44 protein-coding genes and 3 pseudogenes (2 of these 47 only partly in view) are annotated in these 57671 nt (G+C 64.2%); 31 read left to right on the top strand and 16 right to left on the bottom strand.

The window, feature by feature from the left end:
* Positions 1-101 carry the 5' portion of a heavy-metal-associated domain-containing protein gene (locus tag GIB19_RS14055; protein ID WP_027594977.1) on the bottom strand. 97 nt of this gene lie to the left of the window's left edge, so the window shows 101 of its 198 coding nt (coding positions 1-101); it begins with the start codon at positions 99-101; its stop codon lies off the left edge, out of view.
* 142 nt (positions 102-243) lie between these two features.
* Here GIB19_RS14055 and GIB19_RS14050 point away from each other — a divergent pair, with 142 nt between their 5' ends.
* From GIB19_RS14050 to GIB19_RS28435, 5 genes and pseudogenes are all read left to right on the top strand, one after another.
* Positions 244-630, top strand: a complete 387-nt coding sequence (locus GIB19_RS14050) for a hypothetical protein (protein WP_027594976.1) — start codon at positions 244-246, stop codon at positions 628-630.
* Positions 631-682: 52 nt separating this feature from the next.
* Positions 683-3082: a heavy metal translocating P-type ATPase gene (locus tag GIB19_RS14045; RefSeq protein WP_274886873.1), complete on the top strand. Its 2400-nt coding sequence runs from the start codon at positions 683-685 to the stop codon at positions 3080-3082.
* Positions 3079-3489 (top strand): Cu(I)-responsive transcriptional regulator, encoded by a 411-nt coding sequence (gene cueR / locus GIB19_RS14040; RefSeq protein ID WP_099428260.1) that lies wholly within the window; start codon positions 3079-3081, stop codon positions 3487-3489. The genes GIB19_RS14045 and cueR overlap by 4 nt, the downstream gene beginning before the upstream one ends.
* A 171-nt stretch (positions 3490-3660) precedes the next feature.
* Positions 3661-4746: pseudogene (locus GIB19_RS28440) on the top strand (HAMP domain-containing protein); the annotation flags it as partial.
* Between the two features lie 90 nt (positions 4747-4836).
* Complete coding sequence (locus GIB19_RS28435) at positions 4837-5604, top strand: methyl-accepting chemotaxis protein (protein ID WP_371098032.1); 768 nt, start codon at positions 4837-4839, stop codon at positions 5602-5604.
* A gap of 105 nt (positions 5605-5709) precedes the next feature.
* Here the strand turns inward: GIB19_RS28435 and GIB19_RS14030 are convergent, their stop codons facing one another.
* Positions 5710-6489: an AraC family transcriptional regulator gene (locus tag GIB19_RS14030; protein WP_274886872.1), complete on the bottom strand. Its 780-nt coding sequence runs from the start codon at positions 6487-6489 to the stop codon at positions 5710-5712.
* Between the two features lie 107 nt (positions 6490-6596).
* The gene (locus GIB19_RS14025) at positions 6597-7874 is read right to left on the bottom strand and encodes an acetyl-CoA C-acetyltransferase (RefSeq protein ID WP_265969663.1); all 1278 of its coding nucleotides are present in this window, start codon (positions 7872-7874) and stop codon (positions 6597-6599) included.
* Positions 7875-7992: 118 nt separating this feature from the next.
* Here GIB19_RS14025 and GIB19_RS14020 point away from each other — a divergent pair, with 118 nt between their 5' ends.
* The 8 genes from GIB19_RS14020 (at position 7993) to GIB19_RS13985 (ending at position 14118) form a co-directional block, all read left to right on the top strand.
* The gene (locus GIB19_RS14020; RefSeq protein ID WP_027594970.1) at positions 7993-9345 is read left to right on the top strand and encodes a 3-oxoacyl-ACP reductase; all 1353 of its coding nucleotides are present in this window, start codon (positions 7993-7995) and stop codon (positions 9343-9345) included.
* Positions 9346-9347: 2 nt separating this feature from the next.
* Positions 9348-10199 (top strand): MaoC family dehydratase, encoded by an 852-nt coding sequence (locus tag GIB19_RS14015; RefSeq protein ID WP_274886870.1) that lies wholly within the window; start codon positions 9348-9350, stop codon positions 10197-10199.
* A 62-nt stretch (positions 10200-10261) separates the two neighbouring features.
* Positions 10262-10567, top strand: coding sequence for a MazG-like family protein (locus GIB19_RS14010; protein WP_274886869.1), 306 nt, complete (start codon positions 10262-10264; stop codon positions 10565-10567).
* A complete protein-coding gene (locus GIB19_RS14005) occupies positions 10564-11313 on the top strand; it encodes a methyltransferase (protein ID WP_274886868.1) in 750 nt (249 codons plus the stop codon). Before GIB19_RS14010 ends, GIB19_RS14005 begins: the two co-directional genes overlap by 4 nt.
* Positions 11314-11335: 22 nt before the next feature.
* Entirely contained in the window at positions 11336-11971 is a 636-nt protein-coding gene (locus GIB19_RS14000) for a DUF4136 domain-containing protein (RefSeq protein WP_085273990.1), read from the top strand.
* Positions 11972-11990: 19 nt separating this feature from the next.
* Positions 11991-12560, top strand: coding sequence for a DUF4136 domain-containing protein (locus GIB19_RS13995; RefSeq protein WP_274886867.1), 570 nt, complete (start codon positions 11991-11993; stop codon positions 12558-12560).
* Between the two features lie 191 nt (positions 12561-12751).
* Positions 12752-13222: an A24 family peptidase gene (locus GIB19_RS13990; protein WP_274886866.1), complete on the top strand. Its 471-nt coding sequence runs from the start codon at positions 12752-12754 to the stop codon at positions 13220-13222.
* A gap of 119 nt (positions 13223-13341) precedes the next feature.
* Positions 13342-14118: a response regulator transcription factor gene (locus GIB19_RS13985; protein WP_099428252.1), complete on the top strand. Its 777-nt coding sequence runs from the start codon at positions 13342-13344 to the stop codon at positions 14116-14118.
* A 57-nt stretch (positions 14119-14175) separates the two neighbouring features.
* Here the strand turns inward: GIB19_RS13985 and GIB19_RS13980 are convergent, their stop codons facing one another.
* Positions 14176-15849, bottom strand: coding sequence for a ShlB/FhaC/HecB family hemolysin secretion/activation protein (locus GIB19_RS13980; protein ID WP_274886865.1), 1674 nt, complete (start codon positions 15847-15849; stop codon positions 14176-14178).
* Positions 15850-15942: 93 nt separating this feature from the next.
* Positions 15943-18297 carry a peptidoglycan glycosyltransferase PbpC gene (gene pbpC, locus GIB19_RS13975; protein ID WP_274886864.1) on the bottom strand — a complete coding sequence of 785 codons (2355 nt, stop codon included), beginning with the start codon at positions 18295-18297 and terminating at the stop codon, positions 15943-15945.
* 77 nt (positions 18298-18374) lie between these two features.
* Between pbpC and GIB19_RS13970 the strand changes: the two genes are divergently transcribed.
* Entirely contained in the window at positions 18375-18668 is a 294-nt protein-coding gene (locus GIB19_RS13970; protein ID WP_027594960.1) for a hypothetical protein, read from the top strand.
* Positions 18669-18809: 141 nt separating this feature from the next.
* On the opposite strand, the gene GIB19_RS13965 is transcribed toward GIB19_RS13970, so the two are convergent.
* Entirely contained in the window at positions 18810-23720 is a 4911-nt protein-coding gene (locus GIB19_RS13965; RefSeq protein ID WP_274886863.1) for an alpha-2-macroglobulin family protein, read from the bottom strand.
* 154 nt (positions 23721-23874) lie between these two features.
* Here GIB19_RS13965 and GIB19_RS13960 point away from each other — a divergent pair, with 154 nt between their 5' ends.
* Complete coding sequence (locus tag GIB19_RS13960) at positions 23875-25212, top strand: MATE family efflux transporter (RefSeq protein ID WP_274886862.1); 1338 nt, start codon at positions 23875-23877, stop codon at positions 25210-25212.
* A gap of 115 nt (positions 25213-25327) precedes the next feature.
* On the opposite strand, the gene GIB19_RS13955 is transcribed toward GIB19_RS13960, so the two are convergent.
* The 5 genes from GIB19_RS13955 to GIB19_RS13935 form a co-directional block, all read right to left on the bottom strand.
* Positions 25328-25783, bottom strand: coding sequence for an REP-associated tyrosine transposase (locus GIB19_RS13955; RefSeq protein ID WP_238213079.1), 456 nt, complete (start codon positions 25781-25783; stop codon positions 25328-25330).
* Positions 25784-25950: 167 nt separating this feature from the next.
* A complete protein-coding gene (gene speA, locus GIB19_RS13950; RefSeq protein WP_027594957.1) occupies positions 25951-27864 on the bottom strand; it encodes an arginine decarboxylase in 1914 nt (637 codons plus the stop codon).
* Positions 27865-28017: 153 nt separating this feature from the next.
* Positions 28018-28389 carry a translation initiation factor Sui1 gene (locus GIB19_RS13945; protein WP_027594956.1) on the bottom strand — a complete coding sequence of 124 codons (372 nt, stop codon included), beginning with the start codon at positions 28387-28389 and terminating at the stop codon, positions 28018-28020.
* 286 nt (positions 28390-28675) lie between these two features.
* Complete coding sequence (locus tag GIB19_RS13940) at positions 28676-29212, bottom strand: NUDIX hydrolase (protein ID WP_099428245.1); 537 nt, start codon at positions 29210-29212, stop codon at positions 28676-28678.
* 2 nt (positions 29213-29214) lie between these two features.
* Positions 29215-30282, bottom strand: a complete 1068-nt coding sequence (locus GIB19_RS13935) for a DUF2333 family protein (protein WP_027594954.1) — start codon at positions 30280-30282, stop codon at positions 29215-29217.
* 249 nt (positions 30283-30531) lie between these two features.
* On the opposite strand from GIB19_RS13935, the gene GIB19_RS13930 reads away from it, so the two are divergent.
* The 6 genes and pseudogenes from GIB19_RS13930 (at position 30532) to accC (ending at position 38651) form a co-directional block, all read left to right on the top strand.
* Positions 30532-31890 (top strand): GGDEF domain-containing protein, encoded by a 1359-nt coding sequence (locus GIB19_RS13930; protein ID WP_274886861.1) that lies wholly within the window; start codon positions 30532-30534, stop codon positions 31888-31890.
* 1552 nt (positions 31891-33442) lie between these two features.
* Positions 33443-33967: pseudogene (locus tag GIB19_RS28430) on the top strand (methyl-accepting chemotaxis protein); the annotation flags it as partial.
* 341 nt (positions 33968-34308) lie between these two features.
* Complete coding sequence (locus tag GIB19_RS13920; protein ID WP_274886859.1) at positions 34309-36087, top strand: protein-disulfide reductase DsbD; 1779 nt, start codon at positions 34309-34311, stop codon at positions 36085-36087.
* Positions 36088-36266: 179 nt separating this feature from the next.
* Entirely contained in the window at positions 36267-36719 is a 453-nt protein-coding gene (gene aroQ, locus GIB19_RS13915; protein WP_008093086.1) for a type II 3-dehydroquinate dehydratase, read from the top strand.
* 100 nt (positions 36720-36819) lie between these two features.
* Complete coding sequence (gene accB / locus GIB19_RS13910) at positions 36820-37278, top strand: acetyl-CoA carboxylase biotin carboxyl carrier protein (RefSeq protein ID WP_027594950.1); 459 nt, start codon at positions 36820-36822, stop codon at positions 37276-37278.
* Positions 37279-37295: 17 nt separating this feature from the next.
* Positions 37296-38651, top strand: coding sequence for an acetyl-CoA carboxylase biotin carboxylase subunit (accC, locus tag GIB19_RS13905; RefSeq protein WP_099428241.1), 1356 nt, complete (start codon positions 37296-37298; stop codon positions 38649-38651).
* A gap of 363 nt (positions 38652-39014) precedes the next feature.
* Here accC and GIB19_RS13900 read toward each other — a convergent pair whose 3' ends face one another.
* The gene (locus GIB19_RS13900) at positions 39015-40868 is read right to left on the bottom strand and encodes a sigma-54-dependent Fis family transcriptional regulator (protein ID WP_274886858.1); all 1854 of its coding nucleotides are present in this window, start codon (positions 40866-40868) and stop codon (positions 39015-39017) included.
* 283 nt (positions 40869-41151) lie between these two features.
* Here GIB19_RS13900 and GIB19_RS13895 point away from each other — a divergent pair.
* The 7 genes and pseudogenes from GIB19_RS13895 to GIB19_RS13865 form a co-directional block, all read left to right on the top strand.
* Positions 41152-42191 (top strand): annotated as a pseudogene (locus tag GIB19_RS13895) (ATP-NAD kinase family protein); the annotation flags it as partial.
* 38 nt (positions 42192-42229) lie between these two features.
* Positions 42230-43207, top strand: coding sequence for a thiamine pyrophosphate-dependent dehydrogenase E1 component subunit alpha (locus tag GIB19_RS13890; protein WP_274886856.1), 978 nt, complete (start codon positions 42230-42232; stop codon positions 43205-43207).
* A 33-nt stretch (positions 43208-43240) separates the two neighbouring features.
* Positions 43241-44263, top strand: coding sequence for an alpha-ketoacid dehydrogenase subunit beta (locus GIB19_RS13885; protein WP_186682121.1), 1023 nt, complete (start codon positions 43241-43243; stop codon positions 44261-44263).
* Complete coding sequence (locus GIB19_RS13880; protein WP_274886855.1) at positions 44260-45366, top strand: acetoin dehydrogenase dihydrolipoyllysine-residue acetyltransferase subunit; 1107 nt, start codon at positions 44260-44262, stop codon at positions 45364-45366. The genes GIB19_RS13885 and GIB19_RS13880 overlap by 4 nt, the downstream gene beginning before the upstream one ends.
* Before the next feature lie 700 nt (positions 45367-46066).
* Complete coding sequence (locus GIB19_RS13875) at positions 46067-46327, top strand: hypothetical protein (protein ID WP_265970169.1); 261 nt, start codon at positions 46067-46069, stop codon at positions 46325-46327.
* A gap of 161 nt (positions 46328-46488) precedes the next feature.
* Positions 46489-48222, top strand: coding sequence for a C13 family peptidase (locus GIB19_RS13870; protein WP_265970168.1), 1734 nt, complete (start codon positions 46489-46491; stop codon positions 48220-48222).
* A gap of 27 nt (positions 48223-48249) precedes the next feature.
* The gene (locus GIB19_RS13865) at positions 48250-48894 is read left to right on the top strand and encodes an oxidoreductase (protein WP_027594940.1); all 645 of its coding nucleotides are present in this window, start codon (positions 48250-48252) and stop codon (positions 48892-48894) included.
* Positions 48895-48936: 42 nt separating this feature from the next.
* On the opposite strand, the gene GIB19_RS13860 is transcribed toward GIB19_RS13865, so the two are convergent.
* The 4 genes from GIB19_RS13860 to GIB19_RS13845 form a co-directional block, all read right to left on the bottom strand.
* Entirely contained in the window at positions 48937-49224 is a 288-nt protein-coding gene (locus GIB19_RS13860; protein ID WP_027594939.1) for a YceK/YidQ family lipoprotein, read from the bottom strand.
* Complete coding sequence (ubiX, locus tag GIB19_RS13855; RefSeq protein WP_027594938.1) at positions 49221-49850, bottom strand: flavin prenyltransferase UbiX; 630 nt, start codon at positions 49848-49850, stop codon at positions 49221-49223. The genes GIB19_RS13860 and ubiX overlap by 4 nt, the downstream gene beginning before the upstream one ends.
* Entirely contained in the window at positions 49847-51196 is a 1350-nt protein-coding gene (mpl, locus tag GIB19_RS13850; RefSeq protein ID WP_085274005.1) for a UDP-N-acetylmuramate:L-alanyl-gamma-D-glutamyl-meso-diaminopimelate ligase, read from the bottom strand. The genes ubiX and mpl overlap by 4 nt, the downstream gene beginning before the upstream one ends.
* A 66-nt stretch (positions 51197-51262) precedes the next feature.
* Positions 51263-53269, bottom strand: coding sequence for a sigma-54-dependent Fis family transcriptional regulator (locus GIB19_RS13845; RefSeq protein WP_274886854.1), 2007 nt, complete (start codon positions 53267-53269; stop codon positions 51263-51265).
* Positions 53270-53524: 255 nt separating this feature from the next.
* Here GIB19_RS13845 and exaC point away from each other — a divergent pair, with 255 nt between their 5' ends.
* The 3 genes from exaC to GIB19_RS13830 all read left to right on the top strand — a co-directional run.
* Positions 53525-55045 (top strand): acetaldehyde dehydrogenase ExaC, encoded by a 1521-nt coding sequence (gene exaC / locus GIB19_RS13840; RefSeq protein WP_099428235.1) that lies wholly within the window; start codon positions 53525-53527, stop codon positions 55043-55045.
* A gap of 165 nt (positions 55046-55210) precedes the next feature.
* Positions 55211-56659, top strand: a complete 1449-nt coding sequence (gene eat / locus GIB19_RS13835; protein WP_274886853.1) for an ethanolamine permease — start codon at positions 55211-55213, stop codon at positions 56657-56659.
* A gap of 49 nt (positions 56660-56708) precedes the next feature.
* Positions 56709-57671, top strand: partial view of an ethanolamine ammonia-lyase subunit EutB gene (locus GIB19_RS13830; protein ID WP_027594933.1) — the 5' portion only. 432 nt of this gene lie beyond the right edge of the window; the window shows 963 of its 1395 coding nt (coding positions 1-963); the start codon lies at positions 56709-56711; its stop codon lies off the right edge, out of view.

Genomic DNA, 57671 nt, shown 5'->3' with positions numbered 1-57671 from the left:
TCGACCTCGACCTTGGCATCGGCGTCCTGCCCCTGCACCGCACGGGTCACCGCTTTGACGCAATGGCCACAGGTCATGCCTTGTACATTGAACACTTGCATAGGGTTGCCTCCTTCAGGTTTTCACGCAGTTTCAAGCTTGCCATCGGGGCAAGGTCAAGCCCCTGCGCGCGTCCGGGCTGGAAATCCGCGCTCACGTCGGCCAAGCTGCGCCTTTGACGATCGGGCAAGCAGGAGATTCATCATGTTCAGGGCAGCATTGGGCGTCGTCGGGCTTTTGAGCGCGCTGGCTGCGGTGCCACCGGCCAACGCCGAAGGCAACTCGGACTACAGCGTACTGATCATTTCGCGGGAACGCCTGGAAGTGGCCACCAACTGCGAAATCGGCGTGTACCTCAACGATCAGCTCTCCGGGCGCGTATTCCAGGAGCAATCGACCGCCTTCAACCTGCCGCCAGGCCCTGTGGATATACGCCTGCGCCTACTGCCAGGGCAGACCCCCGGTTGCGCCCCCGGTATCGAAGACCAGCGCAGCACACGTTTGAACCTGCAGGCGGGCCAGATCAACAAATACCGGATTGCCATGGGCCACAATGGGCTGGAATTGAAGCGCGCCGGCCTAGGCTATTGACCTTGCCTACGTGGCAAGGTTGATGCTGGAGGCCAATCCAAGGAGGACAGCCATGCCCGCATCCACCACCTTCGACCTGCCGATTTCCGGCATGACCTGCGCCAGCTGTGCTGGCCGGGTCGAGCGCGCCCTGCGCAAGGTCGATGGCGCTGAACAGGTCAGCGTCAACCTCGCCACCGAACAGGCCCGGGTCCAGGCCCCGGCCAGCAGCCTGCCGGCCTTGCTCGACGCCGTGCGTGAAGCCGGCTATGGCGTGCCCACCCGTACTGTCGAGTTGCAGATTGGCGGCATGACCTGCGCCAGTTGCGTCGGCCGCGTCGAACGCGCACTCGGCAAACTGCCTGGGGTCGAGCAGGTCAGCGTTAACCTGGCCAGCGAACGCGCGCACCTCGAGGTGCTCGCGGCCCTCGACGACAGCCTGCTGATCGACGCCGTGCAAAAGGCCGGCTACAGCGCCAGCCTGCCGCACGCAGGCCACGATGATCAGCGCGATGCCCAGCGCCGCCTGCGCAACGAACGCCTGGCGGTCGGTGCCGCCTTGCTGCTGGCCCTGCCACTCGTCTTGCCCATGTTGGTTCAGCCCTTCGGCCTGCACTGGATGCTGCCCGCCTGGGCGCAGTTCCTGTTGGCTACGCCCGTACAGTTCATTCTCGGTGCACGCTTTTACGTGGCCGCCTATAAGGCCGTGCGTGCCGGCGCCGGCAACATGGACCTGCTGGTGGCCCTTGGCACCAGTGCCGGTTACGGCCTAAGCCTGTACCAATGGGCACAAGCCCCTGCCGGCATGGTTCCGCACCTGTATTTCGAAGCCTCGGCCGTGGTCATTGCCTTGGTCTTGCTGGGCAAGTACCTGGAGAGCCGCGCCAAACGCCAGACCGCCAGCGCCATTCGGGCCCTTGAAGCACTGCGCCCCGAACGCGCGGTGCGCGTGGTCGATGGCCGCGAAGAAGACGTGGCCATCGCCCAACTGCGTGTGGGTGACCTGGTCGTGGTCAAACCCGGTGAACGCTTCCCAGTCGATGGCGAAGTCGAGGAAGGCAGCAGCCATGCCGACGAGGCCTTGATCAGCGGCGAGAGCCTGCCAGTGCCCAAGCAGCCTGGCGACCCCGTCACCGGTGGCGCCATCAATGGTGAAGGGCGGCTGCTGGTGCGCACCCAGGCATTGGGTACCGAAACCGTGCTGGCCCGGATCATCCGCCTGGTCGAAGATGCCCAGGCGGCCAAGGCGCCCATCCAGAAGCTGGTGGACCGGGTCAGCCAGGTATTCGTCCCCGCCGTACTGGTGATCGCGCTGATCACGCTGATCGGCTGGTGGCTGGCCGGTGCCCCACTGGAAACCGCGCTGATCAATGCGGTCGCCGTGCTGGTGATTGCCTGCCCCTGTGCACTCGGCCTGGCAACGCCAGCGGCGATCATGGCCGGCACCGGTGTCGCCGCCCGCCACGGCATCCTGATCAAGGACGCCGAAGCCCTGGAGCGTGCCCATGCGGTAAACCGGGTCGTGTTCGACAAGACCGGCACCCTGACGTCCGGCAGCCCACGCGTGGTCCACAGCCAGGCACTGGTCGGCACCACCGCCGACCTGCACCGCTTGGCCGGCGCCCTGCAGCGCGGCAGTGAGCACCCATTGGCCAAGGCCGTGCTGGAGGCGTGCGCTGAGCAGCAACTGGATGTGCCAACGGTCGTCGACAGCCAGTCGCTGACCGGGCGTGGTATCGCCGGGCGGGTTGATGGCCGTGACTTGGCCCTGGGTAATCGCCGCCTGCTCGAAGAGAGCACGCTGCAACCCGGCGGCTTGGCCGCCAAAGCCCACGCGTGGGAGGCTGAAGGGCGTACGCTGTCCTGGCTGATCGAGCGCGGCGCGCAACCTCGCGTGCTGGGCCTGTTCGCCTTCGGCGACAGCCTCAAACCGGGCGCGAAGCAGGCTATCGATAGCCTGCACGCACAACACATCAGCAGCCACCTGCTGACCGGCGACAACCGCGGCAGCGCCAAGGTGGTTGCCGACGCCCTCGGGATCGACGACGTGCATGCCGAAGTGCTGCCTGCCGACAAGGCTGCCACCGTGACGGCACTGAAACAGGACGGCGTGGTGGCGATGGTAGGCGACGGCATCAACGATGCCCCGGCCCTTGCCGCTGCCGACATCGGCATCGCCATGGGCGGTGGCACCGACGTGGCCATGCAGGCCGCCGGCATCACCCTGATGCGCGGCGACCCACGCCTGGTACCCGCAGCCCTGGAGATCAGCCGCAAGACCTACGCGAAAATCCGCCAGAACCTGTTCTGGGCGTTCATCTATAACCTGGTCGGTATCCCCCTGGCCGCGCTGGGTTACCTCAACCCGGTACTCGCCGGCGCCGCCATGGCCCTGTCCAGCGTCAGCGTTGTCAGCAATGCGCTGTGGCTCAAGACCTGGAAACCCACCAGCAGCTCCCAGGAGGCCCCATGAACATCGGCCAGGCCGCCCGCCGCAGCGGGCTCAGCACCAAGATGATCCGCTACTACGAGTCCATCGGCCTGCTCAAGCCAGCCACCCGCAGTGACAGCGGCTACCGCCTTTATCAGCCGGAGGACCTGCACAGCCTGGCCTTCATCAAGCGCTCCCGCGACCTGGGCTTCTCCCTAGAAGAGGTCGGCAAGTTGCTGACCCTCTGGCAAGACCGGCAACGGGCCAGTGCCGACGTCAAGGCGCTGGCCATGCAACATATCGATGAGCTGAACCGGCGCATCGAAGAGCTGGTGAGCCTGCGCGATACCCTCGGCGACCTGGTCTCCCACTGCCAGGGAGACGAGCGGCCGGATTGTCCGATCCTGAAGGATTTGGCAAACGGAAACGTTGGCGGATGTTGCCGCTGAGGCTCGACACGACGCTTTGGTATGCCATATTCGCCTAAACACGACCGAATCATCGCCTAGTGCGACATTCCCTAATAAATACGGGCATTTGCCTTCATCTAATCCCGGACGCTGCCGATGCAGTAACTACCTGCCTCGTGTGTCGACAACAAAAAAATTCCGGGAGCGTCGATGAGCATCAAACAGAAACTGACCTGGGCATTCGCGGTCATCGCCGGCTTGCCCATCGTCCTCGTGGCCACCTTGGTGGTCCTCAACCTGCGCGGCGAAGCCCGCGACGGATTCCTCGACAGCAGCAGCCGGGAAATTCGCCAGGTCAGCAACGCGATGAACATCTTCTTCCAGGGCATCAACCAGAACGTCGAATACCTGGCCTCGCAACCCATGATTGCGGCCACGGGCAACAACCTGAACAAGTTCATGAGCGCCAACCCATCGTATGAGCTGGGCGAGCAGGACAAGCAGGTGCTTGAGTTCTTCACCCGCCTGGCCGATTCCCACCCAGGCTACGCCTACCTTTCCTACGGTGTCAGCGACGGCGGCTATGTCGGCTGGCCCGCGGGGCAGAAGTTCGTCAACTACGACCCCCGCCCTCGCCCGTGGTACCAGTTGGCCATGGCCAACCCTGGCAAAACCCTGCGTACCGGCGCCTATTACTGGGCCGCCGACGACGCCGTGCTGGTCAGCACCGTGCGCGCCGTGGCCAACCAGCTGGGTAACCCGGGTGGCGTGGTCAACATCGATGTGTCGCTCAAGGGCCTGACCCAGATCGTCCAGCAGATCAAGCTGGGTGAAAGCGGCTACCTGATGCTGGTGGAAAACAACGGCAACGTGATGGTCGACCCACGTGACGCCAGCCACAACTTCAAGCAGCTGGGCAGTTTCGGTAATGGCTATGCCGACCTGGCCAAGGCAGGTAAAGGGCTGGTCGAAGTCGAGCTCAATGGCGTGCGCTACATGGCCAACATCTACCCCGACGAGCAATTGGGCTGGACCTTCATCGGCCTGATCGAGCAAAGCGAAGTGATGCAGACCACCACCCGCCTGACGTGGTTGATCGGCACCATCGCACTGGTGCTGGCCGCGCTGTTCGCCGTGGTCGGTGCGGCGTTCGCCAAGCTGATCGTGCGCCCGATCAACAGCGTCACCAGCGGCCTGGAAGACATCGCCCAAGGCGAAGGCGACCTGACCCGCAACCTGGAAGTGCGCGGGCGCGACGAAACCGCCCAACTGGCCAGCTGGTTCAACCAGTTCCTCGGCGCGATCCGCAGCCTGATCCAGCACATCGGCTCTGCCGCCAGCAAGATCCTCAGCACCTCCACCAGCTCGACCCGGGTGTCCAGCGACATGGCCGAGGCGGCCGGGCGCCAGCGCGAAGCCGTGGACATGGTCTCTACCGCCTTCCACGAAATGGTCGCCACCGCCAACGAAGTCGCCCGCTCTTGCAGCCAGGCGGCGCAGTCGGCCGACAGCGGCCAGCAGCAAGCCCGTGAAGGCCAGCAGCAGATCGATGCAGCCGTGAACAGCGTCGACCGCCTGAGCCAGGAGATCGAGCAATCGGCCCAGTCGATTCAGCAGCTGGAACGCGACAGCAACGCCATCCAGTCCATCCTCGGCACCATTCGCTCGATTGCCGAGCAGACCAACCTGCTGGCCCTCAATGCCGCGATCGAGGCCGCCCGCGCCGGTGAACAGGGCCGTGGCTTCGCCGTGGTCGCCGATGAGGTGCGGGCGCTGGCCAAGCGTACCGCCGACTCCACCGCCGAGATCGATGGCCTGCTGGGCAACCTGGCCAGCCGCACCGCGGAGGTTGCCGAACAGATGCACGCCAGCCTGGAAGTGTCGCAGCAGTCGGTCAGCCGCATCGGCCTGGCCCGCGACAGCTTTGGCCAGATCCGTGAGTCGGTGGACGTGATTCGCGACATGAACACGCAGATCGCCACGGCAGCGGAAGAGCAGCATCAGGTGGCCGAGGACATCAACCGGCACATCAGCCAGATCCATGGCGATGCGCAACTGGTGGCCGAACTGGCCCAGGCTGCGCGCCAAGACTCGGAGAGCCTGGCAGGGTTGTCCAACGAGCTGGATTCGCTGGTACGACGCTTCCGCACCTGACAGCGCAAGCGACCTGTAGGAGCAGCCTTGTGCTGCGAAAAGGCCGGTAAAAACAGCATAGATTTTCGCTGCTATCACTGGCCTCTTCGCAGCACAAGGCTGCTCCTACAGTTTCAGTTCCCCTGGCGTCGCCCCAAACAACTGCTTGAACGCCGCGATGTAAGCCGAGGTCGAGTCATACCCACACCCCAACGCGGCCTCCGTTACATTCTCCCCCGCCTCCAGCAACGCCAGCGATGACAGCAGCCGCATGCGCTGACGCCAGTTGCGAAAGCTCAACCCCGTCTCACGCTGAAACAGCCGCATCAGCGTCTTCTCCGAACACTCCAGTTGCAGCGCCCATTGCTGCAGGGTCTGGGCTGTATCCGGTGCCGCGATCAGGCCATTACACAACGCCAGCAACCCCGGATGACGCGGGAGGGGCAACGAGAACCCGACTTCCGGCAACGTGCGCAACTGGTCGAGCAGCACCGCCACCAATCGCGATTCTGCGCTGTCGGCTTCCGGGTAATCCGCCGGGAACAGGCAGAACTGCTTGATCAACTCCCGCGCCAGCGGCGTCACCTCCAGCACCCGGCAGTGCTCCGACGCCCACGGGCAGGCATCGCGGCGCACGTACAGGCTGCGCATTTCGGCCTGCATCGACGTCACCACTTCGTGTTCGGCGTCCGCCGGGATCCACACACCCCACTGAGGGGGCGCGAAATAGCTGCCATCGCGGGTGTAGACGCCGAGAACGCCACTGATGGCGTAGGAAAACTGCACCCAGTCGTGCTGATGGCGAGTGGTCCAGGAGCCGGCCCCGAGGCTTTCGGCACGGGCATAAAGGGGCCTGGGCAGGTGGTCGAGCGCCGGGATAGCCCGGGGATGTCCGATGATCGGCATGGCAGTTTCTTGTAGTTCTGATCGGACAAGCCTACCAGTTGCGCGACATGACTGTGACACCTGCCCCGTCCTTCTTCGCGGGGGCCGCTACGCGGCCCCCCACCTGATCACCGTTCGACGATGACCGTCACCCCTTGCCCACCTGCCGCGCAAATCGATATCAAACCGCGGCCCTTCCCCGCCGTGGCCAGCAGCTTCGCCAGGTGGGCCAATATTCGCCCACCGGTCGCGGCAAAGGGATGCCCCGCCGCCAGCGAACTGCCTTTGACGTTGAGCTTGCTACGGTCGATTGCCCCAAGCGGTGCGTCCAGCCCCAGGCGATCACGGCAGTAGTCCGCGTCCTCCCAGGCCTTGAGGGTGCACAACACCTGGGCGGCGAAGGCTTCGTGAATCTCGTAGTAGTCAAAATCCTGCAGGCTCAACCCATTGCGCGCCAACAGGCGCGGCACTGCGTACACCGGCGCCATCAACAACCCTTCACGGCCCGTGACGAAATCAACCGCTGCGGTCTCGCCGTCAACCAGGTAGGCCAGCACCGGAAGCCCCTGTGCCTGCGCCCATTCCTCCGTGCCCAACAGCACCAGCGATGCGCCATCGGTCAAAGGGGTGGAATTGCCTGCGGTAAGCGTGCCCTGGCCACTGCGGTCGAATGCCGGTTTGAGCTTGGCCAGTTGCTCCAAGGTCAGGTCCGGTCGCAGGTTGTTGTCACGGCTAAGCGCCAGGAAGGGCGTGAGCAGATCATCCTGCCAGCCTTCGGCATAGGAGGCCGCAAGCCGCTGATGGCTAAGCAAGGTCAGTGCATCCTGCTCGGCGCGGTCGATCCGCCAGGCCTGCGCCATGCGCTCGCAATGCTCGCCCATCGACAGGCCTGTGCGCGGTTCGCCATTGCGCGGCAACTCAGGCTTCAGGTGGCCGGGGCGCAACTTCAGGAACGGCTTCAGCCGTTCACCCAGGCTTTTGCCGCGGTTGGCCTCCAGCAGTATGTGGCGCAACCCTTCGTTAACGGCAATCGGCGCATCGGAGGTGGTGTCGACACCGCCCGCGATGCCGCTGTCGATCTGCCCAAGGGCAATCTTGTTGGCCACCAGCAAGGCCGCCTCCAGCCCCGTGCCGCAGGCCTGCTGGATGTCGTAGGCCGGCGTGCGCGGCGACAAACGCGAACCGAGCACGCATTCGCGGGTCAGGTTCATGTCACGGGAGTGCTTCAGCACCGCGCCCGCCACCACTTCGCCCAACTGCAGCCCATGCAAGCGGTAACGCTCGATCAGGCCCTCCAGAGCGACGGTCAGCATCGCCTGGTTGCTGGCGGTGGCGTAGGCACCATTGGAACGGGCGAACGGGATTCGGTTGCCGCCAATGATCGCGACCCGGCGAGGTGAACGCATGCGCATGTTCCTCCTGAAACAATTTAAACCGTACAGCCTAGGTGTTTTTACCGCATTCGAACGACCTTGCCACAAAGTTGGTCCACACTTTCAAGCTTGCCTTCAGGGAGACCCACTCATGAGCGATCGCTACCTCGGCTTTGCCAACTCCAACCTCGGCCGCCGCCTTGTGGATGCCCTTGGCCTGCCACACCCGGCCCCGCTGGAGCGCTGGCAGGCAGGCCGCCTGCGCCCGGTAGAGGGTGCCCTGGTACTGGGTGGCGGGCCACTGACGCGCCAGGTAGAGGCCATCGCCCCACGCCTCACCGACGAACTCTACAGCTTCAATGCCGAAGGGTTACAGGCGCCGGCCTGGGTTGCAGGGCTTGGGCCGAAGCTCAAAGCCGTGGTGTTCGATGCCACTCACCTGTCCGACAGCGATGAATTGAAGCAGTTGCGCGAATTTTTCCAGCCGTTGCTGCGCAGCCTGGCGCCCTGCGCCCACGTGGTGATCCTCGGGCGCGCGCCAGAAGGCCTCGACGACCCACTGGCTAGTGTCACGCAACGGGCGCTCGAAGGGTTCAGCCGCTCGCTGGCCAAAGAGCTGCGCAACGGCGCGACCGCACAGTTGCTGTATATCGGCCAAGGTGCTGAAGACCAGTTGGAAGGTGCCCTGCGCTTCTTCCTTTCGCCCAAGAGCGCGTTCATTTCTGGCCAGGTGCTGCGCCTTGAAGCCTGCGCCAGCCAGGTCGAGGACTGGACGCGCCCGCTTGGCGGCCGACGTGCCCTGGTGACCGGCGCTGCACGCGGTATCGGCGCGGCGATTGCCGAAACCCTGGCGCGAGACGGCGCCGAGGTGCTGCTGCTGGATGTGCCGCAAGCCCGGCAAGACCTCGAAGCCCTCGCCGCGCGGCTGGGCGGCAAGGCACTGGCGCTGGACATCTGCGCCAATGACGCCGCAGCGCAGTTGCTCGAAGCGCTGCCCGGGGGTATCGACATCGTGGTGCACAACGCCGGCATCACCCGCGACAAGACCCTGGCCAACATGACCCCCGAATATTGGGATGCGGTGATGGCCGTGAACCTCAAGGCACCGCAGGTACTCACCCAGGCACTGTATGACGCAGGCGCGCTCGGCGAGAACGCACGCATCACGCTGCTGGCGTCGGTCAGCGGCATTGCCGGTAACCGCGGGCAGGCCAACTATGCGGCGAGCAAGGCCGGCTTGATCGGCTTCGCTCAGGCCTGGGCGGCAAAACTCGCAGCGCAGGGTGCCAGCATCAATGCCGTGGCCCCCGGCTTCATCGAAACGCACATGACCGCCGCCATGCCCATGGGGCTGCGCGAGGCCGGGCGCCGCTTGAGCTCACTGGGCCAAGGCGGGCGGCCACAAGACGTCGCCGAGGCCATTGCCTGGCTCAGCCAACCCGGCTCCGGCGCGGTCAATGGCCAGGTGCTGCGGGTCTGTGGCCAAGCGCTGATGGGGGCCTGACCATGAGCCGACACTGGCACGACCTGCACGCCCCGGACTCACGCGCGAGCCTTTACCTGCGTGCGGCCAGCAAGCGCAAGATCAGCGGCGACAAGCTGCCCGACGAAGGCCTGCGCTGCGTGATGGGGGTTCAGCCCGACAACCTGGCAGCCTACCGCCGACTCTGCCACTTCACCGACGATGGCCGCCTGCCCGCTACTTATCCCCATGTGATGGCCTTCCCCCTGCAATTGCAGCTGCTGACGGCGCACAGCTTCCCCTTCCCCTTGCTCGGGCTGGTGCATCTGCAGAACCGCATCGAGGTGTTGCGGCCACTGGGCGGCATCGATGCATTACGTTTCGCCGTCTACGCCGACAACCTGCAACCCCACGCCAAGGGCGCCACCTTCGACCTCATCACGGAAGCCGAAGATGCCCTGGGCCTGCTCTGGCGCGAATGCAGCCGCACGCTGGTGCGCGGGCTACGCTTGGAGGGCCAGGCCAGCGAGCAAACAGACAGCGCGCCTGACGCACTGGCAGAGGCGAGCCGCTGGTATGCCGACAGCGATATCGGCCGGCGTTACGCCAAAGTCTGTGGCGACTACAACCCGATTCACCTGAGCGCTGCCAGTGCGCGACTGTTCGGGTTCCCCAAGGCCATTGCCCATGGCATGTGGAGCAAAGCCATGGCACTGGCGGCCCTGCGCGGGCACCTGCCGAACAGCGGCTACAGCTTCGAGGTGGAGTTCCGCAAACCGGTGCGATTGCCTTCCGAGGTGGTGCTCAGTGCCAGCGAAGCCGGGCCAGAAGGTGAACTACGGCTGGATGGGCAGGGTGAATTGCTGCACATGGTTGGCCGTTGGGGTGGCCTGTAGGCGCACGCCTCTTGCTTTGCATCGGGCCTGCGCCGAAGCTATGCGGCATTAGGAGACCCCCGATGAACCTGCAAGAACTCACCGTACGCCTGCACCGGATCCGCGACAACAACGATTGGCGCGGCTTCCACAGCCCGAAGAACCTGGCCATGGCCGCCAGCGTTGAAATGGCCGAACTGGTCGAAATCTTCCAGTGGCTGAGCGAGGACCAATCCCGCCAGCTGCCTGCCGACACACTCGCCCACGCCGGCCAAGAGGTGGGCGATGTGGTGCTCTACCTGTTGCTGCTGTGCAGCGAGCTGGGCCTGGACATGGACCAGGTGGTAAGGGCCAAGCTGGCCGACAGTGAAAGGCGCTTCGCCCGATGAACGACCGTCACTTCGATGAACTGGCCACCCGCTTCGCCGAGAAAATCTACGGCGGTGCCAAGGGCGCCATTCGCCTGGCCGTGCTGCAGGCCGACCTGGCCGAAACCTTGCCCGATCGCCCACTGCGCATACTCGACATCGGTGCAGGCCTGGGCCACATGGCCCTGTGGCTGGCACAACGCGGCCATCATCTGACCCTCGCCGAACCCGCCGCGCCCATGCTCGACGGTGCCCGCGCGCGCTTTGCCGAGGCAGGCCAGACGGCCACCTTCATCCAGGCGCCGTGGCAGGACCTGCTTGGCCAGCTGACCGAACCCTACGACCTGGTGCTGTGCCACGCCGTGCTCGAATGGCTGGCCGAACCGGAAAGCATCCTGCCCGTGCTGCACCAGCTCACTGCGCCCACCGGGTGGCTTTCGCTGGCGTTCTACAACCGCGACGCACTGGTCTATCGCAACCTGCTCAAGGGCCATTTCCGCAAACTGCGCAGCAACCGCCTGGAAGGTGAAAAGCAGAGCCTGACTCCGCAGAAACCCCTTGATCCGCGTGAGCTCAAGGCGCAACTTGATCCTATGTGGCAGGTCGAAAGCGAGAGTGGCGTCAGGGTGTTCCACGACTACATGCCCAAGGAGTTCCAAGCCAAGGCCGAAATGCTCGACCTGCTGGAAATGGAACTGGCCCACCGCCGACACCCAAGCTTTGCCGGGCTCGGTCGCTACCTGCACTGGATCTGCCGCCCCCGCTGACCCCGCCCGCCGGGAGGAATACATGCCGTACCGTCTGTTGTGCCTGGCCCTGCTGCCCCTTGCCCTGGCTGCCTGCCAGGGCAGCAACCCGTATGTCGCCAGTAGCCGCCCCTTACCGCCCGCCCCTGCGCAGGCGGCCACCACCTTCGATGCCAGTGCCTACCCGGCACCCGCCCGCGACTACGGGCACTATCGCAGCTGGAGCTGGCGTGACGGCCAGTTGCCCAGCGGCACAGCCAATGCCGACCCGGCACAACTGGCCGATGCCATCAGCGGCGCGCTCGACCAGCATGGCCTGCGCCCTGCCCGGGGCAGCGCCGGCGATTTGCTGGTAAGCGCCGACATGCGCCTGGAAAAACGCCTGCGCCAAGTACGTGACTACGACACCTACGACCCCTACTACGGCCCCTACCCCTACGGCAGCGTGGGTTACGGCGGCTACCGCAACGGCTACGGTGCCTATGCCAGCACGCCGATCGTGCGCACCTACGAGGTGGAGGTGATGGTGGTACGCATCGACCTGTACGACGCTCGCAGCGGCCAGCCGGTGTGGAGCGCCAGTGCTGAAAGCAACAGCGACAAGGACTCGCCGCGTGATCGCGAAAGCGCCTTGCGTGATTCGGTGCACAAGGCGCTCAGCGGCTATCCTCCCAGTTAACGTTTATCGGAGAACCATCATGTTGCGCCGTCTCGTTCTACTGTCATTTGCGCTGGTGCTCACGGCCTGTTCGAGCAACAACGTCCAGCAGGATTTCGACGCCAGCCGCGATTTTGCCGCCTACCGCAGCTGGGCGTGGCAGGAACCCGGCTTGCAATACCGCCCGGACGACCCTCGCATCAAAAGCGACCTGACCGAGCAGCGCATTCGCCAGGCCGTGGCCGACCAGCTCGACCAACGCGGCCTGCGCCCGGCACCGGGCAATGCGCGGCCTGACCTGAAAGTGCGCGCCTACCTCATCGTCGAGCAGCGTCAGCAGCAGATCACTACCAACTATGGCGGTGGCTGGGGTGGTTACTGGGGTGGCTACTGGGGCGGGCCGATGTACAACGAAACCCGCAGCGTCGACTACAAGGTCGCCACCATCCAGGTCGACATGTTCGATGGGCGGGACGACAAGCTGGTCTGGCGTGGCAGTGCTGAACAGATCATGAACAATTACCCGCCAAGCCCGGAAGAACGTAACAACGCGATCCAGAATACGGTGACCAATGTGCTGAGCAACTACCCACCCGGCAGCAAGAAGTAATGCGCCGAGGCCCATCGTCGGCTTGCCGGCGATGGGCCAACACAAGCCCCGTCAGCTGCGACATCTTCTGACCCCGTCACGCCTTTTTCCCTTCCCGCCGCGCCCGCTTGCAACTTCGCGTCTACCCTGAATTCAAGGAAACCTGACTGACCGGGTAGAAGTGTTCAACAATTAGGGAAGGCGACCTGCCAATGCAAAGCATTGTTCTTCTGATGTGGCTTGCCTTGTGCTCCGAACAGGATGTGCGTCAACGGCAGATCTCCAACGCGCTGACCCTGGGCGTCGCGGCCTGCGCCCTGGCCTGGCTGTTCGCCACCGGCCACAGCTGGATCGGTGCCGAAGCCAGCGACGCCGGTTGGGCGTTGGCCATCGTCATGCTGCTGACGTTACCCGGCTACATGCTCGGGCGTTTCGGCGCCGACGACGTCAAATTGATGGGCGCCCTGGCGCTCGCCACCAGTCCTCAATATGTGCTCGGCACCTTCATTGGTGCGGGTATCACAGTCGTGCTCTGGCTGCTGTCGCGTCGCCGCCTGTGGACCTTGCTCAACCCTAAGGTCAAGAAGCGCTTGCAGGCCCTGACGGAGCAAATGGGCGACAAACAGGCCTTCGTACCGTACGTCCTGGCGGGCTTTATGCTGACAGCGGTATGGATCCAATAATCATCCCTGTTGTCCTATAACTTGTACGGACCTTGTACAGAATCGCCAAGTGCGACTACTTTTAAGCTGCCGGAGTGTCTAGCCCGGGAGCAGGGCCGATTACGAACAGGGAGTTGATCGTGAACAAGCCGTCCAGTGAAGTGAAGGTGCTGGTGGTCGATGACCAGCCATTGATCGTCGAACAACTGTGTGAATACCTCGAAAGCCAGGGCCACGTGTGCGTCCCAGCCCATTCCACCGCCCAAGCCATCGAACGCTACTCGGCCGACCCGAAGATTGGCCTGGTGCTGTGCGACCTGCACATGCCCGAGCGTGATGGCATCGACCTGGTCCGCGCCTTGAAGGAGCTGGCCGGCAACAAGCGCATGTTCGAAGCCATCATGCTTACCGGTCGTGCCGACAAGCAGGACGTGATCCGCGCCTTGCGCGCGGGCTTTGTCGACTATTACCAAAAACCGGTAGATTTTGACGAACTGCTCGAAGGCTTACGCCGTCAGGAAGCGACGCTGTTGGAGCGTCAGCGCAACATGAAAGACCTCGGTGGCCTCAACCAGCGCCTGCAGGACCTGGCAGAGTCGGTCGACGAGCTCTACCACGACCTGGAAAAGGCCCGCGGCCAAGGCGTGCACCGCCGTGCCAGCGATGTTGAAGAAAGTGAAAACGAGCTGCCCGCCGTCTTCGAGAAGCTGTCGCCGCGTCAACTGGAAGTGGCCCGCCTGGTGAGCAAAGGCAAGACCAATTACCAAATTGCCTGTGAACTGGGCATTACCGAGAACACCGTGAAACTCTACGTTTCCCAGGTGCTGCGCCTGACCCACATGCACAACCGCACGCAGCTGGCGCTCGCACTGACGCCGAGTTCTTCACCGGTGCATCAGCGCTTTACCGCTCATTGAAATACTGGCCTGTCAGCGGCATCCGATTTGCCGTTGATAGGCCATTAGCCCCAGGGCTCATTCCATCTGGTAGGTAAGGTTTAGCGTCACGCGTGGCCCGCGGCTCAGGCTATCCAGGGCAACATCGGCCAAGGGCTTCGCGACCTCCACCGCCAAATTGAAGTAGCGCCCATCCCCCAACCGCAGCCCCAGCGCAGCGGACGCCATGTGGGCATCCTCGACATTGCCGCGGTTGTACCAGGCCTGGGCAGCATCGAGTACCGCATAGGGTTGCAGCACCTTCAGCCAGTTACCGTTGTGCCGAACACGGTAGCCAAGCTCGTACGCTACCCCCCACCCCTTGTCCCCCGCTGCCTGGTCGCGTGGATAACCGCGGCCGAAAGCTTGCCCGCCAAAAACCGCCCGCTCGCTGTCGGGCAGCGTGTCGTCACTCCAGTACAAGGCACCAGACGCCACCCCCTGCCAATCATTGAACAACGCGTCGCTCTGCAACCCCGAGAGGCGAAAACGCAGAAAGTCCAGGTCATAGTCGGCGTCGCTGCGTGCCCCCAGGTAATCCAGGCCTTGATAGACGCCGGCACTGACGATACGCAAGCGGCGATCGTCGGCCTTGCGCCAATTGCCTTCAAATGACACCGCGCGTACGTAGCTGTCGTAGTCGTGTGACGGCGACAGCCCCGCAGGCCGATCTTCGAGGTGCTCACTGATCGCGTAGAAGCGCCCCGCCACCGTCATCCACTCATCCGCCTTGACGATCAGCGGCTGGCCAAGGCCAACCGAATAACGCTCGCTATCACGCCGCTGAGTCAAATCGCTGCCGTCCTCCAGCCGAATTCGGGTGCCCGGCGTGCTGCGATAGCGCGAAGCAGACACCAGCAACTGGCTGCCTTCAGCATCCAGGTACTGGCTGTAGTCCAACCGCTGGTAATGCGCCTGGTCATCGCCGGGCGGCAGCAACACGCTTGCCTGGAACTGTTCGGCATAGCGGGTCTGGGCGTTGCTGGTGACGGTGAACAGCGCCTGGGCGTCCTCACGGCTGCCATCGCTTACGGTAACGCCAGCGGCGAACGGCGTACGCCGCGCATGGACCGTCAGCTGAGCGGCGCCCTCAGGCGACTGCGCCGCAGCCAATTCAGCGTCCACCGCCACGCCGGGGAGGCGCTCGGCCAGGCCCATATAACGATCGAGCGTTTGCCGCGTCAGCGGGCGTTCCGCCTGCAAGCGCTGCAGCAACTGCTGCAGGTAGGTGCGGGCCGAGCCGATGTCGCCTTCCAGCCGGTACCCGTGGATATAGCCCTCGACCAACACCACCTCAACACGGCCGTCAGCGACATCCTGCGGCGGGAGGTAAGCGTACGACAGCAGGTAGCCTTCTTGCCGGTAACGTTGAGTAAGGCGCGCGGTGAACTGCTGCAACTCGCCCAGCGTGGTTTCACGCCCGATCAACGGCTGGTAGTGGTCACGCAGGTCACTCAAGGGGAACACCGTCCCCCCTTCGAAGCGCACCTTGTGCAACACCAGCCGGGTCTCCAGCGGCGCCCAGCCTGCCGCGCTGGCGTTCGGCAGCGCCAGCTGCAGGCGTGGGGCAAGTGGGCGGTAGGTGTCCAGCGGCAGGTTGGCGGCGGGCAGGCGACGCTCGTTTTCGTGGCTGTCGAGAAAGCCCGGCAACGGCTCCGCGCGGGCCACCAAGGCCCAGGGCAGCAACAAAAGAGGCATGACCAGAGGACGCATAGGACGCTCCATGATCCCTCGTGTACCGGGGCGCCAGCCGGTCACACCCGTCTTGTGCAAAGCGTAGGTGCTGGCCCGGCAATCGTCGAACGGCTACTCGCTGACCTGAAACGCCACCCGCGCGGTCTCGCCACTTTCATCCAGCGCGCTGAGCTCGATCTGCCCGGGCCGTTCGAAACGTACCAGCAGGCTGTCCTGGCCTTGGGTCTCGCCCAACGGCTGGCCGTTGAGGAACCACCAGCGCCGCCCGCCGCCGCCCAAGGCGGAAACGTGCAATTGCAACGGTTCGCTGCTGGTTGCCGGACGGCGCAGGTTGTCCCCCGGGCGCACGCCGACAATCGACAGCGGGGGTGCGCTGGCGGGCGCCTGCGGCGGGCAGGCCGGGTCTACTGCCGGCAGGCGCGCTGCACGCCGTTCGACCCTGGGCAGCCAAGGCTCCAGCGGGGCGGGCCAGAGCGCGATGTCGCGTACCTTGGCCCCAGGGCAACTGCCGTCGACCCGCAGCCCTTGCGCATTAACCCAGACGCGCTCACGCAGGCCCAGCCCGAGCGGCTGATCGGCCGCCTGCAAGGTCGGCGGCGTGGTGCCGTCGAGGGTCCAGGCAAAGCGCTGGCGGCGGCAGTTGGGGTCTTGCCGATTCATCGGCTGGCCCAGCGGCCAGCAGATGGCTGCCACGCCGATGGTAGGGGGCACCTGCTCGACCGGCACGCTGATACCGCGCTGGGCATCGCGGTTGCTTAGCAGGTCATGCACCTGAAGCATCAACGGCGCCGCCGAGGCCAGGCCGAACTGCCCGGGTACCGGTGTACCGTCGGGGCGGCCGATCCATACACCAATCAAGTAGCGCGGGCCGACCCCAACCGACCAGGCGTCACGAAAGCCATAGCTGGTACCGGTCTTCCAGGCCAGTTGCGGGCGCTGCACCAGTTCGGCGTGCGGGTCGCGGTCGGGGCGTGCCTGGCCGCTCAGAATACGCCGGATAATCCAAGACGCCCCTGGCGACAGCAGGCGTCGCTCTACCAGCGGGTCCTGCGGCTGCAGGCGGATGCGCGCACTGTTGCCGGCCCGGGCCAGCGCCGCATAACCGCCGACCAGGTCTTCCAGGCGGCTGCCCGCCCCCCCGAGGATCAACGACAAGTTGGGCTCGGCCAAGGGCGGCAGCATCAGCGGCATGCCGGCCATGCGCAATTGTGCGGCGAAGCGTTTCGGGCCATACGCTTCCAGCAACTGAACGGCCGGCAGGTTGAGCGACAGCGCCAGTGCCGAGCTGGCCGACACCGGCCCGCTGAACCCCATCGAGAAGTTGCCGGGCCGATAGTCGCCGTAGCGCCTGGGCACATCCTGCAGCAGCGATTCGGAGTGGATCAGGCCGTCATCCAATGCCATGCCGTAGAGGAAGGGTTTGAGCGTGGAACCGGGCGAGCGCAATGAGCGCACCATGTCGACGTGGCCGAAGCGGCGTGCGTCGCTAAGGTCGATCGAACCCAGGTAGGCGCGCACTGCCATGGTCTGCGCCTCGACCACCAGGATCGCCGCCGACGTGCGCTCCGGCAGGCGTGCGCGCCAGCCCAGCAGCAGGTCTTCGAGGCGCCTTTGCAAGGCTGCGTCTAGGGTGGTGCGGATTAGCGGTGGGCTATTCGCCGTGTTAAGCCGCCGCGCCAGCAACGGCGCCAGTGCCGGTTCCTGACGTGGCGCCAGCAGCAAGGGCTCCTCGGCAGCTTCCTTGAGCTGCTGGGCTGGCCATACCTGGTATTCCTCCAGGCGCTGCAGCACTTTGTCGCGCGCACGCTGGGCACGCTCGGGGTGGCGGTCCGGGCGCAAGCGGCTGGGTGCCTGGGGCAGCACCGCAAGCAGCGCCGCCTCGGCAGGAGTCAGGTGTTTGGGCGATTTGCCCAAGTACGCCCAGCTGGCCGCTGCCACGCCCTGCAGGGTGCCGCCAAAGGGTGCACGGTCGAGGTAGATCTGCAGGATTTCGCGCTTCGACAGGTGCCACTCCAGCTGCGCTGTACGCCATAACTGGCGCAGCTTGCCGGCCAGCGTCCGGTCATGCGGATCGAGCAGGCGCGCCACCTGCATCGACAACGTACTGCCCCCCGACACCACACGCCCTCCGCGCAGGTTCAGCCAGGCCGCACGGGCCAGGGCCAGCGGGTTGACCCCAGGGTGGCGATAGAACCAGCGGTCCTCGTAGGTCAGCAACGCCTGCAGGTACAACGGCGAGACCTCTTCCGGGCTGACCGGGTAGCGCCACACGCCATCGGCGTCGGCAAAGCGCCACAACGGCGTGCCGTCTTCGGCCAGCACCACCCGCGCCAGGTCGTCGCCGGGCATGGGCAACGGCCAGATACGGTCGGCCAGCCACACCAGGCCCACGGCCAGGACCAGGGTGATGGCGCTACCACGCACAATCCTGCCCGCACGCGTGCGCGGCCGCGCTAAGCTTGGCATCGGGAACCGACTTGGCCAACTGATGGCCAAAGGCTTGGGAACGGCAACCTCGCCGGTGTGTTGATCAGGAAGCAACTATGCATGTAGAAGATTTTTTCGGGTGGCTGGGCCACGCACTCGGGTCGTTGATCCGCTTTATCGTCGACGCATTGAGCGGGCTGTTCAACCTGCTGGCCAATGCCGGCGGCAATTTCATCGATGGCCTGGCACGCACCCTGGGCATGGACACCTCGCTGGTCAGCATCCTTGCCCTGGTCGTCGGCCTGATGCTGCTGTACTCGGCAATCCGCGCCTTCATGCGCGCTTCGATCATCCTCGGGATCATCTGGTTGGTGCTGGGGTTGTGGGTGATGAGCTGGGTGATTCACTAAAGGCCATCGCCGCACCTCGCAGTGTGTGTGTGTGTGTAGGAGCAGCCTTGTGCTGCGAAGAGGCCGGTACAGGCAACAGGATTTTCGTTGCTCATACCGGCCTCTTCGCAGCACAAGGCTGTTCCTACAAGAGGCAGGCTTTTAACGGGCTTTGACGGTCATCTCGCCTTGCCCATCGCCCACTGCCTGCAGGTTCGGGCGGTACATCGACTCGACCTGCGGCGGCGGCACACGGTAGGTGCCCGGGGTTACTGCCCGCGCCAGGTACAGCAGGTGCGTGGTGCCATAGCTGTCCAGCTTGAGCGCTGCGACGTAACGGTCATCGCGGTACTCCTGGTGCAGCACGCTGGCGTTCTGCATCGACTCACGCCACTCTTTCACGGCACTGCTGGCATTCTCCAGGCTGGCCGCACTCTGTGCCAGGTTCTGGTTTTCCAGCTCAAGCCCCGCTGGCAGCAAATCTACCACCAGCGCATCCGGCACACGGTCTTCGGCCTTGAGGGCCAGGTGCACCAGCACCAGGTCGCCGCTGCGCAGGTTGTGCAGGTCCAACGCCTGGCCATTCATGCCCAGGTACTCACGACGAATCTGCAGACCATTGCCACCGGCTGCCGGCGCCTGGCGCGGGTAGCCAGACAGCGTCAGCTGCTGGTAAAGCGTCTCGCTGCCTTCGTTTTGCACCGTCAGCGGCGACGCCAGCAGCGGGCCTTCGAGCTTGAGGCCGGTTTCGGCATTGTTGAACTCGCGGATCTCACCCGCGCTGTCCAGACGCGCCTGCCACTTGCCTTCCGGCTTGCCGAGCAAACCACGGCCAGCGAGGAACAGCGCGTTACGTTCCTGGGTCGACAGCCAGCGGTTGGCCGCCAACTCGTCCGACAGTGCGAACAGGCGTTGGTCGACCTGCTTGCTGGCCAGGTTGCTCTCCTGCAACAGCGCCAGAATCAGCGCCTGGTCACGCAGGCTGCTGCCGTAGTCAGCCATCCAGCCTTTGCTGCGGCCAATACCCAGGCCGGCTTGCAGGGCCTGCTCGGAACGTGGCTTGTCGCCCATCTTCTCCAGCGCTACCGCCAGTTGCACCAGCGGCAAGCCGGAGCGGGCGTCGGCACGGCGTTCGAACAACCCGCGCAAGGCACCCAACGGCGCCTGCTGGCTGCGCGACAGAACCAGGGCAGCATAAGCCTGCACGGCGAAGCGGGTATGGTCAGCGTTCTCGCTGTAATCGACCTCGATCAGGTTGCGTTCCTGCAGGTAGCGCAGCAAGCGCTCGTTGGCCTTCTTCAGCGCCTCGGCGGGCACGCCGTAGCCCTGGTCACGGGCGCGCAGCAAGAAGTCGGTGACGTAGGCGGTCAACCAGTACTCTTCTTCACTGTCCGAACTCCACAGGCCGAAGCTGCCGTTGTACCGCTGCATGCCCAGCAGGTGCTCGATGCCCATTTCGATCTTGCGCTTGCGCACGTCGGCCGGTTCGCCCTTGATCCCCAAGCGTTTGAGGCTTTCAGCATCGGCGTAGAGCGACGGATAAAGGCCGCTGGTGGTCTGCTCCAGGCACCCATAGGGGTAGGCTTGGAGGGCACGAATCTGTTCGGCCAGGTTCAGCGGCGGCCGGCTCGACAAGACCAGGCTGGCTTCAAGGCCCGCCGGTTCGAAGGCAGCCAGGTCCGCCTCTGGCAACGCCCATGGCTGGTCCTTCAAGGCAACCCGGTAGTGCTTGAGCATCGCCGGATAAGCCGGGCGCACACCCAAGGTCCATTCACGCTCGAAGGCAGTGGCCGGCTCGTTTGGCAGTTGCAGGCCATTGACCCGCACGTGCACCTTGCCCTGCCCCAGGCCACCTTGGGCCTGCACCGGAATCATCAGCGTGCGGCGTTGGCCTTCGTCCAGCGCGACGCTTTGCACCGCGCTCGCAACCAGGCTCAACTGGCCTTCGGTGCTGATCTCGACATTCAATTGCTGGGCGCGGCCCGACAGGTTGGCCAGGTCCAGCGCCAGGCTGGTGCGGTCGCCACCGGCCAGGAAGCGCGGTGCCGAAAGCTCGGCGATCAGCGGCGCAGCCACCACCGTCTTGCCCTCGGCCACGCCGAAGTGGTCTTCGGTCCAGGCCTGCGCCATCAGCCGCAGTTCGCCATTGAAGTCGGGGATGTCGACCGTGGCCTGGCCCTCGCCCTTCTCGTCCAGGGTCACCGGCAGGCTCTGCTGCGCGACAATGGTCACCGTGGTGTTGGGGCGTTTGCCACCCTTGGCCATGGCCGCGTCACCGCCAAAGGCCAGGCTGGCGAGGCGGCCCTGGCCGGCCTCGATCAACTGGCCGTAGATGTCCAACTGGTCGGCGCCATACGCTTTGCGGCCGAACAGGCTGGTGAAGGGGTCGGGGGTCTTGAAGTCGGTGATGTTAAGAATGCCCACATCAACTGCCGACAGCAGTACATGCACTTGCTGCCCCGCAGCCGCTGGGCTGCCATCGGCATTGGCCACCTTGAACTTGACTGTCAACGGCTGCTTGGGCCGCATCTTCTCCGGCGCCTGCAAGCTGACCGCCAGCTTACGCTCGGCCCGGTCGAGTGGCAGGTGCAGCACGCCCACCGCGCGTTTCGGTGTGGCATTGGCCTTGCGCTCGCCGGGGCGAATCACCAGGGCGCTGATATACAGGTCGTGGCGTGCCCACTTCTTGTCCAGTTGCACGTCGAAGGTCTTGCCTTCGGCCGGCACCTCGATCTCTTGCCACCACAACGGGCCATCGCTGGACTCGATCATCAGGTAGCCGCTGCCGGCGGCAGGCGGGGTCACCGTGACTTTGGCGGTGGCGCCATCGGCGTAGGACGGTTTGTCCAGGGCCAGCTTGACCTGGTCCGGGCGTACTGCGCCGCCTTCGGCGTTGTCCTGGGCGCGATAGCCCGCCCAGAAGCGCTCGCTGGACACCAGGCCAGTCTCTGGGTCTTCGACCTCGACCCGGTATGGGCCCCACTCGACCTGGAACGACAACTTGGCGGTCGAGCCGGCCTTGACGCTGACGGTCTCTTCGCTCTGGGTGAGGAATTTCTCGTTGTAGTTGTAGCTCCAGCCGTCGCTCTGCGAGTAGTTCCAGTAGTAGTCACGGCGCTCGCGAATCAAGCGCACCTTGAGGTCGTTGGCCGCAAGCTTCTTGCCATCACGGTCGGCCACCAGAAACTCGAATTCCACCGGGCCGTCACTGTCGGTTTCCTCGCCTTCGAACAGGCCGCGCAGGCCCGGCAAGCGTTCGGCAGGCCAGATCGGCTGTTCCAGACGACGGGTGATCGGCCGGCCACCGGACTCCTGCAGGCTGGCCTGCACGGTCAGTTGCAGTGGCGAGCGGGCTTCGGCCCAGCGGCTTTCGATATCGACCACTGCCTTGCCGGCCTGGTCGAGGGTGACTTCGTCCAGCTCCAGGTCCTGGTTCAACTCGGTTTCGGTGACCGAACCGAACTGGTAACCCGGCAGCGCCGGCACCGCTTCGCGCAACGGGCGCACGTAAGCTTGGCCACTCAGCCGGTTACCCGCAGCCGGCGCGCCGTAAAGGTAGCGGCCATTGACCTGGATGTGGGCGTCCTGATCAGGCGCAAGCGGTGCGCTGCTGCCTTTGAGCTCCAACGCCAAACGTTCGGGGAGGAAGTCTTCGACCAGAAACTCGTAGACCTGCTTGCGCCCGCCACCCAGGTCGAGCAGCAATTGCCAGCGACCGGTCGGCGCCTCGCTGGCCAGTTGCAGTTGGTACTGGTAAAGGCCACTGCCATCCGCCTCCCAAACAAACTTGCGGCTGACCTGCTCATCAGGGCGACGCACTTCCACACTGACCGGCTGGGCCTTGACCGGCTTGCCATCCTGGTCGCGCAGCAGGCCGTTGAGCAGCACGGTCTCACCCGGGCGATACAGGTCGCGCGGGCCGAAGATGAACAACTGCAAAGGGTTGGCTTGAGGGCCGGTGATATCGAATTCGGCCAGGTCCAGGGCCGCAGTGTTCAGGCGCAGCAACGTGGTGTGCACGCCTTGCGTGGCAATCAGGGTATCGGCCTTGGGCGTGATCGGCAGTTCGGCGTGGCCGTCGCCATCGGTCTTGGCCTGGGCCAGCAACTTGCCCTTCTCGTCATGCACCTCGAGGTTGACGTCTTTCATCGCCTTGCCGCCTTCCAGGGCTTGGGCGAACACGTCGAGGCGGTCGCGGTAGCGGTGCGCAGAGACGCCGATGTCGCTGAGGCTGAACAGGGTTGCAGGCTGCGAGTAATCGTAGGTGCCCGAGGCACGCATCACTGCCAGGTACACGCCCGGCTCCTGCAGCGGCTTGATCCCGGCGATCGGCAGCAGCACGGTCTCGCGGGTGTTGCGCGCGGGGTTGAGATCGAAGCGGCCGCTGTAGACCAGCTCGGCCATGTCCAGGGTTTCTTTGGACTGGTAGTAGTACAGGCTGCTGTTACGCCCCCAGTTGACCAGGAAGGTCGAGAGCATCTCGGGCTTCACGCGGAAGAACTCGACATCGACCTTGTCGACGTTCAGGGCGATCACCGGCAAGCCTTCGGCCAGGCGCGTGGGCAGCAACGAACCGCGGCTGGCAAAGCCGATGGTCGGCTGCATGTCGCGGGTTTCCAGGCGGGTGACCGACTCGCTGTCGAGCGCGTTGCCATTGACCGCCAGCAGGCCTTTGTCGACCGTGAGCACCAGCTTGCGCTGTGGCTCCAGGTGGCGCAGGCGCAGCTCCATCTGGTTGTCGGAGAGTTCCCAGGCCCCGTCGACTTTGCCTTTGACGGTGTCGACCAGGTGCAGTTTGCCGGCAAAGTCCTGTGTGGCATCCAGCGGCACGGAGAAGCTGATCGACAGCGCGCTGGCGCCGTCCAGTTGCACTTCCGAGACGTCCAGCACCGTGAGCGCCCGGCCCTCGTAGCGCTTGGCGAGCACGGCAGGGTCTTCGCGCTTGGCCGCTGGGGCCTCGGCGGGCGCGGTGGCTGCCGGTTTCTCGGCCGGCGCGGGTTTGCCCGGCGCGGAGGAGTCACAAGCACTGAGCAAAGCCAGCGCGCAGGCCAGCAACAATCCTTTGTTGAACATGGAGTAGGAACTCTTAGGCAGCGTGTACGTGAGGGCAGCAACTATAGCGCAACGACGGGCGCGTCACCCGCCGCGTAGCGCCAGGTGAGACCGCGTTCGCGCGAATTGGTTGCCTGGCCGGTACACTGTGGCACTGCTAATGCCAGGAATTGAAATGTCTCAACTGACCACCGACTGGCGCGACCGCCCTACCCACCGCAAGGTCTGGGGCCTGGCCGCACCGATGATCCTCTCCAACATCTCCGTACCCCTGGTGGCGCTGGTCGACAGCACCGTCATCGGCCACCTGCCCCACGCCCACCAGCTGGGCGCCGTTGCCGTGGGCGCCACGCTGTTCACCTTCATGGTTGGCCTGATGGGCTTTCTGCGCATGGGCTCGACCGGCTTCGCAGCCCAGGCTGCTGGGCGGGGTGACGGCGCGGCGTTGCGCCAGGTGTTGGTGCAAGGGCTGCTGCTGGCCCTGGGCTTTGCCGTGGTCATCGGCCTGTTGGCGCTGCCCTTCAGCCAGTTGGCGCTGCACGCGATGCAGCCCAGCGCGGCGTTGCAGCAATCCACCGAGGACTTCTTCCACACCCGCCTGCTCGGGCTGCCTGCGGCACTGGCCAGCTACGCGCTGGTCGGCTGGTTCCTCGGCACCCAGAATGCCAGGGCGCCGCTGGCCATCCTGCTGACCACCAACCTGCTGAACATCATCCTCAACCTGTGGTTTGTGCTCGGCCTGGACTGGGGAGTGCTGGGTTCGGCGCGCGCCTCGGTGATTGCCGAGTGGAGCGCCGCACTGCTGGGCCTGGCCCTGACCCGCCCGGCCTTGCGCGCGTACCCCGGGCACATCGCCTGGGCGGCGCTCAAGCGCTGGCAAGCCTGGAGGCCGCTGCTGGCCGTCAACCGCGACATCTTCCTACGCAGCCTGGCATTGCAACTGGTGTTCCTGCTGATCACCGTGCAAGGCGCCCGGCTGGGTGAAGCGACAGTGGCGGCCAACGCCCTGCTGCTCAATGGCCTGCTGCTGACCGCCTACGCGCTCGACGGGCTCGCCCATGCAGTCGAGGCCTTGTGCGGCCACGCCATCGGCGCCCGCGACCGCGACACCCTGCGCCGCTCGCTGGTAGTGGCGTGCGGTTGGTCGCTGATCACCAGCGTTGGCTTTGCCGGGCTGTTCCTGCTGGGTGGGCACCTGTTCATCGACCTGCAGACCGATATCGACAGTGTGCGGGCGGCGGCTTATCCGTACCTGCCGTACTTGGCGGTACTGCCGTTGATTGCGGTGTGGAGCTACCTGCTCGACGGGTTGTTCATCGGCGCGACGCGTGCGCGGGAGATGCGCAATGCGATGCTCGCGTCGGTGGTGATTGCGCTGCCGGTGGCGTGGGCCATGAGTGGGTTTGGCAACCACGGCTTGTGGTTGGCGTTTCTCGGGTTCATGGCATTGCGGGCGGTGACGTTGGGGTGGGTTGGGTGGCGGTTGCAGCAAAAGGGGCTGTGGGTTCAGTGATTTTGGGGCTGCTTTGCAGCCCATCGCGACGCAAGGCCGCTCCTACACGGATGCGCGTTCATCTGTAGGAGCGGCCTTGCGTCGCGAAATGAGGGCGCAGCCCTCACCTGCTAACTTACAGCCAAACACAATCCCAATGTGGGTACTGCCCTGCACGCGTTACCAGCCCCGCACGAATGGGATTAGCGATGATGTAACGCGCAGCCGCTTTGACATCTTCCTCTTTACGCAATGCACGATCGAAAAAACCCGGTTGCCAGATATGCAGTCGTTCTGCGCCAGCTCGATACAAAGCACAAGCGCTTTTGGACTTGAACGCACACATCAGCCTTCCCAGGCTGTTGGCCCTTAGCTCGATCAGCCAATGCAGGTGATCTGGCATGAGAATCCATGCCAGCGTTCGACTGCTGCCCGCCTCATCACTCAAGCGCAACTGTTGGACGACGGCTCTGGCGAACCAGAGGTTCAGGAACAATGGATAGCGTTTTCGGGTGACCGTCGTTAAAAGGTAAAGACGGCCGGGTTCGGATACCCGGCCAACGCGCAAACGGTGGTTGCCTTGACAGTCCATGTCGTTCTCCTTTGAACATTGCATTCAAAGGTAGCAACGGTAGGTCAGTACACTGTGAACGGATCATTTCCGAGTGTGACGTCGGTGAGGGCTTCGCCCTCATTTCGCGACGCAAGGCCGCTCCTACAATGACATCGCGATCCCTGTAGGAGCTGGCTTACAGGCGATTACGAAGACAAGTACGAAGAGCGGGTCAGCCCCAGGCGCAAGGCATCGAGGAACTGCGTCCGCTCGCGGGCGGTGATCTTCGCGCTGGCGACCTTGTCGCGGTAGTGAGTCATCAACTCCTCCGGCGACAGGTGCACGTAACGCAGCATGTCTTCGATGGTGTCGTGGGTCTCGATACCGGCGTGGTACACGCTGCCATCGGCATTCTGGTAAATGTTCACCGAGTCGGTATCACCGAACAGGTTGTGCATGTCACCCAGAATCTCTTGGTAGGCGCCAACCAGGAACACGCCCAGCAGGTAGTCCTCGCCCTCATTGAGCGCATGCACCGGCATGCTGGTCTCGATGCTCTGCTCGTCGACGTACTGGTTGATCTTGCCGTCGGAGTCACAGGTCAGGTCTTGCAGCACCGCGCGGCGCATCGGCTCTTCATTCAGACGATGCAGCGGGATGATCGGCAGTACCTGGCCGATGGCCCAGGTATCCGGCAGGCTCTGGAACACCGAGAAATTGCAGATGTACTTGTCGGCCAGCTTGTCATTGAGCTCGTCCAGCACCTGGCGATGCGAACGCTGGCGCGCCTTCAGCGAGTTGTGCAGACGACGGCACACGGCGAAATAGCACTGCTCGGCCAGGGCTTTCTCGGCCAGGCTGATCTTGCCATCGGCGTACTGCGCCGCCACGTCACCCATGTAGTGGGTAGCGCGCCAGTAGGTCTCGGTGACCATCTCGATGTCGGTCGGGCCCAGCAGGTCGGCCAGCCACTGCACGGTCTCGGGCAGGGCTTCCTTGTTTTCGATGGTCGGCACGTCGTCGTTGTGTTTTTCGACGTCGGTCACCTGGATCACCAGCATGGCATGGTGCGCGGTCAGCGAACGGCCGCTCTCGGAGAAGATGTGCGGGTGCGGCAGGCCCTGCGCGTCGCAGAACTCCTTGAGCATGCCCACCACCACGCCGGCATAGTCATCCATGTCGTAGTTGATCGAGCTGGCATTGCGCGAGTGAGTACCGTCGTAGTCCACACCCAGGCCACCGCCGACGTCGATGTGGTCGACCGGCAGGCCCAGTGCACGCAGCTCGCCGTAGTAGCGGATGGCTTCCTTGAAGCCGTGCTGGTAGTCCGCCAGGTTGGCGATCTGCGAACCCATGTGGAAGTGCAATAGGCGGATGCCCTGGTCCAGGCCGGCATCGCGGAAGCGCTGCACCACCGAAATCAGCTGCGCAGCCGACAAACCGAACTTGGACTTCTCGCCACCGGTGTCGGCCCACTTGCTCGACGCCAGCGACGACAGGCGCACGCGCAAGCCGACCTGCGGCTTGACCTTGAGCTCGGCGGCCTCCTCGATCACCAGGGCGACCTCGGATTCCTTCTCGATGACGATGAACACGTTGTGGCCCAGCTTCTGGCCCATCAGCGCCAGGCGGATGAACTCGCGGTCCTTGTAACCGTTGCAGACGATGGTGCCGCCCTTTGGCGCCAGCGCCAGCACTGCCAGCAGCTCGGGCTTGGAGCCGGCCTCAAGGCCAATCGAGACGTTCTGCGTGGCGATGATGTTTTCCACCACCGCTTCCTGCTGGTTGACCTTGATCGGGTACAGCGCGGTGTACTGGCTCTGGTACTCGAGGCGCGCGATGTTGGCGTCGAAGGCACCGGTCAGCTGGCGTACACGGTCTTGCAGGATGTCGGGGAAGCGCACCAGCAACGGCAACGACAGGCCGCTCTGGCGCAGTTCGTCGACCTGCTCGAACAGGTCGATCGGCGCGCTATTGGGGCCATTAGGGCGTACTTCGACGCGCCCGGCTTCATTGATGGCGAAATAACCAGCGCCCCAATGGCGGATGCCGTAAACACTGCGGCTGTCGGCCACGGTCCATTGGCTACCATCGTCTTTGCGTGTGCGTCGTACGGACATTCAAGTCCCCTATAGATAAGTCGAAAACACTGCCCCAACGAAAAGGGCCGGCGCAGTGTAGAAGCTGAAAATGACGATTCGTCCGGTTCAGGGGTAGACCCTTCCAACAGGAACGAGTTTAGAAAGCACTGGGCAAAAAAACGCGCGACGGCCTCAGCCGCCCGACTTTTTCGCCTTGAAACCCTGTTTGGTCAGCTCGCCGATCAACAGCTCGACATGGTCGCCCTGAATCTCGATAACCCCGTCCTTCAAGGCGCCACCGGTACCGCAGCGGCGCTTGAGCGTGGTGGCCAGCTCCTTGAGCTGATCGAGGGGCAGCGGCACACCGGTGACGGTGGTCACGGTCTTGCCACCGCGGCCTTTGCTTTCCCGGCGTACGCGGGCAATGCCGTCGCCTTCGGGGATGATTTGCTGCTTGCAGGTGCAGGCATCCACCGGCTGGCTACAGTCAGGGCAGTGCCGACCGGCATCGGTGGAGAACACGAGACCGCCAAGGGCGGAAAAGGAAGAAGCTTTCTTGGCCACTTTTGTTCCTCTGTGCTGAGGACAAAAACTGGTCGGCGGGAGCCGACCGCGAAGCCCCACTCTGGCAGGGGCGGCGCTACTGCCGCAAGATCCTGCGACAGCCCGAAAAGGGCGCGCAGTGTAACGATAAATCAGGGGATTGCTAAGTACTGGAATGCGCCATTTTGCGAATGTTTTGCGACCCTTCGCGGGCAAGCCCGCTCCTACAGGTACTGCACCGTTCTTAAAGGCTCCGGTAAACCTGTGGGAGCAGGCATGCCCGCGAATAGGCTGCAACGCCTTGCAACTAGGGCAAGCTGGCTTTGTACCGCTGCAACGCCGCCAACGAGTCCGGGCAATACGGCTTGGTGTGGCTTTCTTCTTCCGCCTGCGCCAGGCTGATGAACCGCGCCTCGCTCACCTCTTCCGGCTGCAAGCGCAACGGTGCATCGGACACCGCCGAATACACCGCACACCACAAGCGGTTATCGGGTTGGTCGAAGTAGAACCGTTCATGAAAGCGCAACGCGACGCCGTCGATACCCAGTTCTTCGGCCAACTCCCGCGCAGCCGACTCGGCGTAGCCCTCGCCCGCCGTCACCATGCCGCCCGCCGCCACATCCCAAAAGCCTGGGTACAGCGCCTTGCTCAAGGTACGCCGGTGCACGCACAACTCCCCGGCGCTATTGAACAGCAAGATGAACGTGCAACGGCCAATCAGCCCGCGCTCGCGCAACTCTGCCCGGGGCAAGGCGCCGAGCACCTGGTCGGCTTCGTCGACCCAGGCAACCAGCTCACGGTCGGAAGCCGCCCGATGGGCGGCTTCCTGGGTGCTGATGGCCACGATCAACCCTGCGACAGCAGCTGACGCAGGTCGATGACCGCAGCGTTGGCCCGGGAGATGTAGTTGGCCATGACCAGCGAGTGGTTGGCCCACATGCCGAAGCCGCTGCCATTGAGCACCATCGGGCTCCACAGTGCTTCCTGCGAGGCTTCCAGCTCACGGATGATCTGGCGCACGCTGACCGTGGCATTCTTTTTCGCCAGCACATCGGCGAAGTCGACCTCGATGGCGCGCAGCAGGTGCGACAGCGCCCAGGCCTGGCCACGGGCTTCGTAGAACACGTTGTCGATCTGCAGCCATGGGGTTTCGACCAGCTCTTCGTCAACCTGCGGTGCCTGGCCAGGTTGTACCGACTCGGTCTTCAGGGTGGTGTTGAGCTTGACCCGGCCAACGCTGGCCGACAGGCGCTGCGACAGCGAACCCAGGCGGGTAGCCACATCGCCCAGCCAGTTGTTCAGGTTGTCGGCACGGGTGTAGAAGATCGCGCCCTTGTCGCCAGCGGCCAGGCGGGTCTGGTAGCGGTTCAGCGACTTGATGCCTTCTTCGAACTCAGACTCGCTCGACGGCAAGATCCAGCTCTTGTTGTCGAAGTTGAAGCGCGGCTCGGCCTTGGCCAGGTCGGCGTCTTCAGTGGACTGCGACTGCGAGCGGGCGAAGTCTTTGCGCAACGCGCGGGACAAATCGCGGACCTGGACCAGCACGCCGTATTCCCAGCTCGGCATGTTGTCCATCCACAGCCCCGGCGGGAAGCGGTCGTTGGAAATGTAACCGCCCGGCTTGTTCAGCAAGGTACCGGCGACGGTCTTGAGGGTTTCGATGGTGGTGTAGCCGATGACCATCTGCTGGCCATTACGCTCGGCCGCAGCCTGGGCGTTCTGCTGCACCGGGAACAGCTCCGGCTCCTGGCTCCAGTACCAGCCCAGGCCGATACAGACCAGCAGGTACAGGCCGATCAGGGTACCCAGGGCACGGCTCCAGAGGCCGCCCAGGTAGCTACGGGCGGCGGCGCCACGGCCATCAACACGCTCGCGGGGTTCGGCTTTGGCCTCGCGGTTTTTCCAGTCCAGCATGGCATTGTCCTTAATCAGTCAAGACGGTTCAGAGGCTTGGACCCCAGGCCTTCGCCAGGGTGCCACGGCAAGCCCGCATCGCTGCACTATAAAGCAGACACTGCCGTACGCATAAGCGACCAGTGGGTCAGTAACTGAATATTCGTTCTAAACGCTTTGTTGATAGAGGGCACTCACCCAACGGAAAAGAGCTGCTAGCATAGAGCCATCATCGCACCTGCACACCACCCACCCAAAAGTAGCCAGGACATGAGCCAAGCAGTCGATCCGAGCCACCAGTGCCCCGCCCAGCCTCTGTCGCGTACCGGCCTGCGCAAGGATGACCCGCTCAACCCGGTGCCCCTGCCGCCGCTGCGCAAGCCTGTGTACATCCTTTTGCAGGACCACGAGCGTGCACAACGCCTGGCCCAGCAGCTGGAGTTTTTCGGCCTCGGCGTGCAGGCCTTGTTCAGTGCGGATGCGTTTCGGGCTTCGCTCAGTGAATGCCCGCCTGCGGCGGTGGTGATGGATGTCGACTTCACCGGCAGCGGCCAGGGCCTGCGCTTGGCCGCCCAAGCTCAGCAAGGTGTGCCGCAAACGATTCCGCTGCTGTTCTTCAGCCACCACGAAACCGATACCCCGACCCGCCTTGCCGCCGTGCGCGCGGGCGGCAAAGAGTTTCTGACCGGCACCCTGGAAGCCTCCAGCCTGCTGGAGAAGGTCGAGCTGCTCACCAGCACGACCCCGCTCGACCCGCTGCGGGTGTTGATTATCGACGATTCGCGCACCCAGGCCCTGCACACCGAACGGGTGCTGAGCAGCGCGGGCATGATCACCCGCAGCCTGACCGACCCGATCCGCACCATGGCGGAACTGGCCGACTTCCAGCAGGACCTGATCATTCTCGACCTGTACATGCCCGCCTGTACCGGCCCGGAGCTGGCCAAGGTAATCCGCCACAACGACCGCTATGTCAGCGTGCCAATCATTTACCTGTCGGCCGAGGACGACCTCGACAAGCAGCTCGACGCAATGAGCGAAGGTGGTGATGACTTCCTCACCAAGCCGTTCCGTTCGCGCCACCTGATCACCACCGTGCGCAACCGCGCCGCCCGCGCCCGCCACCTCAAGGCACGCATGGTGCGCGACAGCCTCACCGGGCTGTACAACCACACCCATATCCTGCAACTGCTCGAAGATTGCAGCTTCCGCGCCCGGCGCGAGCAACAGCCCTTGAGCTTCGCCATGCTCGACATCGACCGTTTCAAGAAGATCAACGACCGCCACGGCCATCCCATGGGCGACCGGGTGATCAAGAGCCTGGCGCTGTTCCTCAAGCAACGGCTGCGCAAGACCGACTTCATCGGGCGTTACGGCGGCGAAGAGTTCGCCATCGTCATGCCCAACACCGCCCTGGATGCCGCGCACAAGGTCCTGGACGAAATCCGCCGGCGTTTTGCCGAGATCCTCTATCCGGCGCAGCCACGGGACCTGAACTGCACGTTCAGCGCGGGGGTGGTGCAACTGGACGATGAGCTGGATGCGCTGACCATGGCCAGTGCAGCGGACGAGGCGTTGTACCGGGCCAAGCACGCGGGGCGTAACTGCGTGGTTCGGGTGGAGCCCTAACAAGGCAAAGTGCCATCTTTTTTTTACATCAGGACACAGACGTCATCACTGCGTAACAAAATCGCAATAACTTCAGTCGCTTACCTCTCCCACTCCCCGCAGGAAGTTCGCGGCTATGCGCCTGAAGTGGCTGACCAATTTCAACACCCTGTTGCTGGTGACCGTCTGTATCGCCCTGGCCGTGACCTTGTGGTGGTCACAGCGTGCCCTGGAGCGCCCCTATCAGATGATGGAACGCTACCTGGGCCTGTCCCAACAGTTCCAGAACCAGGCAGCGCGTAACATCCAGGCCTACCTGGCCAGTGGTGATGCCTTGCGCCATGCCGCTGCGATGGAGGCCAACCAGCAGTTGCAGGCGGCATTGGCCGAATGGCCCGACGCGCTGGCCGACAAACTGCACCCCAGCCTCGACAGCCTGCAGGCCTTTACCGCCGAAGAACTGCTGGCGGCCGGCAAGCTGGCCGGCGACCCGCAAGCGCTGTTACTGCAAGCCGAGCGCGAACTGGGGGCCAACTTCGAACAACTGGCCAATTACGCCCGTGACAGCGGCAGCGCCGAGGCCAACCGCTATCTGCTGCCTTTGCTCGACGCCACCGTGCACCTGGGCCGCCTGTCGCTGGCCCGGGACAAACTGGTCAGCAGCGGCCGCCCTGAACTGGCCGACGAAGTGGAGCGCGAGCTGCAACTGATCCGCGCCCAGGCCCAGGCCCTCGACAGCTTGCCGTTGCTGGGTGTTACCCGTGCAGCCGAGTCCAATGCCGATGATTTCGCCGCCCTGATGGGCCTGGAAACCCAAGCAAGCGCACAGCAGGAAGACATTGCCGTCGCCCTCAAGCGCGAACTGCAGAGCCTGCTCACGCGCTACCCGGCCGAACTGCAACGCACCCGCGAGCAAATCGAGCGCCGCGCCGCCCTGGCCGCCAGCACAGGCCAACGCCTTGAAGCGGTGCAGCAGGCCATTGCCGGCCTGGAGCCGGAGGTCCGCGGGCTGCATGCCAAGATCGCCGCCGAAGTGCGTATCAGCCAAGGCCTGATGATCGGCCTGATCCTGCTGATCGCGCTGCTCATCGACACCCTGCAGCGGCGCTTGGCGCGTACGTTGACCAGCCTGGCGCCGGCCCTGTCGCACTGGGCCGAGGGCGACTTCGCCAAGCCGATCGCCCTGGGCAAGACCAACCGCGAGCTGCACGACATCCAGGAATCGCTCAACCGCCTGCGCCACTACCTGGTGGAACTGGTCGGCACCATCCGCCACAACGCCGAACAGGTGGCCGGCAGCAGCCACGCCCTGGCCGGTATGAGCGCCGCCCTGCACGACGGTGCCGAGCGCCAGGCGGGCGACACCGGGCAGATTCGCGACGCGCTGGGTGAACTGGAAGCGACCATCCAGCAAGTGGCCGGCGATGCCAGCGCGGCTGCCGACGCCAGCCGCGATGCCGGCCGGGCGGTGGAGCACGGCCAGGCGGTGATTGGCCAGAGCTTGTCGGGGTTACGAGAACTGGTGGACGAAGTGCAGGGTAACGCCCGCATGATCGAACAACTGGCTGAAGAGTCCGCCACCATTGGCGGCGTATTGACGGTGATTCGCTCGATTGCCGAGCAGACCAACCTGTTGGCCCTGAACGCCGCGATCGAAGCTGCCCGCGCGGGCGAAATGGGCCGTGGCTTTGCCGTGGTGGCTGACGAAGTGCGCTCCCTGGCGCAGCGCACCACAGGCGCCACCGGCGAGATCCAGACACTGATCGACCGCTTGCAACAAGCCGCCAGAGGCTCGGTGGCGGGCATGCGGGCACAGTTGGAACATGCCGAAGCCACCGCCGACCAGGCCCAGGCCGCAGATGGCGCGCTGGACGAGATTGTCCGCGCCATTCGTACCATTGCCGATACGGCGGTGCGGATTGCCGATGTCACGGCCCAACAGAGCGGTGCGGTGAGCGAGATTCGTGACCATAGCGAGCGGATTCACGAGTTGGGCGAGGACAATTTGCAGCGCATTGGCGAGGGGCGTGAGCAAGGGGAGCAATTGCTGAGCCTGGGCAGCGAGCTGAGCACGGCGGTGCGGGCGTTCAGGGTGTGAGCGTGCACTTTCTGCGCCTGTGAGATCGAGCGCCGCCCGCGCGGCGCATCGCGAGCAACGCTTGCTCCTACGTTTGTTTCGGGCCAATTATTCCTGGGGCAAACGCGCGCGACCGCCTTGGCGCATGACGCGATATCGCGTCGAACAAACAAGGCGGTCGCGCGCGCCTGTCACAGGCGTTATTGGCCGAAAACAAACGTAGGAGCGAGCGTTGCTCGCGATGCGCCGCGCGGGCGGCGCTCGATCTCACAGGCGCCAAAAATTGCCTGACGAGCACCACTGGCCCCAACCCCTACCAACTCCGCTATCATGCCCAGCACGTTCCACCTCGCGAGTCCGCCATGCGCCGCCTGTTTCTCCTGCTGTTCCTGCTGCTGGCCAGCCCTGCCTTCGCCACGGGCCTGCTCGACAACCGCCCCAGCGCCACCCTCGGCGCCGCTTCGCTGTCCAACGCTGCCGATTTCCTGCCCGTGCACGAAGCGTTCAAGCTCAGCCTGATCCAGGCCGATGCCCAAACCATCAAACTGCGCTTCGTCGCCACCGACGGCTACTACCTCTACCACCACCGCTTCAATTTCCGCACAGAGCCAGCCGACGTGGCCGTGGGCACGCCCAACATCCCCAAAGGCGAAGCCAAGCACGATGAGTTCTTCGGTGACGTCGAGGTGTACCACGGCGTGCTCGACATCGAGCTGCCACGCACCGACCCTCGCGCGTTCACCCTGCTGGTGGGCTACCAGGGCTGCGCCGACAAGGGCCTGTGCTACCCCCCGGAAACCGCGCGCCTGAGCATCGATGGCGAAGGTGGCACCCCCAGCGCGGCACCGGCCACAGGTGAACAGGCCTGGAGCTGGAAATCCCTGTTGCTGTTCTTCCTCGCCGGCGTCGGCCTGACCTTCACCCCTTGCGTGCTGCCGATGCTGCCCATCCTCTCGGGCGTGGTGCTGCGTGGCCAGGCTAACGGCTTGCGCGGCCTCGCGCTGTCGCTTGCTTACGTGGTATCGATGGCCGCCAGCTTCGCCGTGCTGGGCGCGCTGATGGGCCTGTTTGGCGCAGGCTTGAACCTGCAGGCACGGCTGCAGTCGGCCTGGGTGCTGGTGCCTTTCGCGTTGTTCTTCGTGGTGTTCGCCTTGGCCATGTTCGGCCTGTTCGAATTGAAGCTGCCGCAGGCCTTGAACAATCGCCTGGACTCGCTCGCCCACCGCACCAAAGGTGGCTCGCTAGTCGGCGCGGCAGTGCTGGGCGTGCTTTCCAGCTTGCTGGTGTCGCCCTGCGTGTCGGCGCCACTGGCCGGTGCCCTGCTTTATATCAGCGCCAGCGGCGATGCCCTGGGGGGTGCGCTGAAGCTGTTCGCCCTCGGCCTGGGCATGGGGGCGCCGTTGCTGCTGGTGGCCACCGGTGGCGCAGCCTGGTTGCCGAAGAGCGGCCCTTGGCTGAACACGGTGAAAAACGCCATTGGTGTGCTGTTGTTGGGGCTGGCCATCGGCTTGCTCAGCCGCGTGCTGCCTGGCCAGGTGACGTTGCTGCTGGTCGGCTTCCTGGCTGCCGGCGTGGCGCTGTTCCTCGGTGCCCTGGAGTTCGTCATCAAAACCCCGCGCCAACGCCTGGCGCAATTGCTCGGCCTGGCGTTGCTGGTTTACGCCCTGGCCTGCTGGTACGGGGCACTGAACGGCCAGGGCGACCCCCTGCGCCCCTTGCCTGCCGCCGCCGTGGCCACGGGCAGCGCCAGCCCGGCCGTCAAGGCCGATGCCTGGCAGACCCTCACCACCCCCGCCGCGCTCGACGCGGCACTGGCCCAGGCCAAGGCCGCAGGCCAGCCGGTGTTAGTGGACTGGTACGCCGACTGGTGCATCAGCTGCAAGGTGATCGAGCACGACGTGCTCACTGCGCCGCAGGTGCAATCGCAGCTGAGCGCCTTCAAATTGCTGCGTTTCGACATCACCGAGAGCAACGCCGAGCAACGCACGCTGCTCGACCGCTACCAGCTGTTCGGCCCGCCTGCGCTGCTGTTCTTTGCGGCGAACGGCAGCGAAATGACCGCTGATCGGGTCATAGGCGAGATAAACGCCGGCGATTTCGCCGAGGTTCTGACGCGCGTGCGCGGCAAACTCGGTCTATAACTTCCGGCGAGCTGCGAAAAATCCTCGAGACAGTGACCAGATTTAATTATCCGGTCACATACTTCGCGCGAATCTCGGACATCGTGCTGGCTATTGCCGGGAACTGGACACTTGCCGTCGCTTTACGGCACACTCGCCGCGCTGTGTCGAATTGCCCTACAAATCCAAGGAATCCGCAGATGGCTACGCTACTGGTGCTTCACGGCCCCAACCTCAACCTGCTCGGGACCCGCGAGCCGGGCCACTACGGCGCCGTGACCCTGGCCCAGATCAACCAGGACCTGGAGCAACGTGCCCGCGCCGCGGGCCACCATCTGCAGTACCTGCAGAGCAATGCCGAATACGAACTGATCGACCGCATTCACGCCGCACGCAACGAGGGTGTGGACTTCATCCTGATCAATCCGGCTGCTTTCACCCACACAAGTGTCGCATTACGTGACGCATTGCTTGCGGTGAGCATCCCATTCATCGAAGTGCACCTGTCCAACGTGCACAAACGCGAACCGTTCCGTCACCACTCCTACTTTTCCGATGTGGCCGTAGGGGTGATTTGCGGCCTGGGCGCCAGCGGTTATCGCCTGGCCCTGGAGTCCGCGCTGGAACAACTGGCTGCCAACGCACAGCCCTGATGACAGAGACCCTGGCCTAAGTGGGCCGGGGTTTGAGAGAAACGTTTTAGACACGTTTTCAATTACGCCCCCTGACCGAACCTTTGGGAGTTGATGATTAATGGATATCCGTAAAGTCAAGAAACTGATCGAACTGCTGGAAGAGTCTGGCATCGACGAACTGGAGATCAAGGAAGGCGAAGAGTCGGTCCGTATCAGCCGTCACAGCAAGACCCCAGCTGCCCAGCAGTTCTACGCACCGGCCCCAATGGCTGCTGCCCCTGTAGCTGCCCCGGCTGCCGCTGCTGCTGCCCCTGTCGCCGAAGCTGCTGCCCCGGCGCTGAAAGGCACCGTGGTTCGCTCGCCAATGGTCGGTACCTTCTACCGCAAGCCATCGCCGACCTCGCCTAACTTCGCTGAAGTTGGCCAGTCGGTGAAAAAAGGCGACACCCTGTGCATCGTCGAAGCGATGAAGATGATGAACCACATCGAAGCCGAGATCGGCGGTGTCATCGACGCCATCCTGGTAGAAGACGGCCAGCCGGTTGAGTTCGACCAGCCGCTGTTCACCATCGTTTGAACCGCGGAGAGCCAACGATGTCTGCGAAGCTCGAAAAAGTCCTGATCGCCAACCGCGGGGAAATTGCCCTGCGGATCCTGCGTGCCTGCAAAGAGCTGGGCATCAAGACCGTCGCCGTGCACTCCACGGCTGACCGCGAACTGATGCACCTGGGCCTGGCAGACGAGTCGGTCTGCATCGGTCCCGCGCCATCCAAGGATTCGTACCTGCACATCCCGGCGATCATCGCTGCCGCCGAAGTGACTGGCGCCACCGCGATCCACCCGGGCTACGGCTTCCTGGCCGAAAACGCCGACTTTGCCGAGCAGGTAGAGAAATCCGGTTTCGCCTTCATCGGCCCGAAAGCCGACACCATTCGCCTGATGGGCGACAAGGTTTCGGCCAAGGACGCGATGATCAAGTCGGGCGTACCGACCGTACCAGGCTCTGACGGCCCGCTGCCGGAAGACGAAGAAGTCGCCCTGGCGATCGCCCGTGACGTCGGCTACCCGGTGATCATCAAGGCCGCCGGTGGCGGTGGTGGTCGCGGCATGCGCGTGGTGCACAAGGAAGAGGACCTGATCTCCTCGGCCAAGCTGACCCGTACCGAAGCCGGTGCTGCGTTCGGCAACCCGATGGTCTACCTGGAGAAGTTCCTGACCAACCCACGCCACGTGGAAGTTCAGGTACTGTCCGACGGCCAAGGCAACGCCATCCACCTGGGCGACCGTGACTGCTCGCTGCAGCGCCGTCACCAGAAGGTTCTGGAAGAAGCGCCAGCACCGGGCATCGACGAGAAGGCCCGTCAGGAAGTCTTCAAGCGTTGCGTCGATGCGTGCATCGAAATCGGCTACCGCGGTGCAGGTACTTTCGAGTTCCTGTACGAGAACGGCAGCTTCTACTTCATCGAGATGAACACCCGCGTACAGGTTGAGCATCCGGTGTCGGAAATGGTCACTGGCATCGACATCGTCAAGGAGATGCTGAGCATCGCCGCTGGCAACAAGCTGTCGTTCCGCCAGGAAGACGTGGTGATTCGTGGTCACTCGCTGGAGTGCCGGATCAACGCTGAAGACCCGAAGAAGTTCATCCCGAGCCCAGGCAAGGTCAAGCACTTCCACGCCCCAGGTGGCAACGGCGTTCGCGTCGATTCGCACCTGTACAGCGGTTATTCGGTTCCGCCGAACTACGACTCGCTGATCGGCAAGCTGATCACCTACGGCAAGGACCGCGAAGAAGCCATGGCGCGCATGCGCAATGCTCTGGACGAGATCGTCGTCGACGGCATCAAGACCAACATCCCACTGCACCGCGACCTGGTGCGTGATGAAGGTTTCTGCAAAGGCGGCGTCAACATTCACTACCTCGAGCACAAACTGGCCAGCCAGGAGTGATCGTGTAGTGTGATGTACCAAAACCCCGGACCTGTTCCGGGGTTTTTTTATGGGCTTTAGGGATAGGTGGTGCTGGCAGGTGCATGCCTTGAGGGGGGTGTTGCCAGTGAGATCGAGCGCCGCCCGCGCGGCGCTTCGCAGCACAAGGCTGCTCCTACATCTGTTTCGGGCCAGTGAGGCCTGTGATATTGGCGCGCGACCGCCTCGTTGGTTCGACTCGATATCGTGTCAGGCGCCAAGGGACCGCGCGCCGATGCCACAGGAATATTGGCCCGAAACAGATGTAGGAGAAGCCTTGTGCTGCGAAGCGCCGCGCGGGCGGCGCTCGGCCTCACAGGCGCTGAAAAACCTGAGGCGAACCCATCACCCTTTCATTCTGGGCATCTCGATCCGGTGCTCATGCACCCGCCGATACAGCGTCGCCCGCGATATCCCCAACGCCCGCGCCGCATCAGCCGGCTTCCAGCGGTGCCGGATCAGCGCATCCAGCAACAACTGCCGCGCCGGGCTGGAGGCCTCCGTTTCAGCAGAAGCAACCGTATCGCCGCATACCTCCTGCGGCAAATCCTCAAGCCGCACCCACCCGCCCTCACTCACCGCACAGGCATAACGCAACACCTGCCGCAGTTGGCGCAGGTTCCCCGGCCAACGGTAAAGCAGCAGCGCCTGCAATGCATCGTCCGCCAACACCACCTCTACCCCGCACGCTTCGGCTTCTTCGGCTAACAGTTGATGAATCAAACCCAGCCGATCCTCCCGCTCACGCAACGGCGGCAGCGCGAACCGGGCGTTGGCCAGGCGGAAGTACAGGTCCTCACGAAAACGCCCATCCGCCACCATTGCCGCCAGGTCCCGGTGTGTTGCACAGATCACCTGAATGTCCACCCGCTCACGCCGCGCCGCGCCTAAGGGCGCCACTTCGCCCTCCGCCAGCACGCGCAACAGCCGGGTTTGCAGGTTCAGCGGCATGTCGCCGATTTCGTCGAGAAACAGGGTGCCGCCATCGGCCTGCTGTAGAAGCCCTTGCATACCTTTGCTGGAGGCGCCGGTGAAGGCCCCGGCTACATAGCCGAACAGCTCGCTCTCGATCAGGCTCTCAGGGATGGCCGCACAGTTCAGCGTGACGAAAGGCCCCTCGCGCCGCTGGCTTTGCCGGTGCAACTGGCGGGCGAAAACCTCTTTGCCCGAGCCCGTCTCGCCTTGCACCAGCACCGCCAGGCTGCAGTCCTTGACCCGCGTGGCCAGGCGCAGGTGCTGCTCGATGCGCGCGTCCTGTGCCTGGCGCAAAGGCTGCGGGCGCGGGCGCCGTTGCGGTGCGCTGACGCGGCCATACAGTTCCCCCCAGCCTGGCAAGCGCTGGGCCGAGGCCTCGTTACTGCAGCGCAGTTGGCCCAGGTCGAACAGCTCGCCGATGTGCTCAGGCAAGCGGCCTAGGCGCTCCACCAGGCGCTGCCGGGCCAGGCTGTTGATTGCCTGCAGGCGGCCATCGGCATCCCACGCCAGCAGGTAGTCGGGCTGGCTTTCGACATAGCCCGGCGTGCCATGCGCGCGCATCACCCAATGGCCCTGGGCACTGTGCATGAAGAAGGCGTTTTCTATCTCGCGCGCGGTCTGCTCGACCAGTTGCCGAATCAGGTGCTGGCTGCGGCGGTCGTCCGGGGATCGCAAGGCCGAGACATCCACCACGCCCAGCAGCTCGCCCAGTGGGTCGAATACCGGTGCCGCCGTGCAGGTCAGGCCGATGAAGGCGGCGCGAAAATGATCGCGCTTGTGCACCGTGACCGGCGCCTTGCTGGTCAGCACCGCCGCCACCCCGCAAGTGCCCTCCTCGCCTTCCGACCAGCAGGTGCCCAGGTACAACCCGGCCTTGCGGCAGTCATTGCGGATGGCGGACTCGACCCGGTAATCGATGGTCTGCCCCTGGGCGTCGGTGAGCAGCACGCAATAGTCGGCGCCGCGGACCTGCTCATGCAGCCGTGCCACGGCGTCGCCGGCGATGCGCAGAAACAGCTCGGCACGTTCGCGGCATTCGTTGAGCAGGCTTTGCGAAAGGATACGTGGGCCCTGCTGGGAGCCGGGGTCGAGGCGATACAGGTCCATGGAGCGGCGCCAGGAATCGAGGATCAGCGGCGGCACCGGTGCCTGTGGCAGGCGGTCGGCGTTTTTCAGCACCCGGCTGACGCAGTCGACATGGGCTCGGGAGTTCGCGGCAAGCATTCAGGCCCTCCGGTTCTCATTGCTGTTTTTATCGTTGTGCGGCCATTAAGCGCTTCCGGGCATGCCCCGACAAGCACTGTGTGAATACCGGTTCGCTTGAGACGCAGCGTCTCAGCGTCTCGGCAAAAGCCGCCGCAGCCTGGCACCCCGCGTCTCGCCGGGCATGCTGGGCGCACGCCCTTTCCTACACATAGACCGCTCTGGCACAGCCACTTCAGGCAGATGAAACAAAGCTGGCACCTCCCTTGCTCTGTCCCTGACAAACAAGAATACGAGGTGCGCCATGCCGCAACCCACCCCGACTGTCGGGATCATTGCCAACCCTGCCTCCGGCCGCGACCTGCGCCGCCTGACCGCCAGTGCCGGGCTCTATTCGAGCACCGACAAGGCGTCGGCGATCCAGCGGCTGTTGGCCGCCTTCGGTGCCACCGGCATCGGCCGGGTGCTGCTGCCAACCGACATGACCGGCATCGCCGCCGCCGTGCTCAAGGCCAGCCAAGGCCCCGCTGCCCGCGATCAGCACTGGCCGAACATCGAAGTGCTCGACCTGCCATTGACCCAGACCGTTGCCGATACCCGCCTGGCCACCCGACGCATGGTCGGCCAAGGCGTGGCGATGATCGCGGTGCTCGGCGGCGACGGCACCCACAAGGCAGTGGCAGCAGAAGCCGGTGACATCCCACTGCTGACCTTGTCCACCGGCACCAACAATGCCTTCCCGGAATTACGCGAAGCCACCAGCGCCGGCCTGGCGGGCGGCTTGCTCGCCAGCGGCCACGTGCCCGCCAGCATCGGCCTGCGCCGCAACAAGCGCTTGCGGGTGAAGGTGCCCGAGCAGCAGTTGGACGAGTGGGCACTGGTGGAAGTCGCCGTGTCGCCCCAGCGTTTCATTGGCGCCCGCGCCCTGAGCCGCAGCGAAGACCTCAGCGAGGTGTTCGCCTGCTTCGCCGAACCCCATGCCATCGGCCTGTCGGCCCTGTGCGGCTTGTGGTGCCCGGTGTCACGCCAGGACCCGCACGGCGCCTGGGTGCGCCTGAACCCCGGCGCCGAGCAGGCCCTGCTCGCGCCCCTGGCGCCTGGCCTGCTGCAAGGCTGCGGCATCACCGCCAGCGGCGTGCTGACGCCGGGCGTCGCCCATCGCCTGAGCCTAAGCAGCGGCACCCTGGCCCTGGATGGCGAACGCGAGATCGAATTCGCCGAGCACGACACCCCCACCATCACCCTGGACCACCAAGGCCCGCTCACCGTGGACGTCGAGGCCGTGCTGGCCCACGCCGCCCGCCATCACCTGCTGGCCGTGCCGCGCGGCCACCGGCTACACCCTGCAACCGCGTGTTGAGACAACCCTGGAGAACAACAAGATGTCCAATCAACTCAGTACAGAACACCTGCTGCATGCCTATGAAGTGATGCGCACCATCCGCGCCTTCGAGGAACGTCTGCACGTGGAATTCGCCACCGGCGAAATCCCCGGTTTCGTCCACCTCTATGCCGGCGAAGAAGCGTCCGCCGCAGGCGTCATGGCCCACCTGCGTGACAGCGACTGCATCGCCTCGACCCACCGCGGCCATGGCCACTGCATCGCCAAGGGCGTAGACGTGTACGGCATGATGGCCGAGATCTACGGCAAGAAGACCGGCGTGTGCGGCGGCAAGGGTGGCTCGATGCACATTGCCGACCTGGAAAAAGGCATGCTCGGTGCCAACGGCATCGTCGGGGCCGGCGCGCCACTGGTTGCAGGCGCCGCGCTGGCCGCCAAGCTCAAGGGCCGCGATGACGTGTCGGTGGCCTTCTTCGGCGACGGTGCCTCCAACGAAGGCGCCGTGTTCGAAGCCATGAACATGGCCTCGATCATGAACCTGCCGTGCATCTTCGTCGCCGAGAACAACGGCTATGCCGAGGCCACGGCGTCGAACTGGTCGGTGGCCTGCGACCACATTGCCGACCGCGCTGCCGGCTTTGGCATGCCGGGCGTGACCATCGATGGCTTCGACTTCTTTGCCGTGTACGAAGCCGCAGGCGCTGCCATCGAGCGTGCGCGCTCCGGGCAAGGCCCCTCGCTGATCGAGGTCAAGCTCAGCCGCTACTACGGCCACTTCGAAGGGGATGCGCAAACCTACCGCGCCCCGGATGAAGTGAAGAACCTGCGCGAGTCCCGTGATTGCCTGATGCAGTTCCGCAACAAGACCACCCGTGCCGGCCTGCTCAGCGCTGAGCAACTCGACGCCATCGACGCGCGTGTCGAAGACCTGATCGAGGACGCCGTACGCCGTGCCAAATCCGATCCCAAGCCACAGCCCGCCGACCTGCTCAGCGACGTCTACGTCAGCTACCCCTGAGCCGCGGATTACAAGAACAAGAGGAGAATCACCATGGCAAGAAAGATCAGCTACCAGCAGGCCATCAACGAAGCCTTGGCCCAGGAAATGCGCCGCGACAGTACGGTGTTCATCATTGGCGAAGACGTGGCTGGCGGTGCCGGTGCGCCCGGTGAAGAGGACGCCTGGGGTGGCGTGCTGGGCGTGACCAAAGGCCTGTATCACCAGTTCCCTGGGCGGGTGCTCGACGCGCCGCTGTCGGAAATCGGCTATGTCGGCGCCGCCGTGGGTGCCGCAACCCAAGGCCTGCGCCCGGTGTGCGAACTGATGTTCGTCGACTTCGCCGGCTGCTGCCTGGACCAGATCCTCAACCAGGCCGCCAAATTCCGCTACATGTTCGGCGGCAAGGCCGTGACCCCGTTGGTGATGCGCACCATGTACGGCGCTGGCCTTCGCGCTGCGGCCCAGCACTCGCAGATGCTCACCTCGCTGTGGACACACATCCCCGGCCTCAAGGTGGTCTGCCCGTCCTCGCCATACGATGCCAAGGGCTTGTTGATCCAGGCGATACGCGACAACGACCCGGTGATCTTCTGCGAGCACAAGCTGCTCTACAGCCTGCAGGGCGAGGTGCCGGAAGAGGTCTACAGCGTGCCGTTCGGCGAAGCCAACTTCCTGCGCGACGGCGACGACGTGACCCTGGTGACCTACGGGCGCATGGTCCATGTGGCGCTGGAAGCCGCCAACAACCTGGCCCGCCAAGGCATCGACTGCGAAGTGCTGGACCTGCGCACCACCAGCCCGCTGGATGAAGACAGCATCCTGGAAAGTGTTGAGAAAACCGGCCGCCTGGTGGTGATCGACGAAGCCAACCCGCGCTGCTCGATGGCCACCGACATCAGCGCACTGGTGGCGCAGAAAGCCTTCAGCGCCCTCAAGGGCCCGATCGAGATGGTCACCGCGCCACACACGCCAGTGCCGTTCTCCGATGCGCTGGAAGACCTGTACATCCCCGACGCAGCGAAGATCGAGGCTGCCGTGCGCAAAGTGATCGAAGCTGCAAGGAGCGCCGCATGAGCCAGATCCATACGCTGACCATGCCCAAGTGGGGCCTGTCGATGACCGAGGGCCGGGTGGACACCTGGCTCAAGCAGGAAGGTGACGCCATCAACAAAGGCGACGAAGTGCTGGACGTCGAGACCGACAAGATCAGCAGCAGCGTCGAAGCCCCCTTCAGCGGTGTATTGCGCCGCCTGGTGGCCCAGCCAGATGAAACCCTGCCGGTCGGCGCGTTGCTGGCGGTGGTGGTGGAAGGCGGAGCCGACGAGGCCGAGATCGATGCCGTGGTGCAGCGCTTCCAGGCCGAATTCGTCGCCGAAGGTGGCGCCGACCAGGCACAAGGGCCAACCCCGCAAAAAGCCGACGTGGGCGGCCGCCTGTTGCGCTGGTTCGAGCTGGGCGAAGGCGGAACGCCGCTAGTGCTGGTGCATGGCTTTGGCGGTGATTTGAACAACTGGTTGTTCAACCACCCGGCGCTGGCGGCCGAGCGCCGCGTCATCGCCCTTGACCTGCCGGGGCACGGGGAATCGGCCAAGGCGCTGCAACGCGGCGACCTGGATGAGCTGAGCGAAACCGTGCTGGCACTGCTCGACCACCTGGACATCCCCCGCGCCCACCTGGCCGGGCACTCGATGGGCGGCGCTGTCAGCCTCAACGTGGCGCGCCTGGCGCCACAGCGGGTGGCCAGCCTCACCCTGGTGGCCAGTGCTGGGCTTGGGACTGCCATCAACGGGCAGTACCTCCAAGGTTTCGTGGCTGCGGCGAACCGCAATGCACTCAAGCCGCAAATGGTGCAGTTGTTTGCCGACCCGGCGCTGGTCACCCGGCAATTGCTGGAGGACATGCTCAAGTTCAAGCGCCTGGAGGGCGTCGATGCGGCGCTGCGCCAGCTGGTGTCGGCTATCGCCGAGGGCGACCAGCAGCGCCACGACCTGCGCGGCGTGCTGGGGCAGCATCCGGCGCTGGTGATTTGGGGCGGGAAGGACGCGATTATCCCGGCCAGCCATGCCGACGGGCTGGAAGCCGAAGTGCTGGTACTGCCGGACGCTGGCCATATGGTGCAGATGGAGGCGGCTGAACAGGTCAACCGGAAGATGGTGGATTTCTTGCGGGGGCATTGAGGGAATGAGGGGCATGGCTTGGGGTGGTGTCTGGGTTTAGAAGTGCATGCCTTGAGGGGGTCTGCGCCTGTGAGATCGAGCGCCGCCCGCGCGGCGCTTCGCAGCACAAGGCTGCTCCCACATCTGTTTCGGGCCAATTATTCCTGGGGCATGGGCGCGCGGCCTTCTTGGTGCCCGCCTCAATATCGCGTCGGACAAACAAGGCGGCCGCGTGCGCTGGCACAGGCGTGACTGGCCCGAAATAGATGTGGGAGCAGCCTTGTGCTGCGAAGCGCCGCGCGGGCGGCGCTCGATCTCACAGGCGCTGCCCTAATCAAGGCATGCACCTGTCAGCCCCCACCTAATCCCCCGGCATGCACCCCGCCATCGCGCGATCTGTAAGGTATTTCCGAACCTGAAACGAAATGCTTCAGCTCTCATCATCAAGCGAATTATCCTACGAGCCTGTCGGAGGTCGCTCCATTGTCGGGGAAACATCTCAGGGATAACGTCTCAGGGTCGCCATGTTTGGTGACCGGGCGTGAGAAACCCGAAGGTGTGTGATTGCGGCATTCGTCATGGCAGCCGTGCGCGGGCAGGCTTCGGCCTGGCCGAGCTCACACGTCCTCGGATTTCTCACCCCGTGCACGGTCGCCACCCTAGTCCCGTGAGAAAGGACCCTGTGGAGGCTATTTTCTGAACCGACGTGTGAGTTGTGATTATGAAGAAGATTGTCCCAGATCCACCCAAAACGCTGACTTCCCGCCCCTTCTACAGCATCAACCAAGACATGCCCTCGGTAGACGCCGTGATCCATGCTCTCCAGTTGATGAGCGGTATCGAAGACACCCTGGACGAATACATCTGCGCCAATGCGGGTGAGCCGGGCATCAACATGCTGGTCAATGCGGTGCATCACCTACAGATGACCAAAGCGCTGGCCGAGTTGCTGTTGCGTCGCCAGGCCGGGAGCATCACCTAGCATTGATACTGCTCCGCCCACAAGGGCAGCGCAGTACTGGAGCGGCCTTGCCGGGGCGCTCCTACAAAGACTGCGGGCCTGTTGTTTATCTGCTTATGCCCTATCTGTCTCAGCCCCCCATTCTGCGTCATACTCGGCAGACCTATTGCCCGGTCTCCACCATGCGTCCACTGCTCCCTGTCACCCTGATCCTGTTGCTCGCCGCGTGCGGAGATGGCGAATCGCTACTGCCTCCGGACGCGCGCCTGCCCGACGGCGGGCGTTACCGGGGCGAAGTGGTCAATGGCCTGCTGCAAGGCGAGGGCCGCATCGACTACCCCAATGGCAGCTGGTACGCCGGCAGTTTCAAGGACGGCCAATGGCATGGTCAGGGCGAGTGGCACGGCCAAAACGGTGAAGTCTACCGGGGCCAGTTCGCCGAGGGCCTGTTCCAGGGCCTCGGCGACTTAACCACACCGGGCAGCCACTATGCCGGCACCTTCAGCCACGGCCGACGCGACGGTGAAGGTACCCTCAAGCAAGCCGACCAGACTTACCGCGGCCAGTTCAAGGACGACCAGTACGAAGGCGCAGGCGAGCTGGAGCTGGCCGACGGCAGCCGCTACCAGGGCCTGTTCGCCAAAGGCAAACCGAACGGCGCCGGCGTGCGCAGCGACGCCAGCGGCAACCAGTTCAGCGGCCGTTTCGTCGATGGCCTGCTGCAAGGCAGCGGCACCTACGACAGCGTCGACGGCGAGCAGTACATCGGGGAGTTCAAGGACAACCGCCTGGAAGGCCGCGGCCGCTATGAAAGCGCCGAAGGTGACGTGTGGATCGGCGAATTCAAGGATGGCTCACTGGTGGGCGAAGGTGAACTGCTCGGCAGCGATGGCAGCCATTACAAAGGCGGTTTCGTTGACTGGCACTTTTCTGGCCAAGGCAACCTGCAACTGGCCGACGGCAGCCAGTACATCGGCGCCTTCGAAAACGATGCCTACCATGGCAAAGGCCGGCTGACCCTGAGCAACGGCAAGGTCGAGGGTGGCACTTGGGTCAATGGCGTACGCGTGCGCGACGAAAAGGGCACGCTGTTGCCCGACCCGCTGGACCTGGCCCTGCTCAACCAGGGCCGCCTGCTGGAGGACGCACTGGCACGGGTGCCGCCTACCGCGCCGGCCATCCAGTTATACAGCCTGGTCGTGGCCGGCGATGGCCAGCAAAGCGTGTTCCTGCGCGAAGCCGACTACGTCAGCAACATGCTCAAGGTCCGTTTTGGCGCCCGTGGCCAGGTTACCCTGGTCAACCATCGGGACCACATGGCCAGCCGCCCCATGGCCACCCGCGAGAACCTAACCCGCGCTGCCCGTACCCTGGCCGAACGCAGCGGCCCCGAGGACCTGGTGTTCATCTACCTCACCAGCCACGGCAGCCACGACCACCAACTGGTGCTCGACCAACCCCGCCTGCAACTGGCCGACCTGTCCGCCGACGAGCTGGCCAGTGCCCTGGCACCGCTGAAGGAGCGCGACAAGGTAATCGTCATCTCGGCCTGCTATTCAGGGGGCTACATCGCGCCGCTCAAAGACGATCGCACGGTGATCATGACCGCCGCCCGCGCCGATCGGGTGTCGTTCGGTTGCTCGGAGGAAGCCGACTTCACCTACTTTGGCGATGCCCTGTTCGCCGAGGCGCTGAACCAGACCGACGACCTGAAACAGGCGTTTGAACTGGCACGCGCCAGCGTTGCCGAAAGAGAACGAAAGGACGGTTTCGAAGCCTCTGAACCGCAGCTTTGGGCGCCGCCAGCAGTACTGGCACACTGGCAGCACCTACGCCGGCAACAGGCCGAGGAAGCGCTACGCAATGCTGCACAAGCGACGGTGGAGCAGCAGGAAAAAAAGCCTGGCAACCACTAAGCTTGTGTGTAACAAGGGAGAGACATCATGTATTTGACGCCTCAGCATGTCCTGCTTGCCGGTGCCACGGGTCTGACGGGTGAACACCTGCTAGACCGCCTACTCAACGAACCGACCATCAGCCGGGTGCTGGCCCCTACGCGCCGGCCGCTGGCCGAACACCCGCACCTGGAAAACCCAGTGGGCGACCCGGCGGTGTTTCTTCCGCAGCTTGCCGGGCGTGTCGATATCGCCTATTGCTGCCTGGGCACCACGCTCAAGCAGGCTGGCTCCGAATCGGCTTTCCGCGCCGTCGACCTGGACATGGTCGTGGCCTTCAGCAAGCGCGCCCGGGAACTCGGTGCGCGCCATTTGCTGGTTGTCAGCGCAGTGGGCGCCGACCCTAAATCATCGATCTTCTACAACCGCGTCAAGGGTGAAATGGAGGAAGCGCTGAAGGCCCAGGACTGGCCACAGCTGACCATCGTCCGCCCGTCGGTGCTGCTGGGTGATCGCATTGAGCCGCGCTTTGGCGAGCAACTGATTTCACCGCTTTCCAAGCTGATACCTGGGAAGTATCGGGGTATCGAGGCGTGCACCCTGGCACGGGCGCTGTGGCGCCTGGCGCTGGAGGAAGAAGACGGGGTGCGGGTGATCGAGTCGGATGAACTGCGCCGCCTGGGCAAAAACTAGCGCCGCGCGCGCTCCCGCACGGATTACGCGTTAATACCGTAATCAAAGCCCGCCGGTGGCCTGGAAGCCGACGCCTGCTGCCGTCAGCAACGACAACGGCAGCAGCAGCGTATCCAGTAACAGGCTACCGGGCAGATCCAGGCCTGGGTAGGCGGGCGCCAGCGCGCCGAAATGATCTTTCGGGCAGCACCCGCCGTTCATCACATACAGGTCCAGCCGCGTTCCGGCATACACCACCGGCGCGCCTGGCTTGTTGGCATCCAGCGTGCGTACTGTGGCGCAGCCACTGAGCAGCGCCAGCGCCACCAACCCCGACAGTGCTCGCTTCAATCATCCGCCCCAAAGTGATGTTCACCCCAACGCGGCAGCATGTCCTGAGGGATGTCCAGCAGGTTGAGAATGCGTGCAACGACGAAATCGATCAGGTCGTCGATGGTCTGCGGCTGATGGTAGAAGCCTGGGGCCGCAGGCAAGATCACGGCACCCATCTGCGACAGCTTGAGCATGTTCTCCAGGTGGATCGTCGAGAACGGGGCTTCACGCGGCACCAGGATCAACTGGCGGCGCTCCTTCAAGGTGACGTCGGCGGCCCGCTCGATCAGGTTGTTGCAAGCACCGGTGGCAATCGCCGACAAGGTACCCGTAGAACACGGCACCACCACCATCGCCGCCGGTGCGCCAGAGCCCGAGGCCACCGGCGACATCCAGTCTTCCTTGCCATACACGCGGATCTGGCCGTCGGCAGCGCCGGTGTATTCGGTCAGAAACGCCTGCATCGCCTGGGGCTTGGGCGGCAGCAACACATCGGTTTCGGTGGACATCACCAGCTGCGCGGCCTTGGAAATGAGGAAATGCACCTCGCGGTCCTCACGCACCAGGCAATCGAGCAGGCGCAGGCCATATTGCGCGCCAGAGGCGCCCGTCATGGCAAGGGTGATGCGCGCCGGCCCGCTCACTTGAGCGCCTCGGCCAGTTTGCCGTGCAAGCCGCCGAAGCCGCCGTTGCTCATGATCACGACGTGGGTGCCCGGCCGTGCCTGGCCCTTGATGCGCTCGATGATCGCTTCGAGGCTGTCGGCAACCACGCTCGGCACGGTGCACTGCGCCGCCGTAGCGGCCAGGTCCCAGCCCAGGTTAGCCGGTGCGTACCAGATGACCTGGTCGGCATCGTTGACGCTTTCCGGCAGGCCATCGCGGTGGGCACCCAGCTTCATCGAGTTGGAGCGCGGCTCGATCACCGCAATCACCGGTGCTTCACCTACGCGCTTGCGCAGGCCGTCGAGGGTGGTGGCGATGGCGGTCGGGTGGTGAGCGAAGTCATCGTAGATGGTCACGCCCTGCACTTCAGCGACCTTCTCCATGCGCCGCTTGACGCTTTTAAAGGCGCTCAACCCGGCGATACCCATGGCCGGCACTACACCGACATGGCGGGCCGCAGCCAGGGTTGCCAAGGCATTGGCGACGTTGTGCTGACCGGTCAGCGCCCAATCGACCACGCCCTGTGCCTCGCCCTCGAACAGCACTTCGAAGCGCGACCCATCGGGGCTGAGCAGGCGCGCCTGCCATTGGCCGCCTTCACCGGTGGTTTGCACCGGGGTCCAGCAACCCATGCCGATGACCCGCTCCAGCGCCTGTTCGGTGGTCGGATGGATCACCAGGCCTTCGCTCGGGATCGTGCGCACCAAGTGGTGGAACTGGCGCTCGATGGAGGCCAGATCGGGGAAGATGTCCGCGTGATCGAACTCAAGGTTGTTGAGAATCGCGGTGCGCGGGTGGTAGTGGACGAACTTCGAGCGTTTATCGAAGAACGCACTGTCGTACTCGTCGGCCTCGACCACGAAGAACGGCGTGTCGCCCAAGCGCGCGGACACCGAGAAATTCTGTGGCACGCCGCCGATCAAGAACCCAGGGCTCATGCCGGCATGCTCCAGCACCCAGGCCAGCATGCTGCTGGTGGTGGTCTTGCCATGGGTACCGGCAACGGCCAATACCCAGCGGCCCTGCAGCACGTGGTCAGCCAGCCACTGTGGGCCAGAGACATAGGGCAGGCCCTTGTTCAACACGTATTCCACCGCGGGGTTACCCCGCGACATGGCGTTGCCGACCACGACCAAGTCGGGTGCCGGGTCTAGCTGAGCAGGGTCATAGCCCTGGGTCAGCTCGATGCCCTGGGCCTCGAGCTGGGTGCTCATCGGGGGATAGACATTGGCGTCGGAGCCGGTGACGCGGTGGCCAAGCTCTTTGGCCAGGACCGCCAGGGAACCCATGAACGTGCCGCAAATACCGAGAATGTGAATATGCATGGTCGACCTCGCAAAACATCGAGGCAGGGTAGCCCAGGGCGCGGGAAATCGCACCCGCTGTTTCGCTCAGCCGACCCGGGTGATGCCGTGTTTGCGCAGTTTTCGATACAAGGTATTGCGGCTGATGCCCAGGTGCTCGGCAACGCGGGTCAAGTGCCAGTGTTTTGCCTCCAGCACTGACAGCAGAGCTTCGCACTCAGCGTCCTCAAGGCGCACTGGCGCGCTCTTGTGGGTGAGACTGTTTTGCTCCTCGTGTGGGAGCGTGCTTGCCCCGCGAACACCGGCAAAGCCGGTGCCATCCACCGCGTTGCCTGCTTCGCGGGGCAAGCCCGCCCCCACAGGGGCCGCATTACTCCGGAAAGTCGCGGGCAGGTCGGAGAACCCGATGAAGGTGTTATCGCAAAGCGCCACGAGCGTGCGCAATACATTGCGCATCTGCCGCACGTTCCCCGGCCAGGCAAAGTCCAGCAACGCCTGACGCGCACTGGGCTCCAGTTCGACCCGTTGCCCCTGGGCCTCCTCACGCAGCAAAAAGTCAAGCAACTGGCCCTTGTCACTGCGCTCACGCACTGCTGGCAAGGCCACTTCCAGCCCGTTCAACCGGTAATACAGGTCTTCGCGGAAACTCCCCTGCGCCACCCGCTCCAGCAGGTCGCGGTGGGTGGCACTGACGATGCGCACGTCCACGGCCTGGGGCTCACCGCCAATCGGCACCACCTGGCGCTCTTCCAGGACCCGCAACAGGCGCGTCTGCAAGGCCAGTGGCATGTCACCAATCTCGTCCAGCAACAACGTGCCGCCGTCGGCCTGCAGCAGCTTGCCGCGCATGCCTTCCTTGCGTGCGCCGGTAAAGCTGCCACCGCGATAACCGAACAGCTCGCTTTCGATCAGGCTCTCTGGGATCGAGGCGCAGTTGATCGCCACGAACGGCTTACCGCGACGCTGGCTGGCCTGGTGCACGGCCTGGGCGAATGCCTCCTTGCCGCAACCGGTCTCGCCACGCAACAGCAGCGGCACATCACGCTCGAATACCCGCACGCAGCGGCGAAAGTCGTTTTGCAACGCCGGGTCGAGCAGGCAGATGCCTGGCGCTTCAGCACGCTGGGGCTGGGGCTGGCTGAGCGGTACTGACCATACCGGCGTACGCGCCTGGCCTCGCAGGCTGGCAAACACCTGGCGGCCGTCGCGTGTCTGCAACGGCCAGACGGTACTGCCGCCCGGCACGGCGCGGCTGAACAGTTCGTCGTGGCTGCAAGCAAAAAACCGCTCCACCGGTTGCCCCAGCACGCCACCGCGTACGGTGCCCAGCAGATTGAGCGCGCTCTGGTTGGCGGCGCAAATCCGCCCGTCACCCTCGAAGGCCAGCAAGCCCTCGCTGAACAAGCCGACCGACTCAGCCTGCAGATGAAAGCGCAGCAGCCACTGCTGCTGAAAATGACGCAGGAAATAACAGCTCTCGATCATCTTCGCCGAGAGGTTGACCAAGGCCATGGTGTGAAACTGGCTCTGCCGCGACACATCAGGCCGCGCCGACGACACGTCGAGTACCGCCAGCAGTTCGCCATGCGGGTCGAACACCGGGCTTGCCGAGCAGGTCAGGCCGGTGTGGCGGCCACGAAAGTGTTCGTGCTGATGAATGGTCAGGGCCTGGCGCTCGACCAGGCAGGTGCCGATACCGTTGGTGCCTTCGCGCGCTTCGCTCCAGTCGGCGCCCAGCCACAGCCCTGCCCGCTCGAAGATGCGCCGCTCGCTGGGGGCGCTGACACAGTTGAGGATCACCCCACGGGCATCGGTCAGCAGCACCGCATGGCCAGCGCCAGAGAGCTGCTGATGCAGGCTGTTCATCTCGGCATCGGCAATTTTCAGCACCTGGTGCAGGCGCTCGCGGGTTTCCAGCAAGCGCCCGTGTTCAAGCACCACGGGGGCCTCGATCAGCGTCGGGTCGAGGTGGTAATCCTCGAGGCAGCGCAGCCAGGACCGGGCGATCGCCGGGTCACTGCCGCCCGCCCCGGCTTCACCGTGGGCAACGGTATGCACTTGCTGGGCATGGCGACTCAAGTGATTGCTCTGCATGTGTTGTGGTTCTCCGCTGATCGAGCGTTCAGCCAGCATCCTCCACCCGGCGGGCCTTTGCAATGCACCTGCCGGCAGCGTGTCGCAAATGGCACAAAGTGTCACACAGGCCGTACCACAGCTGGCACAGCGGGCTTTCACAGCCCTCTGAAAATTACGCTAAGTGCTTGATTTAGAACAACCTCAAAACACTGGCCCAACCTTTGCTCTACGCTTTTCAACTCCCTAACAAACACAATAGCCAGGAGACACACCATGCGTTACGCACATCCCGGTACCGAAGGCGCGAAGGTTTCCTTCAAGAGCCGCTACGGCAACTACATCGGTGGTGAATTCGTAGCTCCGGTCAAGGGGCAGTACTTCGAAAACACCTCCCCGGTGAATGGCAAGCTGATCGCAGAGTTTCCCCGCTCCACTGCCGAAGACATCGACAAAGCCCTGGATGCCGCCCACGCCGCCGCCGATGCCTGGGGCCGCACGTCCGTCCAGGACCGCTCCAACGTGCTGCTGAAAATCGCCGACCGCATCGAGCAGAACCTTGAAGTCCTGGCCATTACCGAAACCTGGGACAACGGCAAGCCAATCCGCGAAACCCTCAACGCCGACATCCCGCTGGCGGTCGATCACTTCCGTTACTTCGCCGGTTGCATCCGCGCCCAAGAGGGCGGCGCCGCCGAAATCAACGAAGGCACCGTCGCCTATCACATTCACGAGCCTCTGGGCGTGGTCGGGCAGATCATCCCGTGGAACTTCCCGCTGCTGATGGCCGCGTGGAAACTCGCCCCAGCCCTGGCCGCAGGCAACTGCGTGGTCCTCAAACCCGCCGAGCAGACCCCGCTGGGCATCACTGTACTGATGGAGCTGATCGGCGACCTGCTGCCCAAAGGCGTGCTCAACGTCGTACAGGGGTATGGCCGTGAAGCGGGCGAAGCGCTGGCCACCAGCAAACGCATCGCCAAAATCGCCTTCACCGGTTCGACCCCGGTCGGCTCGCACATCATGAAATGCGCCGCCGAAAACATCATCCCGTCTACCGTCGAGCTGGGCGGCAAGTCGCCTAACGTGTACTTCGAAGACATCATGCAGGCCGAGCCGAGCTTCATCGAGAAGGCCGCCGAAGGCATGGTGCTGGCATTCTTCAACCAAGGCGAAGTGTGCACCTGCCCATCGCGTGCCCTGGTGCAGGAGTCGATCTACCCGCAGTTCATGGAAGTGGTGATGAAGAAGGTCCTGCAGATCAAGCGTGGCGATCCGCTGGACACCGACACCATGGTCGGCGCCCAGGCGTCGCAACAGCAGTTCGAGAAGATCCTGTCGTACCTGGAAATTGCCAAGGAAGAAGGCGCCGAGCTGCTGACCGGCGGCAAGGTGGAAAAACTCGAAGGCGCGCTGTCGACCGGTTACTACATCCAACCGACCCTGCTCAAGGGCAACAACAAGATGCGCGTGTTCCAGGAAGAAATCTTCGGCCCGGTGGTCAGCGTCACCACCTTCAAGGACGAAGCCGAAGCCCTGGCGATTGCCAACGACACCGAGTTCGGCCTGGGTGCCGGTGTGTGGACCCGCGACATCAACCGCGCCTATCGCATGGGCCGCGGCATCAAGGCTGGCCGCGTGTGGACCAACTGCTACCACCTGTACCCGGCGCATGCCGCGTTTGGCGGTTACAAGAAGTCCGGCGTTGGGCGTGAGACCCACAAGATGATGCTCGATCACTACCAGCAGACCAAGAACCTGCTGGTGAGTTACGACATCAATCCGTTGGGCTTCTTCTAAACCTGGGATAACTGCGGGGGCTGCTTGCAGCCCACCGCAGCGGTTCATCACCACCACAAGCCAACGCGGTTCCCGTGCACGAACCGCTCTGGCTCGCTTCCTGCAGTACCTATCACCATGGGCTGGAAGTCCCTCCGGCCACCAAGAAAAACAACAGGTGAAACTATGCCAAGCGATCAATCCGGTAATGTGCCGGCAGGCTCTTCTGTCGACTTCGAAAAAGTCGGTTCGGACTATTTCCAGCAACGTGAACTGAAAAAAGGCGCAGCCGGCTGGGTGCTGTTGGTCGGCCTCGGGGTCGCCTATGTGATCTCCGGCGACTACGCCGGGTGGAACTTCGGCCTGGCCCAAGGCGGCTGGGGCGGTATGTTCCTCGCCACCCTGCTGATGGCCACCATGTACCTGTGCATGTGCTTCTCGTTGGCCGAGTTGTCGTCGATGATCCCCACTGCAGGCGGCGGCTACGGCTTTGCCCGCAGCGCCTTTGGCCCATGGGGCGGTTTTCTTACCGGCACGGCCATCCTCATCGAATATGCCATTGCCCCGGCGGCCATCGCCGTGTTCATCGGCGCCTATTGTGAGTCACTGTTCGGCATCGGCGGCTGGGTCATCTACCTGGCGTTCTACATCGTGTTCATCGGCATCCACATCTTCGGCGTCGGCGAAGCGCTGAAGCTGATGTTCATCATCACCGCCATTGCCGCCATTGCCTTGGGCGTGTTCCTGGTGAGCATGGTGCCCCATTTTGATGCAGCCAACCTGTTCGACATCGCCAAGACCGACGCCGCCGGCGCCAGCAGTTTCCTGCCGTTCGGCTATGTCGGCGTGTGGGCCGCAATCCCTTACGCCATCTGGTTCTTCCTCGCCGTCGAAGGCGTGCCGCTGGCCGCCGAAGAAACCAAGAACCCAAAACGCGACCTGCCCCGCGGCCTGATCGGCGCGATGCTGGTGCTGCTGGCCTTCGCCCTGTTGATTCTGGTGATCGGCCCTGGCGCGGCGGGCTCCGAAGCGCTCAAGGCCTCCGGTAACCCACTGGTCGAGGCACTGTCCAAAGCCTATGGCGGTTCCACCTGGATGGGCAGCTTCGTCAACCTGGTCGGCCTGGCTGGCCTGATTGCCAGCTTCTTCTCGATCATCTATGCCTACTCGCGGCAGATCTTCGCGCTGTCCCGCGCCGGCTACCTGCCGCGCAAACTCTCCGAGACCAACAAAAGCAAGGCGCCGGTACTGGCCCTGATCATCCCCGGCCTCATCGGTTTCGGGCTGTCGCTGACCGGCCAGGGCGACCTGCTGATTCTGGTCGCGGTGTTCGGCGCCACGCTGTCCTACGTGCTGATGATGGCTGCACACATCACCCTGCGCATCCGCCGTCCGAAAATGGAACGCCCGTATCGCACTCCGGGCGGCATCTTCACCTCGGGCGTAGCCCTGGTACTGGCGTGCATCGCCGTGGTGGCGGGGTTCCTGGTCGACCCGCGGGTTGTGATTGGCGCCGCGGTGATCTATGGAGTATTAATTGCCTACTTTGCGTTCTACAGCCGTCACCACCTGGTAGCGGGCACACCGGAAGAGGAATTCGCCGCGATCCAGAAGGCCGAAGAGGCCTTGCACTGATCGCCGACACCCGCCGCGGGCCAGCCCCGCGGCGCTCTGGAGAATCTGTATGGCAAGTTTCGTACACACGGTAGGCCACCTGGTCTACCGCTTCGACAGCCTCAAGGACGTGATGGCCAAGGCCAGCCCTGCACGTTCAGGGGATTTCCTGGCCGGTGTCGCCGCCAGCAACGACGGTGAGCGGGTCGCCGCGCAGATGGCCTTGGCCAACATCCCGCTGACGCACTTTTTGACCGAGGCGTTGATCCCCTATGAAGAGGACGAGGTCACCCGCCTGATCATCGACACTCACGATGCCCAGGCCTTCGCACCGGTCAGCCACCTCACCGTGGGCGGCCTGCGTGACTGGCTGCTCAGCGAAGAAGCCGACGAAGACAGCCTGCGCGCGCTGGCGCCGGGCCTGACACCGGAAATGGCGGCGGCGGTGTCGAAGATCATGCGCGTCCAGGACCTGATCCTGGTGGCGCAGAAGATCCGCGTGGTTACCCGTTTCCGCGGCACCATGGGCCTGCGCGGGCGCCTGTCGACCCGCCTGCAACCCAACCACCCGACCGACGAACCCGCTGGCATCGCCGCCAGCATCCTCGATGGCCTGCTGTACGGCAACGGCGACGCCATGATCGGCATCAACCCGGCCACCGACAGCATCGCCTCGATCTGTGCCCTGCTGGAAATGCTCGATGCAATCATCCAGCGCTACGACATCCCCACCCAGGCCTGCGTGCTGACCCACGTCACCACCTCGATCGAAGCGATCAACCGTGGCGTGCCGCTGGACCTGGTGTTCCAGTCGATCGCCGGCACCGAAGCTGCCAACGCAGGCTTTGGCATCAACCTCAACGTGCTGCAGGAGGGTTACGAAGCGGGCCTGTCGCTCAAGCGCGGCACCCTTGGGCAAAACCTCATGTATTTCGAGACCGGCCAGGGCAGTGCCCTGTCGGCCAACGCCCACCACGGCGTCGACCAGCAGACCTGCGAAACCCGTGCCTACGCCGTGGCCCGGCACTTCAAG

The sequence above is a fragment of the Pseudomonas sp. ITEM 17296 genome (assembly GCF_028895205.1).
Taxonomy (GTDB): Bacteria; Pseudomonadota; Gammaproteobacteria; order Pseudomonadales; family Pseudomonadaceae; genus Aquipseudomonas; species Aquipseudomonas kermanshahensis.
This window is presented reverse-complemented; position numbering and strand designations above follow the sequence as displayed.

Bases quoted from the DNA above. Each gene is read 5' to 3' on its own strand.
- GIB19_RS14050 (WP_027594976.1), top strand. From the start codon at position 244: ATGTTCAGGGCAGCATTGGGCGTCGTCGGGCTTTTGAGCGCGCTGGCT.
- GIB19_RS14045 (WP_274886873.1), top strand. From the start codon at position 683: ATGCCCGCATCCACCACCTTCGACCTGCCGATTTCCGGCATGACCTGC.
- cueR (WP_099428260.1), top strand. From the start codon at position 3,079: ATGAACATCGGCCAGGCCGCCCGCCGCAGCGGGCTCAGCACCAAGATG.
- GIB19_RS28435 (WP_371098032.1), top strand. From the start codon at position 4,837: ATGGCCGAGGCGGCCGGGCGCCAGCGCGAAGCCGTGGACATGGTCTCT.
- GIB19_RS14030 (WP_274886872.1), bottom strand. From the start codon at position 6,489: ATGCCGATCATCGGACATCCCCGGGCTATCCCGGCGCTCGACCACCTG.
- GIB19_RS14025 (WP_265969663.1), bottom strand. From the start codon at position 7,874: ATGCGTTCACCTCGCCGGGTCGCGATCATTGGCGGCAACCGAATCCCG.
- GIB19_RS14020 (WP_027594970.1), top strand. From the start codon at position 7,993: ATGAGCGATCGCTACCTCGGCTTTGCCAACTCCAACCTCGGCCGCCGC.
- GIB19_RS14015 (WP_274886870.1), top strand. From the start codon at position 9,348: ATGAGCCGACACTGGCACGACCTGCACGCCCCGGACTCACGCGCGAGC.
- GIB19_RS14010 (WP_274886869.1), top strand. From the start codon at position 10,262: ATGAACCTGCAAGAACTCACCGTACGCCTGCACCGGATCCGCGACAAC.
- GIB19_RS14005 (WP_274886868.1), top strand. From the start codon at position 10,564: ATGAACGACCGTCACTTCGATGAACTGGCCACCCGCTTCGCCGAGAAA.
- GIB19_RS14000 (WP_085273990.1), top strand. From the start codon at position 11,336: ATGCCGTACCGTCTGTTGTGCCTGGCCCTGCTGCCCCTTGCCCTGGCT.
- GIB19_RS13995 (WP_274886867.1), top strand. From the start codon at position 11,991: ATGTTGCGCCGTCTCGTTCTACTGTCATTTGCGCTGGTGCTCACGGCC.
- GIB19_RS13990 (WP_274886866.1), top strand. From the start codon at position 12,752: ATGCAAAGCATTGTTCTTCTGATGTGGCTTGCCTTGTGCTCCGAACAG.
- GIB19_RS13980 (WP_274886865.1), bottom strand. From the start codon at position 15,849: ATGCGTCCTCTGGTCATGCCTCTTTTGTTGCTGCCCTGGGCCTTGGTG.
- pbpC (WP_274886864.1), bottom strand. From the start codon at position 18,297: ATGCCAAGCTTAGCGCGGCCGCGCACGCGTGCGGGCAGGATTGTGCGT.
- GIB19_RS13970 (WP_027594960.1), top strand. From the start codon at position 18,375: ATGCATGTAGAAGATTTTTTCGGGTGGCTGGGCCACGCACTCGGGTCG.
- GIB19_RS13965 (WP_274886863.1), bottom strand. From the start codon at position 23,720: ATGTTCAACAAAGGATTGTTGCTGGCCTGCGCGCTGGCTTTGCTCAGT.
- GIB19_RS13960 (WP_274886862.1), top strand. From the start codon at position 23,875: ATGTCTCAACTGACCACCGACTGGCGCGACCGCCCTACCCACCGCAAG.
- GIB19_RS13955 (WP_238213079.1), bottom strand. From the start codon at position 25,783: ATGGACTGTCAAGGCAACCACCGTTTGCGCGTTGGCCGGGTATCCGAA.
- speA (WP_027594957.1), bottom strand. From the start codon at position 27,864: ATGTCCGTACGACGCACACGCAAAGACGATGGTAGCCAATGGACCGTG.
- GIB19_RS13935 (WP_027594954.1), bottom strand. From the start codon at position 30,282: ATGCTGGACTGGAAAAACCGCGAGGCCAAAGCCGAACCCCGCGAGCGT.
- GIB19_RS13930 (WP_274886861.1), top strand. From the start codon at position 30,532: ATGAGCCAAGCAGTCGATCCGAGCCACCAGTGCCCCGCCCAGCCTCTG.
- GIB19_RS13920 (WP_274886859.1), top strand. From the start codon at position 34,309: ATGCGCCGCCTGTTTCTCCTGCTGTTCCTGCTGCTGGCCAGCCCTGCC.
- aroQ (WP_008093086.1), top strand. From the start codon at position 36,267: ATGGCTACGCTACTGGTGCTTCACGGCCCCAACCTCAACCTGCTCGGG.
- accB (WP_027594950.1), top strand. From the start codon at position 36,820: ATGGATATCCGTAAAGTCAAGAAACTGATCGAACTGCTGGAAGAGTCT.
- accC (WP_099428241.1), top strand. From the start codon at position 37,296: ATGTCTGCGAAGCTCGAAAAAGTCCTGATCGCCAACCGCGGGGAAATT.
- GIB19_RS13900 (WP_274886858.1), bottom strand. From the start codon at position 40,868: ATGCTTGCCGCGAACTCCCGAGCCCATGTCGACTGCGTCAGCCGGGTG.
- GIB19_RS13890 (WP_274886856.1), top strand. From the start codon at position 42,230: ATGTCCAATCAACTCAGTACAGAACACCTGCTGCATGCCTATGAAGTG.
- GIB19_RS13885 (WP_186682121.1), top strand. From the start codon at position 43,241: ATGGCAAGAAAGATCAGCTACCAGCAGGCCATCAACGAAGCCTTGGCC.
- GIB19_RS13880 (WP_274886855.1), top strand. From the start codon at position 44,260: ATGAGCCAGATCCATACGCTGACCATGCCCAAGTGGGGCCTGTCGATG.
- GIB19_RS13875 (WP_265970169.1), top strand. From the start codon at position 46,067: ATGAAGAAGATTGTCCCAGATCCACCCAAAACGCTGACTTCCCGCCCC.
- GIB19_RS13870 (WP_265970168.1), top strand. From the start codon at position 46,489: ATGCGTCCACTGCTCCCTGTCACCCTGATCCTGTTGCTCGCCGCGTGC.
- GIB19_RS13865 (WP_027594940.1), top strand. From the start codon at position 48,250: ATGTATTTGACGCCTCAGCATGTCCTGCTTGCCGGTGCCACGGGTCTG.
- mpl (WP_085274005.1), bottom strand. From the start codon at position 51,196: ATGCATATTCACATTCTCGGTATTTGCGGCACGTTCATGGGTTCCCTG.
- GIB19_RS13845 (WP_274886854.1), bottom strand. From the start codon at position 53,269: ATGCAGAGCAATCACTTGAGTCGCCATGCCCAGCAAGTGCATACCGTT.
- exaC (WP_099428235.1), top strand. From the start codon at position 53,525: ATGCGTTACGCACATCCCGGTACCGAAGGCGCGAAGGTTTCCTTCAAG.
- eat (WP_274886853.1), top strand. From the start codon at position 55,211: ATGCCAAGCGATCAATCCGGTAATGTGCCGGCAGGCTCTTCTGTCGAC.